General features: G+C 73.9%; 49 protein-coding genes and 1 pseudogene (1 of these 50 only partly in view). 26 read left to right on the forward strand and 24 right to left on the reverse strand.

Going from position 1 to position 51,260, the window contains the following annotated elements; all coding sequences use genetic code 11:
* Nucleotides 1-66 carry the end of an aminoglycoside 3-N-acetyltransferase gene (gene aac(3) / locus ABZ881_RS24250; protein ID WP_358487851.1) on the forward strand. Its footprint begins 852 nt before the window's first position, so only the last 66 of its 918 coding nucleotides appear in the window; the start codon falls outside the window, past its left edge; the stop codon is at nucleotides 64-66.
* On the opposite strand, the gene ABZ881_RS24255 is transcribed toward aac(3), so the two are convergent.
* Entirely contained in the window at nucleotides 39-563 is a 525-nt protein-coding gene (locus ABZ881_RS24255; RefSeq protein WP_358487852.1) for a DinB family protein, read from the reverse strand. The two genes, aac(3) and ABZ881_RS24255, sit on opposite strands and share 28 nt — an antisense overlap.
* A 62-nt stretch (nucleotides 564-625) precedes the next feature.
* On the opposite strand from ABZ881_RS24255, the gene ABZ881_RS24260 reads away from it, so the two are divergent.
* Nucleotides 626-2,920, forward strand: coding sequence for a molybdopterin-dependent oxidoreductase (locus ABZ881_RS24260; RefSeq protein WP_358487853.1), 2,295 nt, complete (start codon nucleotides 626-628; stop codon nucleotides 2,918-2,920).
* A 57-nt stretch (nucleotides 2,921-2,977) separates the two neighbouring features.
* On the opposite strand, the gene ABZ881_RS24265 is transcribed toward ABZ881_RS24260, so the two are convergent.
* The 5 genes from ABZ881_RS24265 to ABZ881_RS24285 form a co-directional block, all read right to left on the reverse strand.
* Entirely contained in the window at nucleotides 2,978-4,048 is a 1,071-nt protein-coding gene (locus tag ABZ881_RS24265) for a Glu/Leu/Phe/Val dehydrogenase dimerization domain-containing protein (RefSeq protein WP_358487854.1), read from the reverse strand.
* 35 nt (nucleotides 4,049-4,083) lie between these two features.
* Nucleotides 4,084-5,613, reverse strand: coding sequence for a 2-oxo acid dehydrogenase subunit E2 (locus ABZ881_RS24270; RefSeq protein ID WP_358487856.1), 1,530 nt, complete (start codon nucleotides 5,611-5,613; stop codon nucleotides 4,084-4,086).
* Complete coding sequence (locus ABZ881_RS24275; RefSeq protein WP_358487909.1) at nucleotides 5,610-6,581, reverse strand: alpha-ketoacid dehydrogenase subunit beta; 972 nt, start codon at nucleotides 6,579-6,581, stop codon at nucleotides 5,610-5,612. The genes ABZ881_RS24270 and ABZ881_RS24275 overlap by 4 nt, the downstream gene beginning before the upstream one ends.
* Before the next feature lie 67 nt (nucleotides 6,582-6,648).
* The gene (locus ABZ881_RS24280; protein WP_358487857.1) at nucleotides 6,649-7,710 is read right to left on the reverse strand and encodes a thiamine pyrophosphate-dependent enzyme; all 1,062 of its coding nucleotides are present in this window, start codon (nucleotides 7,708-7,710) and stop codon (nucleotides 6,649-6,651) included.
* Between the two features lie 274 nt (nucleotides 7,711-7,984).
* A complete protein-coding gene (locus tag ABZ881_RS24285) occupies nucleotides 7,985-8,524 on the reverse strand; it encodes a hypothetical protein (protein ID WP_358487910.1) in 540 nt (179 codons plus the stop codon).
* Between the two features lie 46 nt (nucleotides 8,525-8,570).
* Here ABZ881_RS24285 and ABZ881_RS24290 point away from each other — a divergent pair, with 46 nt between their 5' ends.
* The 17 genes from ABZ881_RS24290 to ABZ881_RS24370 all read left to right on the forward strand — a co-directional run bounded on the left by ABZ881_RS24290 (nucleotide 8,571) and on the right by ABZ881_RS24370 (nucleotide 27,299).
* Entirely contained in the window at nucleotides 8,571-9,485 is a 915-nt protein-coding gene (locus tag ABZ881_RS24290) for an SDR family NAD(P)-dependent oxidoreductase (protein ID WP_358487858.1), read from the forward strand.
* Nucleotides 9,486-9,666: 181 nt separating this feature from the next.
* The gene (locus ABZ881_RS24295) at nucleotides 9,667-10,509 is read left to right on the forward strand and encodes an FAD binding domain-containing protein (RefSeq protein ID WP_358487860.1); all 843 of its coding nucleotides are present in this window, start codon (nucleotides 9,667-9,669) and stop codon (nucleotides 10,507-10,509) included.
* Nucleotides 10,506-11,045 carry a (2Fe-2S)-binding protein gene (locus ABZ881_RS24300; protein WP_344017634.1) on the forward strand — a complete coding sequence of 180 codons (540 nt, stop codon included), beginning with the start codon at nucleotides 10,506-10,508 and terminating at the stop codon, nucleotides 11,043-11,045. The genes ABZ881_RS24295 and ABZ881_RS24300 overlap by 4 nt, the downstream gene beginning before the upstream one ends.
* A complete protein-coding gene (locus tag ABZ881_RS24305) occupies nucleotides 11,042-13,426 on the forward strand; it encodes a xanthine dehydrogenase family protein molybdopterin-binding subunit (protein ID WP_358487861.1) in 2,385 nt (794 codons plus the stop codon). The genes ABZ881_RS24300 and ABZ881_RS24305 overlap by 4 nt, the downstream gene beginning before the upstream one ends.
* A complete protein-coding gene (locus ABZ881_RS24310) occupies nucleotides 13,423-13,761 on the forward strand; it encodes a hypothetical protein (protein ID WP_358487863.1) in 339 nt (112 codons plus the stop codon). The genes ABZ881_RS24305 and ABZ881_RS24310 overlap by 4 nt, the downstream gene beginning before the upstream one ends.
* A complete protein-coding gene (gene fgd / locus ABZ881_RS24315) occupies nucleotides 13,758-14,771 on the forward strand; it encodes a glucose-6-phosphate dehydrogenase (coenzyme-F420) (protein WP_358487864.1) in 1,014 nt (337 codons plus the stop codon). Before ABZ881_RS24310 ends, fgd begins: the two co-directional genes overlap by 4 nt.
* A gap of 17 nt (nucleotides 14,772-14,788) precedes the next feature.
* Nucleotides 14,789-15,784 carry an LLM class flavin-dependent oxidoreductase gene (locus ABZ881_RS24320; protein ID WP_358487865.1) on the forward strand — a complete coding sequence of 332 codons (996 nt, stop codon included), beginning with the start codon at nucleotides 14,789-14,791 and terminating at the stop codon, nucleotides 15,782-15,784.
* Nucleotides 15,785-15,817: 33 nt separating this feature from the next.
* A complete protein-coding gene (locus tag ABZ881_RS24325) occupies nucleotides 15,818-16,279 on the forward strand; it encodes a nuclear transport factor 2 family protein (protein ID WP_344017629.1) in 462 nt (153 codons plus the stop codon).
* Entirely contained in the window at nucleotides 16,276-17,079 is an 804-nt protein-coding gene (locus ABZ881_RS24330) for an alpha/beta hydrolase (protein ID WP_358487866.1), read from the forward strand. The genes ABZ881_RS24325 and ABZ881_RS24330 overlap by 4 nt, the downstream gene beginning before the upstream one ends.
* Entirely contained in the window at nucleotides 17,076-18,008 is a 933-nt protein-coding gene (locus ABZ881_RS24335; protein WP_358487867.1) for a DUF1028 domain-containing protein, read from the forward strand. The genes ABZ881_RS24330 and ABZ881_RS24335 overlap by 4 nt, the downstream gene beginning before the upstream one ends.
* 5 nt (nucleotides 18,009-18,013) lie before the next feature.
* Entirely contained in the window at nucleotides 18,014-19,183 is a 1,170-nt protein-coding gene (locus tag ABZ881_RS24340) for a M20 family metallopeptidase (RefSeq protein ID WP_358487869.1), read from the forward strand.
* 18 nt (nucleotides 19,184-19,201) lie between these two features.
* Entirely contained in the window at nucleotides 19,202-20,323 is a 1,122-nt protein-coding gene (locus tag ABZ881_RS24345; protein ID WP_358487870.1) for a DUF917 domain-containing protein, read from the forward strand.
* Nucleotides 20,320-21,705 (forward strand): hydantoinase/oxoprolinase, encoded by a 1,386-nt coding sequence (locus ABZ881_RS24350; RefSeq protein WP_358487871.1) that lies wholly within the window; start codon nucleotides 20,320-20,322, stop codon nucleotides 21,703-21,705. Before ABZ881_RS24345 ends, ABZ881_RS24350 begins: the two co-directional genes overlap by 4 nt.
* The gene (locus tag ABZ881_RS24355; protein ID WP_358487873.1) at nucleotides 21,702-23,318 is read left to right on the forward strand and encodes a helix-turn-helix domain-containing protein; all 1,617 of its coding nucleotides are present in this window, start codon (nucleotides 21,702-21,704) and stop codon (nucleotides 23,316-23,318) included. Before ABZ881_RS24350 ends, ABZ881_RS24355 begins: the two co-directional genes overlap by 4 nt.
* 239 nt (nucleotides 23,319-23,557) lie before the next feature.
* Entirely contained in the window at nucleotides 23,558-25,207 is a 1,650-nt protein-coding gene (locus ABZ881_RS24360) for a helix-turn-helix domain-containing protein (RefSeq protein WP_358487874.1), read from the forward strand.
* Between the two features lie 264 nt (nucleotides 25,208-25,471).
* A complete protein-coding gene (locus ABZ881_RS24365; protein WP_358487875.1) occupies nucleotides 25,472-26,284 on the forward strand; it encodes a PIG-L deacetylase family protein in 813 nt (270 codons plus the stop codon).
* A gap of 217 nt (nucleotides 26,285-26,501) precedes the next feature.
* Nucleotides 26,502-27,299: a polyprenol monophosphomannose synthase gene (locus tag ABZ881_RS24370; RefSeq protein WP_358487877.1), complete on the forward strand. Its 798-nt coding sequence runs from the start codon at nucleotides 26,502-26,504 to the stop codon at nucleotides 27,297-27,299.
* A 308-nt stretch (nucleotides 27,300-27,607) separates the two neighbouring features.
* Here ABZ881_RS24370 and ABZ881_RS24375 read toward each other — a convergent pair whose 3' ends face one another.
* From ABZ881_RS24375 to ligD, 5 genes are all read right to left on the reverse strand, one after another.
* Nucleotides 27,608-29,380 carry a DUF885 domain-containing protein gene (locus tag ABZ881_RS24375; protein WP_358487878.1) on the reverse strand — a complete coding sequence of 591 codons (1,773 nt, stop codon included), beginning with the start codon at nucleotides 29,378-29,380 and terminating at the stop codon, nucleotides 27,608-27,610.
* 111 nt (nucleotides 29,381-29,491) lie between these two features.
* The gene (locus tag ABZ881_RS24380; RefSeq protein ID WP_085912326.1) at nucleotides 29,492-29,833 is read right to left on the reverse strand and encodes an RNA polymerase-binding protein RbpA; all 342 of its coding nucleotides are present in this window, start codon (nucleotides 29,831-29,833) and stop codon (nucleotides 29,492-29,494) included.
* A 244-nt stretch (nucleotides 29,834-30,077) separates the two neighbouring features.
* Nucleotides 30,078-31,394 (reverse strand): MFS transporter, encoded by a 1,317-nt coding sequence (locus ABZ881_RS24385; protein ID WP_358487879.1) that lies wholly within the window; start codon nucleotides 31,392-31,394, stop codon nucleotides 30,078-30,080.
* Nucleotides 31,395-31,451: 57 nt separating this feature from the next.
* Nucleotides 31,452-32,246 carry a glycerophosphodiester phosphodiesterase family protein gene (locus ABZ881_RS24390; protein ID WP_358487881.1) on the reverse strand — a complete coding sequence of 265 codons (795 nt, stop codon included), beginning with the start codon at nucleotides 32,244-32,246 and terminating at the stop codon, nucleotides 31,452-31,454.
* A 4-nt stretch (nucleotides 32,247-32,250) separates the two neighbouring features.
* Entirely contained in the window at nucleotides 32,251-34,200 is a 1,950-nt protein-coding gene (gene ligD, locus ABZ881_RS24395) for a non-homologous end-joining DNA ligase (RefSeq protein ID WP_358487882.1), read from the reverse strand.
* Nucleotides 34,201-34,295: 95 nt separating this feature from the next.
* Between ligD and ABZ881_RS24400 the strand changes: the two genes are divergently transcribed.
* The 3 genes from ABZ881_RS24400 (at nucleotide 34,296) to ABZ881_RS24410 (ending at nucleotide 35,404) form a co-directional block, all read left to right on the forward strand.
* Nucleotides 34,296-34,493 (forward strand): (2Fe-2S)-binding protein, encoded by a 198-nt coding sequence (locus ABZ881_RS24400; protein WP_344017609.1) that lies wholly within the window; start codon nucleotides 34,296-34,298, stop codon nucleotides 34,491-34,493.
* 120 nt (nucleotides 34,494-34,613) lie between these two features.
* Nucleotides 34,614-35,099: a bacterioferritin gene (bfr, locus tag ABZ881_RS24405; RefSeq protein WP_358487883.1), complete on the forward strand. Its 486-nt coding sequence runs from the start codon at nucleotides 34,614-34,616 to the stop codon at nucleotides 35,097-35,099.
* Between the two features lie 80 nt (nucleotides 35,100-35,179).
* Nucleotides 35,180-35,404 carry a DUF3072 domain-containing protein gene (locus tag ABZ881_RS24410; RefSeq protein ID WP_344017607.1) on the forward strand — a complete coding sequence of 75 codons (225 nt, stop codon included), beginning with the start codon at nucleotides 35,180-35,182 and terminating at the stop codon, nucleotides 35,402-35,404.
* 451 nt (nucleotides 35,405-35,855) lie between these two features.
* On the opposite strand, the gene ABZ881_RS24415 is transcribed toward ABZ881_RS24410, so the two are convergent.
* The 11 genes from ABZ881_RS24415 to ABZ881_RS24465 all read right to left on the reverse strand — a co-directional run bounded on the left by ABZ881_RS24415 (nucleotide 35,856) and on the right by ABZ881_RS24465 (nucleotide 45,208).
* Nucleotides 35,856-37,571: an FAD-dependent monooxygenase gene (locus ABZ881_RS24415; RefSeq protein WP_358487911.1), complete on the reverse strand. Its 1,716-nt coding sequence runs from the start codon at nucleotides 37,569-37,571 to the stop codon at nucleotides 35,856-35,858.
* Nucleotides 37,572-37,749: 178 nt separating this feature from the next.
* Nucleotides 37,750-38,742 (reverse strand): ABC transporter substrate-binding protein, encoded by a 993-nt coding sequence (locus ABZ881_RS24420; protein WP_358487885.1) that lies wholly within the window; start codon nucleotides 38,740-38,742, stop codon nucleotides 37,750-37,752.
* On the reverse strand, nucleotides 38,739-39,419 hold the full coding sequence (locus tag ABZ881_RS24425) for a class II aldolase/adducin family protein (RefSeq protein WP_358487886.1): 681 nt from the start codon (nucleotides 39,417-39,419) through the stop codon (nucleotides 38,739-38,741). Before ABZ881_RS24425 ends, ABZ881_RS24420 begins: the two co-directional genes overlap by 4 nt.
* A gap of 28 nt (nucleotides 39,420-39,447) precedes the next feature.
* The gene (locus tag ABZ881_RS24430; protein ID WP_358487887.1) at nucleotides 39,448-40,188 is read right to left on the reverse strand and encodes a class II aldolase/adducin family protein; all 741 of its coding nucleotides are present in this window, start codon (nucleotides 40,186-40,188) and stop codon (nucleotides 39,448-39,450) included.
* Nucleotides 40,185-41,381, reverse strand: a complete 1,197-nt coding sequence (locus ABZ881_RS24435; RefSeq protein WP_358487889.1) for an FAD-dependent oxidoreductase — start codon at nucleotides 41,379-41,381, stop codon at nucleotides 40,185-40,187. Before ABZ881_RS24435 ends, ABZ881_RS24430 begins: the two co-directional genes overlap by 4 nt.
* Entirely contained in the window at nucleotides 41,381-41,578 is a 198-nt protein-coding gene (locus ABZ881_RS24440) for a ferredoxin (protein WP_358487890.1), read from the reverse strand. The genes ABZ881_RS24435 and ABZ881_RS24440 overlap by 1 nt, the downstream gene beginning before the upstream one ends.
* Before the next feature lie 24 nt (nucleotides 41,579-41,602).
* On the reverse strand, nucleotides 41,603-42,388 hold the full coding sequence (gene hcaB, locus ABZ881_RS24445; protein ID WP_358487892.1) for a 3-(cis-5,6-dihydroxycyclohexa-1,3-dien-1-yl)propanoate dehydrogenase: 786 nt from the start codon (nucleotides 42,386-42,388) through the stop codon (nucleotides 41,603-41,605).
* On the reverse strand, nucleotides 42,385-42,705 hold the full coding sequence (locus ABZ881_RS24450) for a hypothetical protein (protein WP_358487893.1): 321 nt from the start codon (nucleotides 42,703-42,705) through the stop codon (nucleotides 42,385-42,387). The genes hcaB and ABZ881_RS24450 overlap by 4 nt, the downstream gene beginning before the upstream one ends.
* Nucleotides 42,702-43,346, reverse strand: coding sequence for a 3-phenylpropionate/cinnamic acid dioxygenase subunit beta (locus ABZ881_RS24455; protein ID WP_358487895.1), 645 nt, complete (start codon nucleotides 43,344-43,346; stop codon nucleotides 42,702-42,704). Before ABZ881_RS24455 ends, ABZ881_RS24450 begins: the two co-directional genes overlap by 4 nt.
* Nucleotides 43,343-44,722, reverse strand: coding sequence for a Rieske 2Fe-2S domain-containing protein (locus ABZ881_RS24460; RefSeq protein ID WP_358487896.1), 1,380 nt, complete (start codon nucleotides 44,720-44,722; stop codon nucleotides 43,343-43,345). Before ABZ881_RS24460 ends, ABZ881_RS24455 begins: the two co-directional genes overlap by 4 nt.
* A gap of 147 nt (nucleotides 44,723-44,869) precedes the next feature.
* Nucleotides 44,870-45,208: an IclR family transcriptional regulator C-terminal domain-containing protein gene (locus ABZ881_RS24465; protein WP_358487897.1), complete on the reverse strand. Its 339-nt coding sequence runs from the start codon at nucleotides 45,206-45,208 to the stop codon at nucleotides 44,870-44,872.
* A 14-nt stretch (nucleotides 45,209-45,222) separates the two neighbouring features.
* On the opposite strand from ABZ881_RS24465, the gene ABZ881_RS24470 reads away from it, so the two are divergent.
* Nucleotides 45,223-45,375, forward strand: coding sequence for a hypothetical protein (locus ABZ881_RS24470; protein WP_358487899.1), 153 nt, complete (start codon nucleotides 45,223-45,225; stop codon nucleotides 45,373-45,375).
* On the opposite strand, the gene ABZ881_RS24475 is transcribed toward ABZ881_RS24470, so the two are convergent.
* Nucleotides 45,353-46,726 (reverse strand): SLC13 family permease, encoded by a 1,374-nt coding sequence (locus ABZ881_RS24475; RefSeq protein WP_358487900.1) that lies wholly within the window; start codon nucleotides 46,724-46,726, stop codon nucleotides 45,353-45,355. The genes ABZ881_RS24470 and ABZ881_RS24475 overlap by 23 nt on opposite strands.
* 198 nt (nucleotides 46,727-46,924) lie before the next feature.
* Between ABZ881_RS24475 and ABZ881_RS24480 the strand changes: the two genes are divergently transcribed.
* Genes ABZ881_RS24480 through ABZ881_RS24490 form a run of 3 tightly spaced genes read left to right on the forward strand, consistent with a single transcriptional unit; the run spans nucleotide 46,925 to nucleotide 50,560 of the window.
* Nucleotides 46,925-48,394 (forward strand): aldehyde dehydrogenase family protein, encoded by a 1,470-nt coding sequence (locus tag ABZ881_RS24480; RefSeq protein WP_358487901.1) that lies wholly within the window; start codon nucleotides 46,925-46,927, stop codon nucleotides 48,392-48,394.
* On the forward strand, nucleotides 48,387-50,042 hold the full coding sequence (locus tag ABZ881_RS24485) for a thiamine pyrophosphate-binding protein (RefSeq protein ID WP_358487903.1): 1,656 nt from the start codon (nucleotides 48,387-48,389) through the stop codon (nucleotides 50,040-50,042). The genes ABZ881_RS24480 and ABZ881_RS24485 overlap by 8 nt, the downstream gene beginning before the upstream one ends.
* Nucleotides 50,039-50,560, forward strand: coding sequence for a hypothetical protein (locus ABZ881_RS24490; RefSeq protein WP_358487904.1), 522 nt, complete (start codon nucleotides 50,039-50,041; stop codon nucleotides 50,558-50,560). The genes ABZ881_RS24485 and ABZ881_RS24490 overlap by 4 nt, the downstream gene beginning before the upstream one ends.
* A 437-nt stretch (nucleotides 50,561-50,997) precedes the next feature.
* Here ABZ881_RS24490 and ABZ881_RS24495 read toward each other — a convergent pair.
* Nucleotides 50,998-51,260, reverse strand: a pseudogene (locus ABZ881_RS24495) (IS5/IS1182 family transposase); the annotation flags it as partial.

The raw sequence follows: 51,260 nt of genomic DNA on the forward strand, positions 1-51,260 counted from the left end.
GCGTTCGCGGTCGGCTGGCTGGAGGAGCGCGGCGGCGGTCAGCGGCCGAACAGCCCGCGCAGGTAGGCGGCCTGCCCGGCGTGCTGCAGGTCGTCGCCGAGCACGCTGACCAGCCGCGCGCCCAGCGTGACGCCCGCCCCGTAGGTGGGCGGCAGCACCCGGGCGAGCTCGGCGTCGGTGAGCGTCGCCAGGTGCGACACCGTCCTGGCGTGCACCGCCTCGCCGTACCCGGCGAGCAGCTCGGCGGTGGTCCGCACGGCGTCGACCTGCTCCCGGGTGTGCCCGTAGCCGGTGTCCTGAGGGTCGAGGGGGAGCCCGAACCGGTCCGCCCAGCCGTCCTCGATCCAGACCTGCCCGGTGCCGAACGCCTCAGCCACGTGGTCGTCCTGCACCCGCAGCAGGTGCCACACCAGCCAGCCGATCGGGTTCCCCGCCCCGTCGGGGCCGTCCGGGCGGCGGGCGAGATCGTCCTCGGTGAGCCCGTCGACGACGTCGTGCACCAGGCCGTCGACCCGGCCGAAGTGGTCGGTGAGCAGCTCGGCGGCGGTCAGCGTGTTCGTCATACCTACAGCTTCCCCCGCGATCCCTTCCGCATGCGGGCGCCCGCCGCATAGCGTGGAGCGTGGTGACCGAGATCGAGAAGACCCACAGTGCCCACTGGGGCGTGTTCCGTGCCCGCTACGACGGCGAGCGGTTGCGGGTGCGCCCGCACCCGGGCGACCCGGACCCGTCGCCGGTGCTGGACAACATCCCAGCCGCGGTCGCGCACCCGGCCCGGGTGACGGCCCCGGCGGTCCGGCGGGGCTGGTGGGAGCGCGGCCCGGGCCGGGATCCCGCGCGCGGCCGGGACGGCTACCTGACCGTCTCCTGGGACGCGGTGCTGGACCGGCTCGCCGAGGAGACCCACCGGGTCCGCTCGACCTACGGCGACGCCGCCGTCTACGGCGGGTCCTACGGCTGGGCGTCGGCCGGGCGGTTCCATCACGCGCAGGGCCAGCTGCACCGCTTCCTGGCGGCGACCGGCGGCTACACCCGCTCGGTCAACACCTACTCCGGCGGCGCGGCGGAGGTGATCCTGCCGCAGGTCCTCGGGGCGTTCGACTCGGTCAGCCGCAACGCCGTCACCTGGGACGCGGTGGCCGCGCACACCGACACCGTGCTGGCGTTCGGCGGGATGGCGCTGAAGAACTCGGCGATCGCCGCCGGCGGGGTGAGCCGGCACGTCGAGCGCGGCGCGATGCGCGCCGCCCGCGACCGCGGCGCGGTGTTCGTGCTGGTCAGCCCGCTGCGTCCGGACCTGCCGGAGGAGGTCGACGCGACCTGGCTGCCGATCCGCCCGGGCACCGACGTCGCGCTGATGCTGGCGCTGATGCACACCGTCGCCGCCGAGAACCGGCACGACGCGGACTTCCTCGACACCCACTGCGACGGCTGGGAGCAGCTGCGCGAGTACCTGTTCGCGGCACCGGTCAAGGACGCCGAGTGGGCCGCGGAGATCACCGGCATCGACGCGTCCGCGATCCGCGAGCTGGCCTGGCGGATCGCCTACGGGCGCACGCTGGTCACCGTCGCCCAGTCGCTGCAGCGCGCCGAGCACGGCGAGCAGCCGGTGTGGGGGGCGACCGCGCTGGCCGCGGTGCTCGGCCAGATCGGGCTGCCCGGCGGCGGATTCAACTACGGCCTCGGCTCGCTCGGGCACTACGGCAGGCTGCGCAACGCGGTGCCGGTGCCGGCCTTCTCCCGGATACCGAACCCGGTGTCGTCGTTCATCCCGGTGGCCCGGGTCGCCGACATGCTGCTGCACCCGGGGGAGACCTACGACTACAACGGCGCCGAGCACACCTACCCGCACGTGCGGCTGGCCTGGTGGGCCGGCGGCAACCCGTTCCACCACCACCAGGACCTGCGCCGGCTGCGCCGCGCGGTCGCCGAGCTGGACACCTTCGTGGTGCACGACCCGATGTGGACCGCCACCGCCCGGCACGCCGACGTCGTGCTGCCGTCCACGACCACCCTCGAACGCGACGACATGGGCGCGACCAGCGCCGATCCGCTGCTGGTCGCGATGAAGCAGCTCGTCCCGCCGCGCGGCGAGGCCCGCGACGACTACGACGTGTACGCCGCGCTCGCGCACCGGCTGGGCCACGGCGAGACGTTCACCGAGGGCCGCAGCGCGCACGACTGGCTGGTCCACATGTACGACCGGACCCGCAAGGCACTCGCCGATCGCGGGCTCGACGCCCCCGACTTCGACGAGTTCTGGGAGCGCGGCGAGCTGGAGCTGCCGCAGCGCCCGGACGACGGCGGCGTCCTCGGCCGGTTCCGGTCCGATCCGGTGGCGCACCCGCTGCCGACGCCGTCCGGCCGGATCCAGGTCGGGTCCGCGCCGATCGCCGGGTACGGCTACGCCGACCATCCCGGGCACCCGGCCTGGCTGGAGCCGACCGAGGCGCCCGACGAGCGGCACCCGTTCTGGCTGGTCTCCAACCAGCCCGCGACCCGGCTGCACTCGCAGCTGGACTTCGGCGCGCACTCGGCGGGCTCGAAGCGTTCCGGACGCGAGGTCGTCCGGATCCACCCGGACGACGCCGCCGGGCTCGGGATCGCCGACGGCGACGTCGTCCGGCTGTACAACGACCGCGGCGCCTGCCTGGCCTCGGCCCGGGTGACCGACGACATCCGGGCCGGCGTGCTGCAGCTGCCGACCGGCGCCTGGTGGGACCCGCGCCCGGACCCGGAGCGCCCGGACGCCGGCGACGACGCGCTCTGCGTGCACGGCAACCCGAACGCCCTGACCCGGGACCGCGGCTCGTCCCGGCTGGCCCAGGGCTGCACCGGTCAGCTGTGCGCGGTCGCGGTGGAACCCTTCCGCCACGAGCCGCCCGAGGTCACCGCGCACACTCCGCCCTGGATCGGGTGATCACGGATCGGGCACCGGAACGGTCGCCCGGCGAACGTCCCGGTGCCCGATCGGTGATCATGCGCCGGCGTTGCGGGCGCGGGCGGCGGCGATCCGGCGGTCGGCGAGCGCGGTGGCGGCGGTGAGCGCGTCGACGCCGTCGGCGTCCGCCGCGGCCAGGATCTCGGCGGTGGTGGCCCCGATCGCCTCCAGCCGGTCGGCGAACCCGGAGACGCCGCGGATCTCGGCCTCGCAGGAGATCAGCCCGCCGGCGTTGGCGACGAAGTCGGGCACGTAGTCGATGCCGCGTGCGCGCAGCCGCAGCGCCTGCTCGTCCCCGGCGAGCGCGTTGTTCGCGGCCGGCACGACCGCCCACGCGCGGAGCCGGTCAACCCGCTCGGCGTCGAGGACCAGGCCGGCCCCGGCCGGGCAGACCAGATCGACGTCGGCGAGCAGCACGTCGGCGCCGTCGGCCGGGACGGCACCGAAGCGGGTGACGGCGTCCCGGACCCGCTCCGGGTCCAGATCGTCGACGACGGTGCGGGCGCCCTCGGCGTGCACCAGCCCGACGATGTGCCCGCCGACGTTCCCGACGCCCTGCACGGCGACCGACAGCCCGGCCAGCGAGCTGTGCCCGCGCCGCAGCGCGACCGCGCGCATCGCGGCGACCACGCCGCGCGCGGTGGACGGCGACGGGTCCCGCTCGGCGCTCGCGACGACCGGGGTGTGCCCGGCGATCACCCGCAGGTCCTCCGGGCCGGTGCCCATGTCGGCGGCCGGGATGTAGCGGCCGCCGAGCAGCCCGATCGCCCGGCCGTGCGCGGCGAGCACCGCGGCGGTCTTCCCGGTGCGCGGATCGGCGTTGATCACCGACTTGCCGCCGCCGAGCGGCAGCCCGGCCAGCGCCGCCTTGTAGGTCATCGCCCTGGCCAGGCGCAGCGCGTCGGCGGCGGCGGTCTCGTCGTCGGGGTAGCGGCGGACCCGGACCCCGCCGAGTGCCGGCCCGAGCGAGGTGTCGTGCACGGCGATGAACCCGCGCGGGCCGCCGGCCGGGTCCCGGCTGACGAGCAGCTGCTCGAAGCCCTGCTCGGCGAACGTGGTGAGCGCGGTCGGCGCGCCCGGGGTCCTGCGGTCGATCAGTACGGTCATGGCTCCTTCTTCGTGCGGACGGGCGGGGGTCGGGATCAGGCCAGTGCCAGCTCCCAGGTGGGGTCGGTGAGCACGGCGCCGATCCGGGCGAGGACCCGGCTGCCGAGCTCGCCGTCGACGAGCCGGTGGTCGAACGACAGCGACAGCCGGGTCGTCCAGCGCGGGACGACGTCGTCGCCGACCACCCACGGCCGGCGGCGGAACGCGCCGAGGCAGAGGATCGCGGCCTCGCCGGGATTGAGGATCGGGGTCGCGGCGTCCACCCCGAACACCCCGATGTTGGTGATCGTGAGGGTGCCGCCGGTCAGGTCGGCGACCGGGGTGCGGCCGGACCGCGCGGTCTGCACCAGCGCGTCCAGCGCGCGGGCCAGGCCGGGCAGGTCGAGCCGGTCGGCGCCGGCGATGTTCGGCACGATCAGCCCGCGGTCGGTGGCGGCGGCGATCCCGAGGTTGACGGCGGCGTGCTGCACGATCTCGCCGGTCTCCGCCGACCAGCGGGCGTTGAACTCCGGATGGGCGCGCACGCCGGCGAGCACAGCGCGGGCGGCGACCAGCAGCGGGGTGACCCGGCTCCCGGCGAGCCGCGGGTCCTCGCGCAGCCGCGCCACCAGCTCGACCGTTCCGGTGACGTCGACGTCGAGGAACTCGGTGACGTGCGGTGCGGTGAAGGCGCTGCGGGTGACGGCGTCCGCGGTCGCCCGGCGGACCCCGCGGATCGGGGTCCGGATCTCGCCGTCCGGGGTGGCGGGGGAGAGCGCGGCGGTGAAGTGGCCCAGCACGTCCTCGCGCAGCACCCGCCCGCCCGGGCCGGTGGCGGTGACCGAGGTCAGTGGGATGCCGAGCTCGCGGGCCAGCCGGCGCACGGCGGGTGCGGCCGGTGGGGGCTCGCTGCCGCTCCCGGCCGGGCCGGTCCCGGGACCCGCCGGCGGGGTGGGTGACGGGGCTGCGACCCGGGCGGTCCCCGGCGCGTCCCCGGCCTGGCCGGGGGTGGGAGCCGGGCCGGCGCCGGTGGTCGTGCTGCCGACGCCGCTGATGCCGCCGCTGCCGTTGCCGGCGGTCCCGTTGCCGCTACACGCGTTGCTGCCGGCCTCGCTGCGGCCGGCCGCGCCGCCGCTGTTGCCGGTGTCCCCTGCGGCGGCGTCCCGGGCGCGTTTCCGCCTGCGGCTCGCCTCGGGCCGCGGACCGGGCCCGACCAGCACCGCGGGCTGTTCCCCGGGGGCGCCGGCCTCCACGGGCCCGGCAGCGGCAGAGCCGGGCCCGCCCGGCCCGGCGGCGGGGGACCCCGGTCCGTCCGGCCCGGCGAAGCGCAGCAGCACCGAACCGACCGGCACGGTGTCGCCCTCCGCGGCGCACAGCTCGGCGACCGTCCCGGCGTGCGGGCTGCTCAGCTCGACCAGCGACTTCGCGGTCTCGATGTCGGCCAGCGGATCGTTGATGCCGACGGTCTCGCCGGGGGAGACCCGCCAGGTGACGATCTCGGCCTCGGTCAGGCCCTCGCCGACGTCGGGCAGCCGGAACTCGGTGCCGGTCGGGACGGCGCCGGTGGGGACGGTGGAGCTGCTCATGCGGGGTCCAGGGTTCGGTCGACGGCGTCGAGCACGCGATCGAGATCGGGCAGGTACTCGTCCTCCAGCCGGGCCGGTGGGTAGGGCGCGTGGTAGGCGCCGACCCGCAGCACCGGGGCCTCGAGATCGAAGAAGCACTGTTCGGTCACCGCGGCGGCGACCTCGGCGCCGAGCCCCAGGAAGGTCGGGGCCTCGTGCGCGACGACGGCGCGCCGGGTCCGGCGCACCGACTCCAGGACGGTGTGCAGGTCGAGCGGGGACAGCGTCCGCAGGTCGACGACCTCCAGGTCGTGCCCGTCCGCCGCGGCGGCCTCGGCGGCGGCCAGGCAGACCGCGACCATCCCGCCGTAGGTGAGCAGCGTGAGGTCCCGCCCGGGCCGGACGATCCGGGCCCGGTCCAGCGGGAGCACCGCCGGATCGGCCGGATCGGTGGCGACCTCGCCGGTCGACCAGTAGCGCCGCTTCGGCTCGTAGAACAGCACCGGATCGTCACCGGTGACGGCCTGGCGCAGCATCCAGTGCGCGTCCTGCGGGGTGGAGCAGTAGACCACCCGCAGACCCGCGGTGTGCGCGAAGTACGCCTCGTTGGACTCGCTGTGGTGCTCGACGGCGCCGATGCCACCGCCGGCCGGGATCCGGATCACCACCGGCAGCCGGACCGCGCCGGCGGTGCGCGCATGCAGCTTGGCCAGCTGGGAGACGATCTGGTTGAACGCGGGATAGGCGAAGCCGTCGAACTGGATCTCGCAGACCGGCCGGTAGCCGTGCATCGCGAGCCCGATCGCGGTGCCCACGATGCCGGACTCGGCCAGCGGGGTGTCGAGCACCCGCGCCTCGCCGAAGTCCTTCTGCAGGCCGTCGGTGACCCGGAAGACGCCGCCGAGCCGGCCGACGTCCTCACCCATCACGAGTACCGCCGGGTCGTCCTCCAGGGTGCTGCGCAGCGCGTCGTTCAGCGCGCGGACCATTGTGGATTGCCTGGTCACAGGGTTGTCCTCGTCGTTGTCGGGCCGTGGCGGCCCGGAACAGGGGGAGTCAGTCCAGGAAGGACGCCGCGTAGGCGGCGTGCGCCGAGCGTTCGGCGTCGACGGTCGCCGAGCCACCGGCGAGCACGTGCGCGAACACCGAGCCGAACTCGGGTGCGGCCAGCGCGAGGCAGGCGGCGCGGACCTGCGCGGCGAGCTCGTCGGACTCGCGGCGCAGCTCGTCGCGGAACCGCGCGTCGGCCCAGCCGCGGCGGTCCAGCAGCCGCTCGACCCGGGTGATCGGGTCGCGGGGGGTCCAGCCGGCGAGCTCGGCGTCGTCCCGGTAGCGCGACGGGTCGTCGGACGAGCTGTGCCCGCCCATCCGGTAGGTGACGGCCTCGATCAGCACCGGCCCGGCGCCGGCCCGGACGGCCGCGGCGGCGGAGGCGGTGACGGCGTGCACGGCGATCACGTCGTTGCCGTCGACCAGGTGCGCGTCCAACCCGAAACCGCGGGCCCGCTGGTGCAGCGGGGCGCGCTGCTGCAGCCGGGTGGGGGTGGAGATCGCGAACTGGTTGTTCTGGCAGAGGAACAGCACCGGCGCGGACGTGGTGGCCGCCCAGTTCAGCGCCTCCGAGGCGTCGCCCTCGCTCGCGGCGCCGTCGCCGAGGCAGGCCAGCACGATCTCGTCGGCGCCGTCGCGCTGCACCCCCATCGCGTACCCGACGGCGTGCAGCAGCTGCGCGGCGAGCACCAGGGTGTACACCCCGAACCGGTGCTCCTCGGGATCCCAGCCGGCGGCCGAGCAGCCGCGCCACTGGGCGAGCAGACCGGCCGGCGGGACACCGCGGCACAGCGCGGCGGCGTGCTCGCGGTAGCTGGGGAAGATCCGGTCGCGGTCGTCGAGCGCGGTCACCGCACCGACCTGGGCGGCCTCCTGGCCGCGGCACTGCAGCCACAGGCCGAGCTCGCCCTGGCGTTGCAGGTGCAGCGCCTCCTCGTCGAGGCGGCGGGCGAGCACCATCCGGCGCAGCAGGTCGCGGGCCAGCGTGGGGTGGACGTCGAGCGGATGGTCGGGATGGTCGGTCAGCTCGCCGTCGGGGGAGAGCAGCTGGACAGGGGTGTCGGACACGGGCACCTCGTGGGTGATGACGGGGCGGTGTCCGGCGGGGTGGGCCGGACCTCGTCAGCGTGCGCATCCGGTACGGCGCGGGTCCAGACTGCGTGGGCGGGATCCGCGACCGTCGCGCGCCGCGCCGCGCCGGATGTGGCCACGGGTGCACATCCCGGACGGCGACGAGCTGGGCACGGTGGCCAGATCATCCCCCGAAGATCACCGTCGTGGTGCGTACGGCCACGCGGATCGCGGCCCGGTGCACCCGGACGGTGATCTCCGGCGGGGACGTTCAGGCGCGGCGGGGTGTGAAGATCATGACCCAGTGGTCGCTCTCGGGGTCGTGCAGCATCTCGCTGTCGAAGGCGAGCGGACCCCTGGTCGGATGGTGGAGGTTCTTCATCGCCGAGCTCCACGTTCCGATCTCCGCTCGTTCCCAGTGTTGCCCGAACCCGGGGCTGCGGGTCGACAGCTCGTGGAACAGGGAACGAAGGCGTGCGTCCTCCGGGTAGCGGCCGAGCGCCTTGCGCAGTTCGGCGGCCGCCACCCGGGCGAGTTGCTCCGCTCCGTCGTCCCCGAGCACCGTGCGCAGCCCGGTGGACGTGAACGCCTGGTGGACGATGTTCCGGCCGTAGGGTCCGTCGCCGAACACCGGCCCGAACAGGTCCGCCGCGGCGCGGTTGAGCGCCAGCACGTCGAGCCGGCCGTCGTGGACGGTGACCGGCAAGGTGTCGTCCAGGCCGGCGAGCATCTGCCGGAGCCCCGGCCGGACCTCTGCGGCGGGTGCCCGCCGCCGCGGAGGTCGCTCGTCGGCGAGCGGGCGCCCGGTCAGTGTCGACGGCGACCGGGAACCACGATCTCACCCAGGGAGCCCACCCATGACCGCAGCGACCCGAACCCTGATCATGACCGGGGCCACCCGCGGGATCGGTCTCGAAGCCGCGCGGGAGGTCCTGCGGCGCAGCCCCGGCACCCACCTCGTGGTGCTCGGGCGAGGCTCCTCCGCCGCCGAGGTGCTGCCGGGCCTGCGGGAGATCACCCCACACGTCTCGACCGTCGACGTCGATCTGTCGAGCAGGGCGAGCGTGGCCGCTGCCGGCGCGCAGCTGGAGGATCTCCTCGAGTCCGGTGGGTTGCCCCCGCTGCGGGGTCTCGTCTTCAACGCGGGGGTCCACCTCTCCGACGCGGTGCAGGCCACCGTCGACGGATACGAGCGAACCTTCGCGGTGAACGTCATGTCCACCCACCAGCTGCTCCGGCAGCTGCACCCGCACATCCAGGCCCCTGCGCGCATCGTCGTCACGGTCAGCGACGCCCACTTCGGGGATCTGCGGCACACCGGGGGGACCATGCCCGCACCCCGGTGGGCGATCCCGGAGATCTCCCGGCCGGGAGCCTTCGCCTCCGCCGGACGGGTCCGGGCCGGCCGTCGTGCCTACGTGACCAGCAAGCTCGGCGGCATCCACCTGGTCCACGAGTGGGCCCGCCGTCTACCCGGGGGCGTCGACATCGTCGCCTACAACCCCAGTCTCGTGGTCGGGACCGGGCTCGCGCGCGAGACCGGGGGCGCATTCCCCTTCCTGATGAGCAGGATCGTCCCGCTGCTCACGGTCACCGGCCTCGTCGACACCCCGGTCCCCGCGGGCCGGAAGCTCGCCGACACCGTCCTCGGCGTCACTCCCGCCGCGTCCGGCGCCTACATCCACCGGACGAAGGCCGCACCGTCGTCCACCGAGTCCTACGACCCCGATCGCGAACGCGCCCTCTGGAACTGGCTGGAACACCTCGGCTGACGGCGGAGGCCCCGACGGCCCGCACACCTGGCCGTTGAGCACCGTGCACACCGCGGTCCCCGCAGGTTTGTCCGCGGCGCCGAAGCGTCCCGGCCCCCGCCACTCCTAGGTTCGGATCTCGCCACCGGTCGGACATCGCGCCGCCCACCACCACGTGGCGTCCCCGTCCCTGGGAGGTTCCATGCGTCCTGCCCCGTTCCGGTATCGGGAACCCCGTTCCCTCGACGAGGCGTGTGCCGTGCTCGCCGCCGAGCCGGGTGAGGTCGCCGTGCTCGCCGGCGGCCAGAGCCTGGTACCCCAGCTCAACGCCCGCACCCGCACCCCGGAGCTGGTGCTCGCGATCGGCCGGGTCCCCGAGCTCGGCGGCATCACCGTCGACGGCGACCGGTTGCGGATCGGCGCCGCGGTCACCCAGCGGACGGTGCAGCGTGACCGGCTCGCCGCCCGGGTGCCGGTGCTGACCGAGGCCCTCGGCCACGTCGGGCACGTCCCGACCCGCAACCGCGGCACGGTCGGCGGGAGCATCGCGTTCGCCGATCCCACCGCCGAGCTGCCGCTGGTGCTGCTCGCGCTGGGCGGCGTCGCGGTGGCGCACTCGGCGTCCGGGGAGCGCCGCATCCCGGCGGCCGAGTTGTTCACCGGCCCGTTCCGGACGACGCTGCGCCCCGACGAGCTGCTCGCCGCCGTCGAGCTGCCGGTCCCGGACCGGCCGTGGGCGTTCGAGCAGCGGCACTTCCGGCGGCACGCGAAGGTCTCCGCGGTCGCCGGGCACGACGCGGGCGGCGCGCTCGTCATCGCCGTGACCGGTGTCGGCCCCACCCCGGTCGTCGTCCCCACCGGGCGGGCCGCCGCAGGCCCGGAGGACCCGGCCGGCGCGGCCGCCGATCTGGTCGTCCCGAACGGCGACCGCTACGGGTCGGTGCCCTACCGGCGCCGCCTGGTCACCGTCGCGGTCACCGGCGCGCTGTCCCGGATCGTCCCCGATCCCACCCGTCACACGCCCTCCCGGGAGGACGCCGCATGACCACCACCGATCTCCCCCCGACCGCACCCGCCCGGCCGACCGGTGAGCGCGTGCTGACCATGCAGGTGAACGGCGAGCCGGTCGCCGCGCTCGCCGAGCCGCGCACCAACCTCGCCGACTTCCTGCGCGAACGGGCCGGGCGCACCGGCACCCACACGTCCTGTCACCAGGGCTGGTGCGGCGCCTGCACGGTGCTCGTCGACGGCGAGTCGGCCCGGTCCTGCCTGACCTTGGCGGTCCAGGCCGACCGCGCCGAGATCACCACCGTGGAGGGCGTCGAGGACCCCGACGGCACCCTGTCCCGCTTCCAGCAGGCGCTGATCGAGCACACCGGGTTCCAGTGCGGGTTCTGCACGCCCGGTTTCGTGGTGCTCGGCACCGAGATCATCGCCGAGGCCCGGGCGGGCGCCCGGTTCGACCGCGCCGAGCTGCTGCGCAGGCTGTCGGCGAACATCTGCCGCTGCACCGGCTACGCCGGGATCGTGGACGCCCTCGGGTCCGCGCTCGACCACGTGACCGGGGAGGCGGGCGCGTGACCGTCACCGAGCAGCCGGCCGGCTACGTCGGCCGCAGCATCCCCAGCCGCACCGGCGACCGGTTCGTCCGCGGCGCCGGGCGCTACGTCGACGACGTGCACCACAACCGCGAGGCCACCCTGGTGGTGCTGCGCAGCCCGCACGCGCACGCCCGGATCGTCTCCATCGACACCACCGCCGCCCGGGCGATCGACGGCGTGTACGCGGTCGCGACCGGCGCCGAGCTGTTCGACGAGATCGGCCCCCAGCAGTACCTGTGGGACCTGCCCGGGCAGAAGACCGGGCACGGCAGGCCGCTGACCGTCGACAAGGTCCGGCACGTCGGCGAGCCGGTGGCCGTCGTCGTCGCCCGGGACCAGTACGTCGCCGAGGACGCCCGGGACGCGATCGAGGTCGTCTACCAGCCGCTGCCCGCGGTGACCACGGTGGACCAGGCGCTCGATCCCGGCGCGCCGCTGCTGCACGAGGAGTGGGGCGACAACGTGCAGGTCCGGGCGGCCTGGCCGGTCGCCGTCCCGGGCCTGCCGGAGCCGCCGGACGCGGGTGCCGCGCTGGCCGGCGCGCACACCGTCGTCCGGGAGACGTTCACGACCTCGCGGATCCTGGCCACCTCGATGGAGACCCGCGGCGTGGTCTGCGACTACGACCCGACCGGGCCGCGGCTGACCATCCACACCTCCACCCAGTCGCCGCACCAGATCCGGGAGGGCGTCGCGGCGATGCTCGGCGTGCCGGAGAACCGGATCCGGGTGATCGCACCGGACGTCGGCGGCGCCTTCGGGATGAAGGCGGTGCTGTACCCGGAGGAGGCGCTCGTCCCGTACTTCGCGCTGCGGCTGCGCCGCCCGGTGCGGTTCACCGAGCAGCGCGACGAGTCGTTCGTCGCGTCCACCCCGTCCCGGGACCAGCGGATGGAGCTGGAGATCGGGTTCGACGCCGACGCCCGGATCGTCGGGCTCCGCGCCCGCTACCTGATCGACCTCGGCAGCGCCCCGTCGACCTGCGGCGCCGGCACCGGCTGGGCCACCGGCGCGCTGCTGTGCGGGCCGTACACGGTGCCCGCGGTGGACATCTCGGCGACCGCCGTGGTCACCAACAAGACCCCGCTCGGCGCCTACCGCGGCTTCGGCCAGCCGGAGGCGAACTTCCCGCTGGAGCGGCTGCTCGACATCGCCGCATCGCAGCTCGGGCTGGACCCGGTCGAGCTGCGCCGGCGCAACCTGATCCCGCCCGAGGCGTTCCCGTTCACCACCGCCACCGGTCAGCTCCTCGACTCCGGCGACTACCCGCAGATGCTCGATCTCGCCCTGGACCGGCCCGCCTACGCAGACATGCTCCGGGAGCGCGACGAGATCCGCGCCGCGGGCCGCCCGGCCGGGATCGGGATCGCCTTCTTCAACGAGTGCACCAACTTCGGCCCGTCCGGGGTGTTCCCGCTGATCGGGATCACCACCGGCGGCTGGGACGCCACCTCGGCGACCGTCGAGCCGGACGGCCGGGTGCGCCTGGTGTCCAGCCAGACGCCGATGGGCCAGGACCTGGAGACCGCGTTCGCCCAGCTGGCCGCGGACCGGTTCGGGGTGCCGCTGGACCACGTGACCGTCCGGTTCGGCGACACCGACTCCAGCCACTACACCGCCTACGCCAGCGGGGCCAGCCGGGCCGCCGGGATCGCCGGCTCCTCGCTGATCCTGGCCGCCGACAAGGCCGTCGACAAGATGCGCCGGATCGCCGCGCACCTGCTGGAGGCCGATCCCGGCGACGTCGAGCACTCCGACGGCGAGTTCCGGGTGCGCGGCGCCGGCGCGGCCGGGCTGAGCTACGCGACCGTCGCCGCGGCCGCCTACCAGGGCGGGAACCTCCCGGCGGGGATGGAGCCCGGGCTGGAGACGCTCGGCGCGTTCGACCCGCAGGCGCTCGCCTTCTCCTACGGCGTCGTCGTCGCACTCGTCGACGTCGACCCGCACACCGGGCAGGTCCGCGTCCCGCGGATGATCTTCGGGCACGACTGCGGGAACCAGCTGAACCCGCGCATCGTGGACGCCCAGATCGTCGGCGGCGCGCTGCAGGGCCAGGGCGCCGCGCTCACCGAGGAGATCGTCTACGACGAGTCCGGGCAACCGGGTGCGACCGGGTTCGCCGACTACCTGGTGCCGATCGCCCCCGAGATCCCCGAGCTCGACGTCTTCCACACCGTCACGCCGACCCCGTTCGCACTCAACGGCGCCAAGGGCGTCGGGGAGAGCGGCGTCATCGCAGCGCCGTCGGCGATCGTGAACGCCCTGCAGGACGCGCTGCCCGCCGGTGCGGCGCCGCTCACCTCGATCCCGGTGCTGCCGGAGCGGGTGCTCGACGGGCTGGCGACGGAGCCGGCCCGATGAGCCGCACCGTCGTCGCGCTGACCACGCTCACCGACGAGGCCGTGCGCGCGGACTACGAACGCCGGCTGCGCGAGGTGGACGCCCCCACCGCGGCCGGGATGCCGGGGGTCCTCGGGTTCCGGGTGCTGCGCCTGGAGGGCCCGGTGCTCGACGGCGTCGGCGTACCGGCCCACCACTACCTGGAGCTGATCGAGGTCGCCGATCTCGACGGTTTCCGCACCGCGATGGCCGGGCTCCCGGAGAGCTTCCACGCGTCGTTCCGCAGCGTCATCGGCGGGATGGACGTGGCACACGCCGCGCCGGTCGTCGGCCCGACCACCGGAGGAGCCGCGTGACCGGATCGGACCTGGTGCTCGGCTACAAGGCCTCGGCCGAGCAGTTCGGCCCCCGCGAGCTCGTCGAGCTGTCCGTGCTCGCCGAGCAGCACGGCATACAGAGCGTGCTGGTCAGCGACCACTTCCAGCCCTGGCGGCATCGCGGCGGGCACGCGCCGTTCTCGATCGCCTGGATCGCCGCCGCCGGCGAGCGCACCTCCCGCGTCACCCTCGGCACCAGCGTGCTCACCGCCACGTTCCGGTACAACCCGGCGGTCGTCGCGCAGGCCTTCGGCACGCTCGGCGCGCTCTATCCGGGCCGGGTGCTGCTCGGCGTCGGCACCGGCGAGGCGCTCAACGAGGTCGCCGTGGCCCGGCTGGAATGGCCCGAGTTCCGCGAGCGGTTCGCCCGGATGCGCGAGGCGATCGACCTGATCCGGGCACTGTGGACCGGCGAGCGGGTGACCGTCGACGGCGAGTACTACCGCACCGTCGACGCCACCGTCTACGACCGCCCCGAGGTCCCGGTCCCGATCTACGTCGCGGCCGGCGGCCCGGTCGTCGCGAAGTACGTCGGGCGGGCCGCCGACGGGTTCATCTGCACCAGCGGCAAGGGGATGGACCTCTACACCGAGAAGCTGCAACCGGCCGTCGACGCGGGCGCGGAGGCGGCCGGCCGCCGCCGCTGCGACATCGACCGGATGATCGAGATCAAGGTGTCCTACGACCCGGACCCGGACGCCGCCGGGGAGAACACCCGGTTCTGGGCGCCGCTGTCGCTGCGCCCGGAGCAGAAGCACGGCATCTCCGATCCGCTGGAGATGGAGCGGATCGCCGACGAGCTTCCGATCGAGCAGGTCGCGTCCCGCTGGATCGTCGCGTCCGACCCGGACGAGATCGCCGAGCGGGTCCGCCCCTACGTCGACGCCGGCTTCCGGCACCTGGTGCTGCACGCGCCCGGACACGACCAGCAGCGGTTCCTGCAGCTGTTCGACAAGGACCTGGCACCGCGGCTGCGGGCGCTGGGCTGACCCAGGAGTTGATGATCATGACCAACAGGATCGGCCTGCTGCTCGGCAGCACCACACCGCCCGAGGACATCGCCCGGCTGGCCCACGAGGTCGAGCAGCGCGGCTTCGGGGAGCTCTGGATCCCGGAGGACTACTTCTTCCTCGGCGGCATCGCCGCCTCGGCGATCGCGCTCGGCGCCACCGAGCGGATCCCGGTCGGGATCGCCGTCGTCTCCTCGATGGTGCGCCATCCCGCACTGCTCGCCATGGAGACGGCGACCCTGGCCCGCGCCTATCCGGGCCGGTTCAAGCCCGGCGTCGGGCACGGCGTACCGGCCTGGACGGCACAGATGGGGCTGACCGTGAAGTCCCCGATGTCGGCGCTGCGCGAGACCCTCACCGGGGTGTCGGCGCTGCTGGCCGGGGAGAAGGTCGACGACACGGGCCGGGTGTTCACCTTCAACGAGGTCGCCCTCACGCACCCGCCGGCGCAGGTCCCGCCGCTCTACACCGGCGTGCTGGGGGACAAGGGCATCGCCCTGACCGGCGAGCTGGCCGACGGCATCGTCGTCAGCGTGCTCGCCACCCCGGAGTACGTCCGGGCCACCCGGGAGAAGCTGGATGCCGCCGCCGACGCGGCCGGCCGCAGCACCCGGCCCGAACAGGTCGTGCTGGTCGCGATGAACCTGACCGGCGATCCGGCCCGGGCCGCCGAGGTGCGCGACCAGATCCGCCCCGTGCTGGCCTTCTACATCGGCGCCACCGGCCCGTGCCCGCTGTTCGCCTCGATCGGCGCCAACGACGCGATCGCCGACATGATCGGCCGCGGCGGCGCCGCGACCGTGGCCGCCGAGATGCCCGAGGAGTGGATCGACGCGTTCAGCGTCACCGGTGGCCCGGACGAGGCCCGCGCCGGCATCCAGGCCCTGCTCGACGCCGGCGCCGACAAGGTCGTCGTCGTGCCGGTGGTGGCCGACAACGCCGACGAGACCCTCGCGACCGTCGCCGGTCTCGTCTCCGACTTCAGTTCCTGATCCCCGACACCCGACCCAGCAGGAGAGATCTCCATGAGCACCCATGACCAGGACGTCGCCGCCGTCCGCGCCGTGCACGACGGCTGGTTCGCCGCCAACGTCGGACTCGACGTCGAGAAGATGCTGCCGTACTTCCCGGTCGGCGACGGCTACCTGCAGTTCAACCTCAACGGCTTCGTCTACCGCGGCGCCGCCGACAAGGCGAAGCTGTGGCGCAACCTCACCTCGGTCGGCGTCACCATCACCCGGATCGCCGACGTCACCGAGCCGGAGATCCAGGTGTTCGGGGACGTCGCGCTGCTCACCTCCGAGGGCGAGGCCGAGCTGGTGCTGCCCACCCCGACCGGCAAGCTGGAGACGAGCGGCGCGACCCGGTTCCGCAACACCGAGTTCCTGCGCCGCGACGACGGCGCCGGAAACGCCGACTGGCGGATCTGGCACATGCACATCAGCGAGTTCGCCCCCGAGGGGCAGCTGAAGTACGGCACCGAATGAGCGGCGTCCCGACGTCGGTCCACACCGTGGACGGCCCCGCCGGGCCGCTCACGGTGCGGGTCACCGGTGAGCCCGCCGCCGACGGCACGCTCGTCCTGGTGCACCCGATCAACACCGCGGGCTCGGTGTGGGAGCACGTCACCGCCGCGCTCGACCGGCCCACGGTGGCGCTGGACCTGCGCGGGCACGGCACGTCCACCACCGCCGGGCCGTTCTCGATCGAGGACGGCTGGCTGCCCGACGTCGTCGCCGTGCTCGACGCGCTCGGCCTGCGGACGGTGCACCTGGCCGGCGGCTCGCTGGGCGGGTCGATCGCGCTGGCCGCCGCCGCGCTGCACCCGGAGCGGGTGTTCGGCGTCGCCACCTTCGGCTCCACCCTCGGGGTCGGCGCACCGGACGAGGCGATCGAGGCGATGGTGGCCGAGCTGACCGCGCAGGGCACCGCCGGCTACTTCGCCGGGCTGCTGCCCGGCATCGTCGGCGGCGCGTTCCGCACCGAGCCGCGGGTCGTCGACGGGCTGGCCGCGGCCGCGGGCACCCGCGACGAGGCCGTCGTCGCGGCGATCCTGCACGGCGCGTTCCGGGCCGACATCCGGCACCTGACCGGTCGGGTCGGCGTCCCGGTGCTGGCCGCCACCGGCACCGAGGACCCGACCTGCCCACCGGCGATGACCGCCGAGATCGCCGCCGCCACCGGCACCGAACCGGTGTTCCTCGACGGCGTCGGGCACCTGCCGATGCTGGAGGTGCCCGAGCGGGTCGCCGCCCTGATCACCGAGCACGTGGAGGCCACCCGGTGACGTACTCGATCGTGGCCCGCTGCCCGCACACCGGGGCGCTGGGCGTCGCCGCCCAGTCGCACTTCTTCGGTGTCGGGCGGCTCGTCGGCTGGACCGAACCCGGCGTCGGCGCGGCCGCCACCCAGGCGTTCGTCGAGGTCGCGCACGGCCCCGGCGCGCTGGACCTGATCCGGTCCGGCGCGCCGGCCGCCGACGCGGTCGCCGCGCTCGTCGCCGCCGACCCGGACGCCGGCTACCGCCAGCTCGGCGTGGTCGACGCCGCGGGCCGGGCGGTGTCGCACACCGGCGACCGGTGCGCCCCGGCGGCCGGCGGCGCGACCGGCGACGGGGTCGCCGTGCAGGGCAACATGCTCGGCTCGGCGCAGGTCTGGCCGGCCATGCTGGACGCCTACCGCGGCGCGTCCGGCGAGCTGGCCGACCGGCTGCTGGCCGCGCTGGTCGCGGCCGAGGCGGCCGGTGGCGACGTGCGCGGATCGCAGTCGGCGGTGCTGAAGGTCGTCACCGGCACCCGCACCGACCGGCCCTGGGAGCAGACCCTGGTCGATCTGCGGGTCGACGACCATCCCGACCCGGTCGGCGAGCTCGGCAGGCTGCTGCCCCGGCAGCGGGCGTTCGACCTGATCGGCGGCGTCATCTTCGAGCGCGGGCTGACCCTGGGCCCGTTCACCGGTGTCCCGGCCGGCGAGCTGGCCGACCGGCTGGACGGGCTGGCCCGGGCCGCCGAGCTGCTCGGCCCGGACAACCGGGAGGCCGACTTCTGGCGGGCGCTGCTGATGGCGCGCAGCGGCGACACCGACGGCGCCCGCGCGCTGTTCACCGACCTGTTCCGGGCCCGCCCGCAGCTGCGCGGGTTCCTCGAGGGGATCGCCCCGCTCGGCTTCCTGGACGGGACCGCCTTCCTGGACGAGATCCCCGGCGGGCACCGGTGACGGCGGTGCCCGCCACCGCGGACCGGGCCCGGGCCGCGGTCGACACCGCCCGCTGCACCGACCTGACGGTGGCGATGGTGCAGTGCGACACCCGGAACCCGCCGGGCGACGAGTCCGCGATCGCCGGGCTGCTGCGCGACGTGCTGCACGGCCTCGGCGCCCGCACCGAGGTGTTCGAGCCCGCCCCCGGGCGGATCTCGGTGCTGGGCACGCTCGGCGCCGGGGACGGCAGCCGGCCGACGCTGCTGGTGAACGGGCACGTCGACGTCGTCGCGCTGCGTGCCGAGGACTGGTCGGTCCCGCCGTTCGGCGGGGTGGTCCGCGACGGCCGGGTCTACGGCCGCGGCGCCTGCGACATGAAGGGCGGCATCGCCACCGCGATCGAGGGCGTCCGTGCCTGCCAGGACGCCGGCGTCGAACTGCCCTGCGACCTGCAGTTCCACCTGGTCGCCGACGAGGAGACCGGCGGCCGGTGGGGGACCGCGGCGCTGCTGGCGGCCGGCCGGATCGCGGCCGACGCGGCGATCGTGCCGGAGCCGAGCGAGCTGGGTGTCGGCGTCGCCGAACGCGGCGCGCTGCTCGCCGAGATCCGGGTCCGCGGCCGGGCCGCGCACGGCGGCGACCCGGCCGCCGGGCACTCTGCGATCGCCGACGCGGCCCGGCTGGTGCAGGCGCTGCACCTGGCCGACTTCGGCACCGACCCGCATCCGCTGCTGGGCGACCCGACCTGCAACGTCGGCACCATCTCGGGCGGCTCGATGCCCAACATCGTCGCCGACACCGCGACCCTGCGGCTGGACCGGCGGGTGCTGCCCGGCTGGACCGAGCAGCAGGTGCTCGCCGGGCTCGCCGCGGTGCTGGAGCGGGCCGGCCCCGGGATCGACCACACCGTCGAGACGCTGGCGTTCGTCGAGGGCTCCGAGCTCGACCCGGACCATCCGTTCGTGCACCGGGTGCGGGCCGCCGCCGGGGGCGCACCGGTGCGCGGGCTGAACCTGGGCACCGACGCCCGGTTCCTGCGCAACGACCTCGGCATCCCCGCGGTGGTCTACGGTCCTGGTTCGATGACCGTGGCGCACACCGCCGACGAGTACGTGCCGGTCGACGAGCTGTCGGCGGCCGCAGGCACGTTCGCCGCGGTGTACGCGGGGTTCGGGGCGCCCGGCCCGGGGTGAGGAGGGTGGAGCGCGGCGATGCGGCGGACCACCGGCAACACCAGCACCGGGCACTGGCGCACCGAGGGCTGGATCACCGAGGAGGACGTCGACGACGTCGTCGGCGGCGCGGTCGTGCTGGGCAGCGGCGGCGGGGGAGACCCCTACCTGCCCCGGCAGATGCTGCGCGCCGCGCTGCGCCGGCACGGCCCGGTCCGGCTGGTCGACGCCGCCGACCTGCCCCCCGACTCGCTGGTGCTGCCGGTGCTGTCCGCAGGCACCCCCTCGGTGCTGGTCGAGATGTTCCACGGCGAGCAGGAGAGCGCCCGGTTGCGGACGCTGTTCGAGACGGTCGCCGAGGGCAGCTGCTCGGCCGTGCTGCCGGTGCAGCTCGGCGCGGTCAACGCGATCGCACCGGTGGTCACCGCCGCCCAGCTCGGCCTGCCCTGCGTCGACGCCGACGTGATGCGCCGCTGCCTGCCGATGATCGAGGCGACCCTGCTCACCCTGGCCGGGCTGAGCGCGTCGCCGGTGGTGGTGGTCGACTCGCGCGGCACCTCCGCGGTGCTCTCCGCCGACGACGCGGGCACCGTCTCCCGGCTGCTGCGCAGCGCCATGCCGCACATGGGGCTGGTCGCCCTGATCAGCGCCTACCGGCTGACCGCCGCCGAGTGCGCCCGGCTCGCACCGCGCGGCGGGCTCACCGAGTGCGTCCGGATCGGCCGCGCGCTGCGCTCCGCGCCGGTCGTCGGCGACCCGGCGGCGCTGCTGGCCGAGACCGGCGGGCGGCTGCTGTTCTCCGGCGTCGTCCGGGAGCTGGTACACCGCACCACCGACGGCTTCCCGCGCGGCGTGGTGAGCATCGAGTCGGACCCGCCCGCCGACCGGCGCGGCGCGCGGATGATGCGGGTCGACTTCCAGAACGAGAACCTGGTCGCCTCCGCCGACGGCGTCGTCGCGGTGACCGTGCCGGACGTGATCGACCTGATCGACCGGGACACCGGCGCGGTGCTGCAGACCGTCGACGTCGTCGTCGGGCAGCAGGTGCACGTGGTCGCACTGCCGGTCGACGAGCGCTGGCACCGGCCCGGCGGCTACGCACTGGCCGGGCCGCGCGCGTTCGGCCTCGACGTCGATCCGGTGCGGGTCGGACCGTCGTGAGCGCCGGCCGGCTGCCGCGGATCGGGATCGACCTGGGCCCGGGCCCGGCCACCGCGGTCCTGGTCGGCGCGGACGGCCGGATCGTCGCCCGGTGCGCCCGGCCGGGCGACCCGGACGACCCGGCCGGCACCGTCCGCGAGCTGCTGGCCGGGCTGCGCCCGCCCGGCGGCGGGCCGCTGCGGGTGGTCGTGAGCTGCCCCGGCCCGGCCGACCTGCTCGGCGATCCCGGCGTGCTGGACCGGGTCGGGGTGCTGCGGATCGGCGCCCCGGCGACGACCGGTGTGCCGCCGCTGACCGGCTGGCCGACCGACCTCGCCGGCGCGGTGTGCGGGCCGGTCGCCGTGGTCGGCGGCGGATACCTGCACGACGGGTCGGAGATCGCGCCGCTGGACATCGGCGCGATCGGCGCGTTCGCCCGCCGCTGCGCCGGCCCGGTCGCCGCAGGCCCGGTCGCCGCCGTCGCGGTCGCCGCCGTTTCAGGGCACCTCGATCCCGGGCACGAGCAGCGGGCGGCGGCAGTGCTCGGTGCGGTGCTCGGCCCGGACGTCCCGGTGGTCACCGCGCACGGCTACGGCGGTGTCGGCCTGCTGGAACGGGAGAACACCGCGGTACTCGACGCGGCGCTGGCCCGCCGGGCGGGTGCGCTGACCGGCGCGCTGGCGGCCGCCGCCGGACCGGACGCCGAGCTGTTCCTGATGGACGGCGGCGGGCACGTCCTGGGCCCGGACGTGGCCGCCGCGCATCCGGTGCTGATGGTCGGCGCACGGCACGCCACCGCCCGCGCCGGGACGGCCCGGCTGACCGGGTCGCCGACCCTGGTCGTGCTGGACTCCCGCCCCGACGGCCTGCGGATCGGTGGCCTGGACGACGGCCTGGTGCCCGACACCGGCACGTTCCGCGAGGTCCGCGGCATCCGGCTGGCGGTGCGCACCGACCGGGTCGTGCACCTGCGGCCGGACGGCGACGCCGGCCCGGCGGTGCTGCTGGAGCGGGTCCGGGCCGGGATCGTCCGGGTCGGCGCCGCGCTCGGCGACGCACCGGTCGCGGTGGCCGGCACCCCCGGGCCGGTCCCGCTCCCGTCGGAGGCCCGGCGTCCGGCCGACGCGGAATGGGCCGCCGCGTACGGGGCCGCCACCGCGGAGGCGTCGGCCACCGTGGACCGGCTGTTCCGGTTCGCCGACGGCTCGCTGGCCGAGGGGGTGCGGCTGGCCCGGCGCGCCGCCCGGGACGGCGCGGTCCGGGCGGGTGCCGATCCGCGCCGGGTCCGGATCGGCGCCGTGCGCGAGATGGCGATGACCTACGTGCCGATGCCGTGCGTGCGGCTGCGGGTGACGGCGACCGGTCCGCTGGTGGACCCGGCCGGGACGGGGGAGACCTGGTGAGCGGATCGACGGTGACCCTCGGCAGGCTGCTCGCGACCGGCCTGCTGCGCGGGCACGAGGTGCTCGGCGGCGCGGCCGGGCTGGACCGCGCGGTGCGGATGGTCGTGCCCGGCGGCTCGGTGCACGCCGTGGAGGACCTCGCCCCCGGCAGCGTGGTGGTGTTCGGGCCGGAGCAGCTGACGCTCGACCTGCCCGGCGCGGACCTGGCCCTGCGGCTCGCGCACGGCGCCGGGCTGGCCGGGATCATCGCGCAGCGCCCCGGCGCCGCCGTCCCGCTCGCCACCCGCAGGCTGGCCGATCGGCTCGCCGTCCCGCTCGTCGTGCTGGACGAGATCGCGCCGGCCGCGGTCGCCGCCGCCTTCGATCCCTATGTGCGCGCCCCGGAGATCGCCGGCCTGCGGATCCTCGGGACCACCGCGCAGCGCTTCCAGGTGCCCTCGTCCGACGCCGGCCGGCTCACCCGGACCCTCGCCCAGACCCTCGGCGGGCCGGTCGCGCTGGTCGACGCCGAGTCCCGCTTCGTCGCGGGCGACCCCGCGGTGCGGGACCTGATGGACCGGCCCGAGGTCCGGTCGCACCTGACCGCGGCCCGCCCGGCGGCCGGCACCTTCGAGGTCGGCGACGGCGACGCGGTGCTCGTGCAGCCCGTCCAGCTCGACCCGGACGCCCCGGCGAACTTCTGGCTGGCGGCCCGGCTGCAGACGGTCACCGGCGCCCTGCTGGAACCGATCCGGCAGTCGATGGCGATCGCGGCGCTGTCCTACACCGCCTACGTCGCGCGCACCACCGCGTCGCTGGAGCGGGCCGGGCGGCGCCGCTCGCTGCTGCTGGGGGAGCTGCTCGACCCGGGCGACGCCCCGTCGTCGCGGGCGGTCGAGCGGGCGACCGCGCTCGGCTGGCGGCTGGCCGGCCGGCACACCGCCGTCCAGGTCGCGGTGCGGCCCGGCAGCGCCGTGCTGCGGCCCGGCGAGCCGGTGGCGGACCTGGACGAGCGGCTCGCCGCGCACGGCATGCCGATGGGGCTCGTCGAGCGTCCGGACGGGTGGGTGCTGTGGGTGACCACCGACTCGTCGGGCACCGCGGCGGACGGTCCCGGCCCGGCCGCGGCCGCGGTCCGCGACGCCGTGCGGGAGGCGCTGCTGTCGGTCGAGGCCGACCGGCCGGGGCTGCGGCTGTGCGCCGGGATCGGCGGCACCCGCGACGGTCTCGCCGGCCTGCGTGCCTCGCTGGAGGAGGCCCGCCGGGGCTGCCTGCTGGCCGGCACCGAGGACGGGCCGGCGACCGTCGAGCACGTCGACGGGGTCAGCATGAAACGGATGCTGGTCGGCTGGTACAGCTCCCCGGCGCTGCGCTCGGTGGCGGCCGAGGTGCTGACCCCGCTGATCGAGGCGGACCCGCACGGCGAGCTCGTCCGGACCCTGCGCGGCTACCTGGACCGGGAGTCGTCGGCGACCGACACCGCGGCCGCGCTCGGGGTGCACCGCAACACCGTGATGCAGCGGCTGGAGCGGATCCGTGATCTGCTCCCGGTCGATCTCGACGACCCGGACGACCGGATCATGGTGCACCTGGCGACCCGGGCACTGGGCGTCGCCTGGGACGAGGCCGACTGACCACGCCGGTGTGGTGCAGGACGCACGCCCGGTCGTGTCGGCCGGGCTACACTCCTGTCACGCCCGTGTGTCGCGGCAGCACGTGTTCCCGCCCACGGCCCCGGTGCCCGGTCCGCGGTGCAGTCTGCACACCCCACCGGGCAGACCGTGCAGTTCGCCCACAGACGGCGGGCCGCACCGTTCCTAACCTCACTCCCGGATCGCACGACGACGACGTGCCCGGAGAGGTGGTGACGCAGGTGAACCTGACGGACCGGCGACCGGTGGAGGCGGCACCCGCACGGAAGGACCGCCGTCCGGTCGTGCGCCTGGTGCCCGCGGTGGACGACGGCCCCGCACCCCCGCGGCTCGCCGACCTGCTGCTCGGGCCCGGCCGCGGCGTGCTCGACGTGCTCGCCGCACCGCACGGCATCGACGGCCCGCTCGGCGGGGTCACCCTGTGGGACCCGCTGGCCGGGCGGCCGTGCGGCCGGGACGACCTGCTGCTGGTCGCGGCGCCGTCGGCGGGCACCGCGCTCGCCGGGCAGGCCGTCGCCGAGGCCGCGCGCGGCGGGGCCTGCGCGGTGGTCCTCAAGGGCGTCGAGGACGTCGCCGCGGTCCGCGACCGGGCCCGCCGGGCCGGGGTGACCGTGCTGGTCGCCGCGGACCGGGTCTGCTGGGACGACCTGTGCGTGCTCGCCCGCTCCCTGGTCCCGGCGGCCCGGCTCGGGCAGCGGCCCGCGGCCCCCGCCCCCGACCTGTCCCCGCTGGCCGAGGCCACGGCGGCCGCCGTGGGCGGCCCGGTCGAGATCGTCGACGCCGAGCTGCGGACCCTCGCCCACGCCGGGCTCGGGCATCCGGTGGACCCGCTGCGCGAACGGTCGGTGCTGGACCGCCGGGCGCCGGCGGCGGCCCGCGAGTGGTTCACCGGATCCGGTGCGGCGCAGCTGCTGCTGCGCACCCGCGCGGCGCAGCAGGTGCTGTTCCCCGGCGCGGTGCCGCGGACGATGGCACCGATCGTCGTCCGGGACGCGGTCGCCGGCTACGTGATCGCCGCCGAGGGCGGCGGGCCGCTGTGCGACACCGCGCCGGACGTGCTGACCGAGGCCGCGTCCGTGGTCGCCGCCCGGATGGCCGGCGCACCGGTCCCCGCGACGCCCGGCCCCGGCGACCTCGCCGACGAGCTGCTGCGCGGCGCGCTCACCGGCACCGGATCGGTGGACGCGCTCGGCGGGCCCGGCGGCTGGACCCTGGTCGCGTTGCGCCCGGCGGGCGACGGCCCGGACCCCGGACCGGCGCCGTCGGCCGGGGCGTGCGTGCGGATGGTGTTCCCCGGCGCGGCACTCACCCGGACCGACGGCGCGACCGTCGTGCTGCTCCCCGGCCGGCGCGGCCGCGACGCCGCCCAGCGCGACGCCGAGACCGTGCGGAACCGGCTCTCGGCCCTGCACGGCGTCCGGTTCGTCGCCTGCGTCAGCGACCGGATCGATCCCGGCCACGACGGCGACGACGACATCGCCGGGCTGGCCGGGCCGCTCTGCCGGGCCGCGTCGGTGCTCGCCGGCCGCGGACGGCCGTCGATCGCGAGCCTGAGCGACCTGCGCCCGTGGGCGGTGCTCGCCGAGCTGGGGGAGATCGCCCGCGACCGCCCCGGGCTGTTCGACGGCGCGCTCGACGCCTCCCTCGAGCACGACCCGGACCGCAGGGCCGAGGTGCTGGCCTCGCTGCTGGCCTGGTTCGACGCCGGCCGCGACGTCTCCGAGGCCGCCCGCAGGCTGCGGGTGCACCGCAACACGCTGCGCTACCGGCTGCAGCGGATCGAGGCGCGCAGCGGGATCAGCCTGGACGATCCCGTGCAACGCTTCACCGTGGAGCTACAGGTGCGGCTGCTGGCGCTGGGTGCGGGCTGAGACAGACACCGCTGCACCGTGACGGCCGTCCCGCGGGGCCGGTGTGGCCCCGGGCCGGCGGTGCTGCCATGATGTCCCGCGTGATCGACCCGACGACCGCCGCCGCGCACCGCGCCGCGTGTTGCTGTCGTCCGGGTCCGTGCCCCCTCGGCTGACGGCGCTGCGTCCGTCGATCCGATCCCCGCTCCGGCGGGCCGGGCACCGACCCGTTCCGGTCCCGTTCCCGACGGCCCGTCCGGGCCCCGCACGCGAAGCGATCACACGGTGCACAACCCCGATCTGTCCGGCGAGACCGTTCTCGCCCTGCACGCCCACCCCGACGACGAGTCGATCTTCACCGGGCTGACCCTGCGCCGGCTCGCCGACGCCGGCGCGCGCGTCGTGCTGGTGATGGCCACCGGCGGCGATCTCGGCGGCTCCCGGCTGCCGCTCGGTCCCGGCGAGGCGGTCACCGACCGGCGCCGCCGCGAGCTGGAGGACGCGGCCGCGCTGCTCGGTGTGTCCCGCCTGGTGCTGCTCGGGCACCGCGACTCCGGGCTCCCCGGCGGCCCCGGCACCGGGCACCCGCGGGCGCTCGCCGGCGCCGATCCGGTCGTCCTCGGCCGCACCGTCGCCGAGCTGGTGGACGCCGAGGGCGCCGGGACCGTCGTGCACGACGACGACTCCGGCATCTACGGCCACCCGGACCACCGCGCGGCGCACGCCGCCGGGGCGATCGCCTGCTCGCTGACCGGCGCCACCGGCTACCGGATGACGGTCGACCGGGAGCACCTCGCCCTCTCGGCCCACGACCGGCACCTGATCCACGGCGCGGCCCGCGCCGCAGGCGTCGGCTTCGGCCGGGTCACCGCGGAGATCGCGGTCGCGGTCACCGGGAGCGCCGCCGATCTCGCCGTCAAGCGGGACGCGATGCTCGCGCACGCCAGCCAGATCGACCCGGCCGCCGTCCCGGACGCGACGTTCGCCGCCGCGTACGGCTACGAGTGGTTCCTGCGCGGCGAGCGGGACGGCGTCGCACCCGGGCCGGGTGTCCTGGACGCGCTGGGCAACGCGCACCTGCTCACCGGCACCCGCTGAGGATCCGCGCCCTCCACCGTGCCGGTCGATCGCACCCGTTCCGGGGTGAGGACTACGCTGTCCGCACAACTGCACTCCGGCGCCCGGCGGGTGCGCACCGTCACCGGCACGTCCACCGCGGGCCGTGCACCCGGTGTGTCACGGCCCGGGTCGGCACGCAGTGAGGCAGTAGGGTCGTCCGGTGCGGCGGGCACGGGCAGGGAAGGACAGGGCGAGAATGGCTGAACCACCGGGCCCGGTCCTGGTCGTGGTGCCGACCTACGACGAGCGGGAGAACCTGGGTCCGGCGGTCGCCCGGTTGCACGCCTGCCTGCCGGACGTGGACGTGCTGGTGGTCGACGACGCCAGCCCGGACGGCACCGGTGAGCTCGCCGACGAGCTGGCCGCCGCCGACGACCGGATCACGGTGCTGCACCGGGCCGGCAAGGACGGCCTCGGCGCCGCCTACCTGGACGGCTTCCGGCACGCGCTGACCGGGGAGCACCAGGTCGTCGTCGAGATGGACGCCGACGGCTCGCACGCCCCCGAGGACCTCCCGGCGCTGCTCGCCGCGCTGGAGGACGCCGACGTCGTGCTCGGCTCCCGCTACGTCCCCGGCGGCCGGGTGGTGAACTGGCCGTGGCACCGCGAGGCGCTCTCGCGCGGCGGCAACCTGTACTCCCGGCTCGCGCTGGGCGTCCCGATCCGCGACATCACCGGCGGCTACCGGGTGTTCCGGCGCTCGGTGCTCGAACAGCTGCACCTGGAGTCGGTCGCCTCGCAGGGCTACTGCTTCCAGGTCGACATGGCCTGGCGCGCGGTGCGGGCCGGGTTCCGGGTCCGCGAGGTGCCGATCACCTTCGCCGAGCGGGAGCGCGGATCGTCGAAGATGAGCGGCGCGATCGTCGCCGAGGCGCTGTGGCGGGTCACCTGCTGGGGCCTGTCCTACCGGCTCGGTCTGGACGTCCCGCAGCGGCCGGCGCGAACAGGCCCGCGAGGTGCCGCGCGTAGTCGTCGGGGAGGCCTGCCCGGGTGAGCAGCCCGACGAACTCGTCGGGTGTCACCGGCCGGTACCGGACCGGCCGCCCGACGGCGGTGGGCAGGATCAGCCGGACCGCGACCCGGCCAGCACGGCGTCGCCGCGGGCGGTGAGGACACCGACGAGATGGGTGCCGGTGTTGCCGGTCGCGCCGGTGACGAGCACTCGGTCGGACATGTCGGTCTCCGCTGCGGTCGGTCGTCGCGGCGGGGGAGACCGACCGGACCGTGACTTCCACACGTCGTGACGCCGCTGGCGCGCCGTCACGGGCCGAGTGTCCGCCGGTCCGGCGCGCCGTTCAAGCGTCAGGGCGCGGTGCCGTCCGCCACACCGGACCGCGCTGCGGGGAGCACCGCCAGCTCCGGCACCAGATCGTCGAGGCCCAGCGTTCCCTGGGCCAGCGCGGCGGCGTGCCAGGCGGCCAGGTCGAACCGCTCGCCGCGGGCCAGGTGCGCGGTGCGAGCCTGCTCCCGGCCGGTCAGCCAGGCGCGCTCGCCGAGCTTGTACCCGATGGCCTGCCCCGGCCCGCCCAGGTAGCGCAGCAGCTCGGAGTCGGCGAGCGCGTCCCCGCCGCCGACGTGCCTGCCGAAGAACTCGCGGCCCAGCTCCGGGGTCCAGCGCAGCCCGGCGCCGACCGGGGAGTCGGCGGGGATCGGCAGCGACAGGTGCATCCCCAGGTCGATGACCACCCGCACCGCCCGCATCATCTGTGCGTTCAGGTAGCCCAGCCGCGACCCGGGATCGGTGTGGTGACCGAGCTCGTCCATCAGCCGCTCGGCGTACAGCGCCCAGCCCTCGACGTCCGCGCTGACCGCCCCGACCAGCGAGGTCTGGAACGTCGACAGCTCCGAGGAGCGCAGCGCCCACGACGCCAGCTGCAGGTGGTGACCGGGGACGCCCTCGTGGTACCAGGTGCTGATCAGGTCCCACAGCGGGTAGCGGTCGTCCGGCGAGGCGGGCAGCCAGGTGCGGCCCGGCCGGGAGAAGTCCAGCGACGGCGGCGTGTAGTACGGGGCGGCGGCGCTGCCGGTGGGCGCGAGCCGGGACTCGACGTCGCGGAGCCTGCCGGACAGGTCGAAGTGCCTGCCGTCGAGCTCGGCGATGGTGTCGTCCATGATCTGCTGCAGGTACCGGCGGGCGTTCTCCCCGCCCTCGACGACGCCGGTCGAGCCGCCGTCGTCGTCCAGGAACGCCATCGCCTCCCGGATCCCGGCGCCGGGCAGCACCCGTCGGGCCTCGACCGCCATCTCGGCGTGCAGCCTGCGGAACTCCGACCAGCCCCAGTCGTAGACCTCGGCCGGGTCGATGTCGGCGCCGTTCCAGAAACGCGACGCGATCCGGTAGCGGTCGGCGCCGACGCCGTCCGGGGTGCCGTCGGCGGCGGGCAGGTACTCGGCGCGCAGCCAGTCGCGCAGCCCGTGCAGCGCGGCGGCCGCGGCGGCGGCGTTCCGGTCCAGATCGGCCCGGACGCCCGCACCGACCTCGGCCTGCCCGGCGAAGCCGGCGAACCAGCCGCGGCCGCCGGCGTCGGCGATCCAGGCGTCGAGCTGTTCGGTGACCCGGACGACCTGGCGGGATGCGGCGAACAGGCCGCGACGCGATCCCTCGGCGAGGCTCGCGCGGTACCCGTCGAGCGCCTCGGGGACCCGGCCCATCCGGGCGGCGACGGTCGCCCAGCAGGACTCGTCGGACACCGGCATCAGGGTGAACGCGGTGCGGATCGTGGCGAGCGGCCCGAACAGCTCCTGCACGTCGCGCAGCGGCTCACCGGACTCGGCGTGCGCGATCCGGGCGCCCAGTCGCTCGGTCAGGAGCCGGGCGCACCGCCGCTCGTCGGGGTCGTCGGGCGCGGGGAGCGCGGCGAGCCAGTCCAGGGTCGCCCGGCAGACGGCGACGACGGCGGCGGTCCCGTCGGGGGAGAGATCGGGCAGCCGCTCCTGTCCCTGCGGCCAGCCGAGGTCGCCGGCGAGGATCGGGTCGAGCTCGGCGAGCCTGCGGACGTGGTCGTCGGCCAGATCGGTGACGGGGCGTGCGGTCCCGGGCGGGGCGGGGCGGTCGATCGAGGTGATGTCGTTCATCGATCACCATCATGCCCGCCGCCGTTTCCGGCCCCCGCACGCGACGGAGCCCGGACCCCTGTGTGGATCCGGGCTCCGTGCAGCGCGTGTGTCCGTGCGCGTGTGTCCGAGTCAGGCGATCTCGGCGCGCCGCTCACGCAGCACCTCGAGGCGCTCGTTGAGCAGCTCCTCGAGCTCTGCGATGGACCGGCGCTCGAGCAGCATGTCCCAGTGGGTACGCGGGGGCTTCTGCTTCTTCTGATCCGGCTGGGTCCCGTCGACCCGGCGACCGACGCCGCCCTGAGGCGACTCCCAGGTAGCCGGAGCCTCGGCGTCGTTCGCGAACGGCACCTCGAACTCGTAGCCGGACTCGGACACATAACGGACCATCTGCCGCGGCGCCAGGTCGTGATTGCGGTCGGTCTCGTAGCTGACAGCCCCGAGCCGGCTGCCACGCAGAACGCGGTCGGCCATGCGTCGTCACCCTCCTTGCGTCTGTCGAGGCGGCGGCACCTCGACGGTTACGTCGCCGCCACCGGGTGTAACGTTCGTGGGGCTACGCTATTCCGGCGGCGGGGCAGCGATCACCACCCGGTTCTTACCCGGGGGTAACCATTCCTGCGCCCGATTGGCCAGTGTTCCCTATCAGGGCCCGTTACACACGCTGATGTGACGTGTCAGCCATGTGTGACGCTACTCACTGGCGTTCGGCGAGAGTTCATGCACCGGATGCGACAGGTGCACGCTCCGGGGCGCGCACCGGGAGCAGCGCGAGCAGTCCCAGCGCCAGGACCAGCACGATCCCGATCGTTCCCGCCCGGTCCGAGCCGAACAGGTAGGTGAACAGACCGATCAGCGCGGGCGCCAGGAACGACACCGCGCGGCCGGTCGTGGCGTAGAGCCCGAACAGCTGGCCCTCCCGGCCCGCCGGGCAGACCCGCAGCAGGTACGAGCGCGACGAGGCCTGCGCCGGGCCGACGAACACCCCCAGCACCAGACCGAAGATCCAGAACATGGTCGGGCCGGACACCAGCAGCAGCACGATCCCGACCGCGACCAGGCCGGCCAGCGACCCGGCCACCACCGCCTTCGGGCCGTACCGGTCGTCGAGACGGCCGCCGACGAGCGCCCCGGTCGCGGCCACGATGTTGATCGCCACCCCGAACAGCAGCACCTGGCCGGGGTCCAGGCCGTACACGGTCACCGCGAGCACCCCGCCGAAGGCGAAGATGGCGTTCAGGCCGTCCCGGTAGAGCGCGCTGGCCCCGAGGAAGTACACCGTGTGCGGGCTGGCCCGGTACAGGTCCCGCAGGTCGGCGAGCAGCCGCCGGTAGGAGCCCGCGACGCCGAGCTTCGGCGCACCGGGTGCGGCCGGTGCCGTCTCCGGGAGCAGGAAGAACATCGGCGCGGCGAACACGGCGAACCAGATCGCGGCGACCAGCACCGAGATCCGGACGTCGAACCCGTCCGCCGTGGACACCCCGAACAACCCGCCGTCGCCGGACAGGAAGCCGACGTAGACGCCGAGCAGCAGGACGATGCCGCCGAGGTAGCCCAGCGCCCAGCCGAAGCCGGACACCCGGCCGACCGTCGCCGGCGTCGACACCTGCGCCATCAGCGCGTAGTACGACACCGCCGCCAGCTCGACGAAGATCGAGGCCAGGCCGAGCAGCACCAGCCCCAGCCACAGGTAGGTCCAGTCGTCGCGGACCCAGAACATCCCGATCATGCTGAGCACGACGAGTGCGGTCCACACCCCGGTCGCCCGCAGCCTGCGGCCCTTGCGGTCCGCGCTCTGGCCGATCACCGGCGCCATCAGCGCGATCAGCACTCCGGCGGCCGCGGTGGACCAGGCCAGCCAGCTGTTCGCGCTGATCCTGCCCGGCAGGTCGGCTCCGACCGCGTCGGTCAGGTACACGGAGAACACGAAGGTCAGGGCGATGTGCTGGAAGCCCGACGAGCCCCAGTCCCAGAAGCCCCACGCCCACACCCGGGATCGACGGGGCTGCGCTCCGGACAGTGTTGCTGCGGTCACCGGGGGAGACTATCCGCGCGGCCGGGCACCGGCCCCTGTACGACCACCGAGATCCGCTCACCGCGGGGCCCGCCTGCCCAGCACCTCCAGCAGCCGGTCCGGCCGGTCGGACAGCAGCCCGTCCACACCCAGGTCCAGCAGCCGCTCCATCTCGGCCTGCTCGTCCACCGTCCACACGTGCACCTCCCGGCCGGACGCGTGGGCGGCCGCGACGAACCGCCGGTCGGCCGCCACCGGGATCGGCCCGAACCACGGCGGGACCTGGGCGAGCGTCCCGGTCAGCGGCGGCAGCGCCCGCGCGGGCACCCGGTAGGCGCGCGCCCGTAGCCCGGTCACCGCGGCCTGCCCCATCGAGGTGCACAGCCGCGGCCCGGCCGCGGTCCGGGCGGCGGCCAGCCGCCGGTCGGAGAACGAGCCCAGGCACACTCGGTCCCAGGCGCCGGCCGCGTCCAGCGCGGCGAGGGTCGGGCCGACCACGGCGTCGGACTTCAGCTCGATCGTGATCCGGGTGCCGGGCAGCGCGGCGAGCACGGCGGCCAGCCGGGGCAGCGGCTCGGTGCGGCTCGCGCCACGGACGAGGACGCTGTCGAGCTCGGCGGCCGGCCGGGCGTCGATCCGGCCGGCCGCGTCGGTGGTGCGGTCCAGCGTCGGGTCGTGGTGCACGAACGGGACGCCGTCGGCGCTGGCGTGCACGTCCAGCTCGACGTAGCCCACGCCGTGGTCGGCGGCGGCGACGAACGCCGCGAGGGTGTTCTCGCAGCCGGCCAGCTCACCGAGGTGCCAGCCGCGGTGCGCATAGCCGCGCGGGTACGGGCCCGCGAGGTAGGGGTGTCGGTCGTCCGGGCCGGTCACGGGATCAGCCTGGCAGCTCGGCGACGGCGCCACCACGGGGGAGCCGGAAACCGTCGGTGTCGATCAGGGGACGCATCAGGTCCCCGTGCGTGTCCAGCCGGCCGGGCAGGTCGTCGAGGGTGAACACCAGTTCGCCGGGGTCGCGGCAGGCCTCCACCTCGTCCCAGGTGAGCGGGGTGGCGACGGTGGGCAGCTCGCGGCCGCGCAAGGAGTAGGAGGCGATCGTCGTTTTCGCGGTGTTGTTCTGGCTCCAGTCGACGAACACCTTCCCCCGGCGCCGGGCGCGGGCCATCACCGCGACCGTGTCCCGCGGATGCTCGGCCGCGAGCCGTTCGGCGACCTCCCTGGCGAACTCCGAGGTGCGCTCCGGCCGGGTGACCCGGACCGGCAGGTAGAGCTGCATCCCCTTGCCGCCGGACGTCGACGGGTGCACCGGCAGGCCGTGCTCGGCGAGCAGCGCGCGCAGCCGCAGCGCGACCCGGCAGCAGTCGACCACCGTCGTCCCCTCGCCCGGGTCGAGATCGAACACCACCCGGTCCGGCGGGTGCCGGGCGTCGCGGGGGCCGAGCCGCCACTGCGGCACGTGCAGCTCCAGCGCCGCCAGGTTCGCCGCCCAGGCCAGCCCCTCGGCGTCGGCGATCACCGCGAAGTCGGCCGACTCCGATCGGCCGCCGGGCGTCCCGACCCGCGCGGTGCGCAGCCAGGACGGCGCGTGCCGGGACACGTTCTTCTCGAAGAACGACGACGCCCCGACCCCGTCCGGCCAGCGCTTGAGGGTCGCCGGGCGGCCGTCGAGGTGCGGCAGCATCGCCTCCGCGACGGCCAGGTAGTGGCCGAGCACGTCGGCCTTCGTGGTGCCGGTGGCCGGGTAGAGCACCTTGTCCGGGTTGGACAGGGCGGCGCGGCCGTACCCGTCCGCGTGCCGCGCGCCGCGGGTCCGCGATCCGCCCACCGGAACCTCCCGCCAGTCGTCCGACGGCGCGCCGGCCGCCGGGTAGGCCGAACCCGCCCGGACGGCGATCACCCCGGGCAGTCCCTGCGCCCGCACCGCGTCGAGCAGCTGCGCACCCGCGTTCGGGTACAGCGGAGCCGGGCGCCGGTGCGGCCCCTCCAGCGGCAGCGCGTCCAGCAGCGCGCGACGGTCGCCGAGGGGCAGCGCACGGACGTCGCGGCCGCCGGTGTGCAGCACGTCGGCCACCCACAGCTCACCGCGCCCGGTCAGCTCGGCGTCGAGCAGGTGCCCACCGGCGCCGAGCGCCGGGCCGAGCTCGCGCAGCCGTCCCGGCGGGTCGATCGGGTCGCCGGGGACGCCGTCGTCGCCGACCGGGTGCAGCGTCAGCCGTCCGCCGTCGCTGCGCACCAGCACGCGCCGGCCGCCGAACACCGGCCGCACCCACCAGTCGTCACCGGACGGCAGCCGCGCCGCCCGGCTCGGCACGGCGAGCGCCGGATCGCGGGGGAGCGGTGCACCGGACGTGCGGGCGCCGGGTGGCTGCTCGCGGGTGCGGCGCAGCAGCCAGCGATCCTGCCGCTCGTCCGGCCGGTGCAGCAGCACGAACCGGCCGGTGGCACGCTCGCCGTGCAGGACGACGGCGACCTCGCGGTCGGTCCACTTCTCGGTCTCGTAGCTCCCGGAGTCCCACACCGACATCCGGCCGCCGCCGTACTCGCCACGCGGGATCTCGCCCTGGAAGTCCAGGTACTCCAGCGGGTGGTCCTCGGTGCGGACGGCCATCCGCACGGTCCCGGCGTCCTCCGGCAGTCCCTTGGGCACCGCCCAGGAGACGAGCACGCCGCCGCGTTCCAGCCGCAGGTCCCAGTGCAGCGCGGTGGCGTGGTGCTCCTGGACGACGAACCGCCCGCCGTCCGGGGTGGCCGGGTCCGGGTCGGTCTCCGGGACCGGCTCCGGGGTGCGCCGCGGATCGCGCCTGCGGCGGTACTCCTCCAGCGGCACCCGGGCAGCGTAGCGATGCGGCGCCGCGCGGGCCTTGTGGGCGAGGATGATCGAATGTCAGCATAGGGTTGCCTATCCACAAGGAAGGGGTTGCTGTGTTCGCGTGCATCTGCGCTGCCGTCACCGAGGCGGAGGTGCGTGGCTGCGTCCGGGAGGGCGCCCGCTGCGTGGACACGATCGGCGACGCCTGCGGTGCGGGCACCGGCTGCGGGAGCTGTCACGACCGGCTCCGCACCCTGCTGATCTCGACGTCCGCGGGCGACGACATCGACCGGCTGCCCGCCTCTGCGTGATCCGGGCCTCACCACAGCACAGGTGAGCCTGCACGACGATGAGCCGGTCCTGATCGACAGGGCCCACTGTGCGCTGCCCTACATTCGCCGTCCGACCAGCACTGGACGAGGGGATGGGACATGCGCGGCGACGACGAGATCATCGGCCTGCTCAACGAGCAGCTGACCAGCGAGCTCACGGCGATCAACCAGTACTTCCTGCACGCCAAGATGCAGCAGAACTGGGGCCTGACCAAGATGGCGGCCTACACACGCGCCGAGTCGATCGACGAGATGCGGCACGCGGAGGAGATCACCGACCGGATCCTGTTCCTGGAGGGCCTCCCGAACTACCAGCGGCTCGGCACCCTGACCATCGGGCAGAGCGTGCGCGAGCAGCTGCAGGCGGACCTGGCGATCGAGCTGGCCGTCGTGGAGCGGCTGCGCCCGGGCATCGCGCTGTGCCGCAGCAAGGGCGACATGACGACGGCGAACCTGTTCGAGAAGATCCTCGCCGACGAGGAGCACCACATCGACTACATCGAGACCAACCTGGAGCTGATGGACCGGCTCGGCGAGCAGCTCTACCTCGCGCAGCTGGTCGACCAGCCGCCGACCGCGGGCTGAGGCGCTCGGCGCAGGATTATGACAGTTCCCGCGTGCGGGCCCGGCGTGCGGGGACCGGCGATCGAAGATACGTTCGATGCATGACGAACGAGCATGCACACGACGCCGTCGATCCCGGCACGCCGGAGAAGGACCCGGCGGACTGGACCACGGGTGACGAGCCGATGACCGGGCCTCAGCGGTCGTACCTGGAGACGCTGCTGCAGCAGGCCGGGCGGGATGCGCCGGACGACCTGGACCGGCTCAGCAAGGCCGAGGCGTCCCGCCGGATCGACGAGCTGCAGGACGCCGCGGGCCGGGGCTGATCCGGCCGCCGGTCGGGCGCCGGCGGGACGGCCGGTGCGTGGCCGGACCGCCGGCCGCCGCATCCGGCCCTCTCCCCGTCGCAGCACCCGTTGAGCCGATAATGCACATTATGACAGTTTGTACGCTAGGACCATCGCCCAACGGAGGTGGCCTAAACCCCAGCCTCTCGCGACCCCGGGACGGTTCAACCTGCCCGCGCACCAGTGCTGCACCTACCCCGCCGATGGCCCAGGGCACCGGCATGGCAACGACTCTGGGACCACACCATCGGCCACCTGAACCCGGGCAGCCCGCCAGCCACAGCTTGACCCGACCCCGCCGATACCCGGCCCGAGAGCACACAACGTGGAAGAGCTGGACAAGACTAGCGACTCCCGCACGCCTCCTCGCCACAGCCATGATCATCGACCGACCAAGATCACCAACCCAAGCAGGTCTGCGGATCGAGGCTTAAGTATGCGGGCGCGCACGGGTGATGATCTCGCTGCCACCGAGTGGCTCCTCCCGCACCACAAGCGCTCCGTCGAGGAACCCACGGAGCGACTCGTGGGCGTCGAGCGGCAACACTGCGGCGACATACTGGTCCGGCCGAACGACGACCACGCAGCCGTCCCGATCGATTACCCGCGTGTCGAAGACGTCGTCCAGAGGATCCGCGCAGAACACCTTCTCGTGGTCCACGAGGAGGAAGGGCCCCTTGCGAGGCCGCAGCACCGGGGGGAGTTCCGGCGGTGAGACCTCTCTGCAAGACTGTTGCAGAACCGCCCGAACGTCCAGCACCGAGTCTGGCTCGGCGCCCGGCGGTGTGTATCGCGCGACGAGCAGCTCGATCCGCTCAGAGACCACCGCCAACGATCCGTGCGGCTCGGCTGGGTGCGTACGATCCGCGAAGACGTACAGCCGCCAAGCTCCATCGGCCTGGGCGGCATGGCCGAGCTGCATGGGCTTGGCGTCGGCGAGCCTCACGACGGGAGCCGAATGGAAGCGCCTACCTTGGGGAAAGCCCTCGGCCAGGTGCTGGTGTCCCGCACCGGCTGTCAGTGCCGACGGCGGGTACCGCACAGCGACCCCGGCGGTGAACCGCCCCTGCTCGCGGAAGTAGCGCTGGAAGGTCTCCGGCTCGGCGTCGCGGGAGGCGAACAGCGCGGCGAACTCGCGGTCGAACTCGATCAGCTGCCGCGCGACCTCCTGGCGCTCGCTCGAATAGGTACGCAGGATCGCGGAGGGTGCAGAGCCGCGCAGCACGGTGCCCAGCTTCCAGCCGAGGTTGAACGCATCCGCCATCGAGACGTTCATGCCTTGTCCCGCCTTCGCCGAGTGGGTGTGGCAGGCGTCCCCCGCTATGAACACCCGCGGCTCGTCGGTGGAGTCTGCGAAGCGATCGCACAGCCGCTGTGCCACTTGGTAGACCGACCACCACCCGACGTGCCGAACCTCCAGCGTGTAGGGATGCAGGATGTCGTTCACCGCCGCTTCGAGTCTGTCCGGCGTGACGTCGGCGGAGTCCGACTCCAACTCGACGTAGAGCCGCACGAGGTGGCCGCCCTCGCGCGGGATCACCAACAGACTTCCGTGGGACGACGTGATCGCGGACTTGAGTCGGATGTCGGGGAAGGTGGTGTCCACCAGGACGTCCATCACACCCCAACGCTGGTGGGCGAGATCGCCGTGGAGGCGTAGTCCGAGGGCGCGGCGTACTGCGCTTCGTGCGCCGTCGCACCCGACTGCGTATCGCGCGCGGATCGCGGAGGTCTCGCCCGTCGGCTCACCCTCCACCACGTGTTGCAGGGTGACCGTCACGGGGTGCTCCCTCCCGCCGTCGACACGCACGTCGACGGCGGACAGGCCGTGGAACGGCTCGGCCCTGCTCGGAGAGCGACGCACGTGCTCACGCAGGTAGTCCATCATCCGGGCCTGGTTGACGATCATGTGAGGCATCTCGGAGATGCCCTCCTCGACGTCCTCCACCCGTCCGGTCCGGACGATCGCGCTGGGATCGGCCTGATCCGGCCGCCAAAATGTCACCTCGTTGACCTGGTATCCCTCGGCGATGAGCGGGTCGGCCAGGCCGAACGCCTGGAACATCTCGACTGTCCGGCACGCCACTCCGTCGGCCTGACCGACCTCCAGGGGCCGGTCCCGCCGATCGACGACGACGACGTGGATCTCCGGAAAGGCGCGAGCTGTGCGGCGAGCACCAGGCCGGCCGGCCCTGCCCCGACGATCACGACATCCGCCGTCTCGGGGAGCCCGGGCGGGCGGGCGGCGGCGACGGGATCGGCGGGATGCAGCGCCGGGTCGCCGGGTCGGTAGCCCTCGAGGTGGAACTGCATCGTCGGCCGTCCTAGATCACGTAGGTCTCGAGCGTCTCCGGGGCGAAGAGCTCCTCCGGCGCAAGGCGCCGTGCAGTCAGTCCCTGCTCGTGCGCGTAGCGCAGGAACACCTCCAGCACGGCGCGGTTGGCGTCCACCCCGTAGGGCCAGAAGTCGCGGCCGAGCAGAGCTCGCGTGCGGTCCAGCTCGTCTGCCGCCCAGGGGAGCAGGTACGGGTTCGCCGCGACCTCCGCCACTCGCGCCTCGGCCCGCTCCTTCGCCTCCGCGAAGGCGTCGAACAGCGACCGCGCGGCCCACCGGTGGGCGGCGTAGACATCTCGCCGCAGCACCACGGTGTGCATGATCGGGAAGATCCCGGTCTCGGCGGCGAAGCGTTCCTCCTCGGCACGGGGATCGGTGAACAGCCGCCGCAGGGTGTCGCCCCCCGCAAGCATCGGGGCCGGGGTCCGCGGTGCGTACAAGGCGTCGAGGTCACCGCGGACAAGCATGCCGACGAGCGTCTTGCCGGCCGGGATCGGCGCCACGTCGATTCCCGCAGGAAGGTCGAGCGCCTGCTTCTCGATGCGACCCGGGGTGTGCATCCCGCCGGTGCGGTAGCGCACGGCGTCGACCGGCAGGCCGTGCCGGTCGGCGAGAATCCCACGGATCCAGACGTTGGCGGTGAGCTGGTACTCGGGTACGCCGACCACGCCGCCTGCCAGCTCGGCAGGCTCGTGGACGGAGCTGTCGGTCCGCACGTAGATTCCGTGGTGGCGGAACGCACGGGAGGGGAAGACCGGGATCGCGACGAGGTCCGGTTCCCGGGCGCTACTGAGGTGCGTCGCGTAGGACGACAGCGACATCTCCGCAGCGTCGAACTCGCGGTGCCGCAGCATCCGGAAGAAGGTCTCCTCGATCGGAAGCTCGAGGTAGGTCAGCGACAAACCCTCCGGCCGCACCCGCCCATCGGCGAGCGCGCGCGTGCGGTCGTAGTCCCAGCAGGCCAGAGTGATCGGAAGGTTCACCGCAGCTGCCGCACGAGGTAGTCCCAGGCTGCGCCCATGGCCCGCTCGGAGTAGATGTGCTCGCGTTTGGCGGCCGACTCCACCGGGTCCGACCAGGTCGGCCACCCTCCGAAACCCCGGGTGAACAGCTGCTGGCGGCAGGCCTGTTCCAGCACCACCGCTCGCACCGTGGCCGTCTGCAGGTCCGGGCCCACCACGACGATGCCATGGTTGACGAGGAACAGCGCGTCGGCGTTCCCGAGGGTCTCGGCGACCTCGCGGCCCAGATCGCGGGTGAGGATCAGGTCCGCGGTCCTGGTGAAGCGAGGCACGGCCGGCGGCACGAAGAGGTTCGCGGCGTGGCTGACCGGCAGCAGCTCCTGGGCGGTCGCGGCGAGCGCGACGGCGTGCAGCGGGTGCGTGTGTACCACGGCGCCCACGTCCGGGCGGGCTGCGAGGACCTCGGTGTGGATGGAGTACTCGCTGTGCCGAGCGCCTTCTCCGGAGAGCACGGCCCCGTCGGGGTCGACGAGCTGGACACGGTCCTGCGTGACCTCCCCTAGGCCCCATTCAGCTGCCTTGATCCAGCATCCCGCCTCGTCCCGAACCGAGGCGTGGCCCCAGATCAGGTCGTCGTGCCCTTGGGCGGCAAGTACGCGTGATGCCGTGGCCACCAGGTCTCGTGGATCATTCGCCATCAAAGAGCACTCCTCGTCGAGCTGTGAGTCAACACGGTCCTGAATCGACGACCCCGCCCAGCCGCGCCAGCTCGTGTCGCCATGCCGTGCCGGTGTTGAACCCGGAACCGAGGTCCGGCAGCTCGGCCATGTCCGCCTCCGGCAGGTCGACGAGCGTTCCGCCCGCGGCCTTGACCTGCAGCGACAGCCGGGCCAGCCCGTCCACCGAGACGGCCTGCAGGACCGCCTGCTCGACCGTGACGGCCGCGCTGGTCAGCCCGTGCCCGCGCAGCACGACGACGGGGCGGTCCCCCATCGACTCGACCATCTCCTCGGCCTGGGCCAGGGTCCGAATCAGCACGCCGCGCGGGTGCACCGGCACTCCCCCGGCGGCGAGCCGGGTGCCGGGGATGTCGAACGCGCCGACGATCGGCCGGATCTCGATCCCGGCCAGATCCGCCGCGACGACCTCCGGCGGATGGGCGTGCAGCACCGCCTCCACGTCCGGACGACGGCGCAGGACCTCGGTGTGCAGGGGCAGCTCGTTCGGCGGGGCCCAGCCCGCCAGCTCGCCCGGGGCGCCCTCGTTCCCATCCAGGTCCACCAGCCGGATGTCCTCCGGCACGGTGTAGCCGAGCCCGCGCTCCCGCGGCCCGCGACAGCGCACGAGCAGCAGGTTCTCGTCGATCCGCAGCGAGATGTGCCCGAGGATGCCGTCCGCCAGGCCGCGGCCCGCGATGACCCGACAGGCCTCGGCGATCAGCTCGCGCTGCTCCTTGAGGTCGGTCATCGCGCGGCCACCGGCCGGGCGGCCTCGACCTTGGCCTGGACCTCGGCGAAGTCCGTGGCCCCCGTCGTGAGAGCGCGCCTGCAGGTGATCAGGGCCTTGGCCCAGTTGACCGTGAGGGCACCGACGAACACCCCGTCCTCGGCGTAGAGCACCGCGAACTTCTCCGGGTCCGCGCCCTCGAGCCGGACGTGGGTGTCCCCGCCGGTCCGCCCGACGAGCCGGATCTTCCAATCGTACTGGTCGCTCCAGACGTACTCGACGGGCAGGTGGGGGCGCAGCTCCTCGGGGTGGGTGATGTTGTGCGCCACCACGACCGCTTGCTCGACGGCGTTGGTCCAATGCTCAAGTCGGACGGTGCGCTCGTAGCCGGGATGCCACCAGCGCGCGACGTCCCCGACCGCCCAGACGTGCGGGTCCTCGACCGAACGGCAGTGCTCGTCGCACAGCACCCCGTCGTCGACGGGGACGCTGCCTGCGAGCCACTCGTCGTTGGGCATCGCGCCGATGCCGACGACGGTCACCGCTGAGGGCAGCACGGTTCCGTCCGCGAGCTCGACCTCGCCCTCGCGGATGTCTGCGAGGCCGACCCCGAAGCGGGTCTTCACGCCGTGCCCGGTGTGCAGGTCCCCGAACAGCGCGGCGACCTCCTGGCTGAGCACCCGGGACAGCGGCACCGGGACGGGATCGACGACGGTGATGTCGGTGAGCCCCATGCCGACCGCAGTCGCGGCCACCTCGACGCCGACGAACCCGGCACCGACCACGACGATCGGGCCGCCCACGCGTAACGCCTCGGCCAGGGCCGTGGCGTCCGCGAGGGTCCGGACGACGTGCACCCCGGGCGGGGTGCCCCACGGCGAGGGCCGGGCCCGGGCGCCGGTGGCGACGACCAGGTCGTCGTACGGCAGCTCGGTCCCGTCCGCGAGCCTGACGGCCCCCTCGGCGACCCCGACGGCCGGGCTGCCGAGCACGAGCTCGATCTTCGCCTCGTCCGCGGCCTCCCGGGTGAGCAGGCAGACGCTCTCGGCGCTGGTCTTGCCGGACAGCAGGCCCTTGGAGAGCGGCGGCTTGTCGTACGGCAGCTCGGCCTCGTCTCCTACCAGGACGATCTCGCCGCCGTAGCCCGCCGCCCGCAGCGCCTGCGCCGTCCGCACCCCACCGACGGACGCGCCCACGATGACGGTGCGGGCCATCAGTCGTCCTCGATGGCCAGCGCGGACACCGGGCAGCTGCGGGCCGCCTCCTCCACCCGGGTCCGGTCGCCGTCCGCGATCGTGGTCTTGAGCAGCACCACGATCCCGTCGTCGTCGATGTCGAAGACGTCCTCGGCCCCGACCACGCAGTTCGCGTAGCCCTGGCAGGCCTCCAGATGGGCCTTCACGACAGCCATGTCGTCACTCCTTCTCGAAAGGTCTCAGGCCTTGGCGCCGATGCCGCCGTCGGGGTGCACGACGCCGCCGGTGATGCCGCGGGCGCGGTCCGACGCGAGGAAGACGTAGCTCCACGCGTGGTCCTCGCCGGACAGCGCCACCTGCAGCGGCACCCGCGCCGCCAGCTCCTCGGCCCGGCCGGGGGTGTCGTTGAGCCTGCGCTCGTCCAGCCCCAGGCTGCCGATCCCCCGCAGGTCGGTGCTCAGCGTCCCACCCGGCGCGACGCCGTTGACTCGGATCTCCGGGGCCAGCTCGTGCGCCATCGCGGTGACCAGCCCGCGGACCGCGAACTTGGTCGACACGTACAGCACGCCGCCGCGGCCGGGGTAGTACGCGGAGGTGGATTCGGTGAGCAGGATCGTGCCCCGGCTCTCCTTGAGCGAGGGCAGGGCCGCCTTGACCGAGTGCAGGTGGGTCTTGACGTTGACCCGGAAGATCTCGTCGAACGCCGCGTCGATCCGGTCCGCGTCCAGCTCGCCGATGCCACGGTAGAAGTCGAACACGCCGACGCAGTTGACCAGGACGTCCAGCCCGCCGAAGGTGTCGACGGCCAGGGCCACGGCCTCCTCGTTCGCCTCGCGGGTGGTCGCGTCCCCGACCACGATCGGCAGGCCCGGGATCTCCGCGGCCAGCTTCCCGCACTTGGCCTCGTCCCGCTCCAGGACGGCGACCTGGGCACCCTCCGCGCGGAAGGCGTCCACCACCGCCCGGCCGATCCCCGACCCGGCTCCCACGACGAGGACGCGCTTGCCCTCGAGCCAGTCACTCACGAGCTCTCCTCCTCGAACGACTCGAACACGGGGCCGAAGGGATGACCGATCATCGCCGAGAAGGTGTCGGCATTCTGCCAGGTCAGCGACTCGACCTCGAGCGGGCACAGGGCCACCCACTGCCCGGACTTGGGCGCCTCGATCAGCAGCCGGGCGCCGTTGCGGGTCTCCACGCGGGACACCCGGATCTCGGCGAACTCGTTCCCGACGCTGATCGACTCGCCCGTCTGGTGCGCCTTCAGGGCGGCGAGGTCCTCGGCCGCGCGGCGGGCCGCGGCGGCGTCGGTGTCCTCGCCCTCCCACTGGAGGCGACTCACAGGAAGACCGCCAGGTTCTGCGTCCGCAGCACCGAGTCGTCCACCAGGATCGTGCGGCGGGCGAGCTGCCAGCCGTCCCCGACCTTGCGCAGCAGGTCCTCGCGACCCGCGGAGATCACCGACGCCTCGCGGACGTCACCCCGGCTGCGGTAAAGCAGGATCGCGGTGTCCACGATCAGCTCGTCCGGGTTCGCGGTGGCGAAGGTCCGCACGTTGGTCACGTGGTGGCGCAGTCGCGAGGGCGGGTCCTCGGTCCAGGCGTGCTCGGTGAGGAACCGGGCGACGCGCCGGGACAGCGAGTACTTGTTCTCGTCGAAGTGCGCCATGTGCGGGGCGGAGTCGAAGCCCGCGGTCAGGGCCGTGGTGACCCGCACCGGCATGATGTAGTGGATGTCCTCGGTGAGGATGTCCAGCCAGTCCTCGTAGTTCTGCGCGTCGAGGATGTAGGCCTCCTCTACCATCCAGTGGTGGGCGGCGAGGTGGCGCGGATCGTCGAAGGGCAGGGACGAGCCGGTGCGCTGGGTGCGCGGGGCGTGCCCGCCGAGCCGGGACTGCTCGGAGTACGGGCCGCCGTTGCCGGTCGGCTTGGAGCCGACCCGCTCCTCGTCGGACTTGGGGGCGGTGGCCGCATCGAGGCTCACTGGGCACCCCCGGGGATGCCCGAGACCTCGACCTGCGAGACCTTCTCGACCGGCTTCTCCAGCAGGTCGGCCCAGCGGTCGAGCAGGTGGCGCTGGTTGTACTCGCCGTACCCGACGTGCGCCTCGCCCGGGCCCGCGTACTGATCGCGGCTCAGCGGCGCGACGACCTCGGTGCCGTCCTCCAGCAGCCCCATCCGGCTGTTGAGGAGCAACCGCCGGGCCATCGTCCCGGCGGCGGTGTTGGTCAGCGAGACCCAGTTCTCGACGTCGTCCTGCTCGAACATGCCGGTCGAGCCGAAGCACATCAGGTAGGCCTTGTAGGACAGCGCCTTGAACTCCTCGGGCGCCTCGGCGTCGACCGCGAACCAGGACAGGACCTCGGTCTCGTCCGGCCCCACCGGCTGCCAGGTGCGGATGGAGATGAAGGGCAGCACGTCCTCGGAGTCCTCGACCCGGGGCCAGTTGTGCACGAAGCTCATGTTCGGGAAGATCGACGCCGCCGAGATCATGAACCCGTCCCGGCCGATGACGTCGAGCTGGTCCTCCGACCACTGCTGCTTCATCTTCTCGATCATGACGTCCGGGTAGCCGACGTAGCGCAGCTTCTCCTCCAGCGTGCCTGGGGGCAGCTTGTAGGTGGTGCCGCCGCCGTTGCCCGCCCAATAGGTGTTGCCGTCCTTGCGCTTCTCCGCCTTGGGCTCGCGGAACAGCCCGATCTCGACGACCGAGGTGTGGGTCTGCGGGGTGTGGTACATGTCCCCGGCGAAGTTCTCGGCGCCGATCTTCCAGTTCGCCTTGACCCGCCAGCGCTGCGGCCCACGCAGCTCGATGCCGCTGCCGGACTGGCGCGTGTAGTAGTCCAGGAAGAACGTGAAGTCCCCGAGGTACTCCCGCAGCGGGATCGCGTCCGGGTCCATCGAGATGAAGATCAGGCCGTTGTAGGTGTCCAGCGAGGGCGCGGGCAGCAGGGTCTGGTCCTTGCGCTTGAAGCCCGCCTCGCCCCCGTAGGCGTCCTTGTGGAAGGGCAGCCCGACGATCCGGCCGTCGTTGCGGTAGGACCAGCCGTGGTACGGGCAACGGAAGTGGCTCGCGTTGCCCATCTCCGCGCGGCAGACCTGCATGCCGCGGTGCAGGCACATGTTGAACAGGGCGCGGATCTCGCCGTCCTCGCCGCGGGACAGGATGAAGGAGTCCTCGAGCACCCGGCGGACCACGTAGTCGCCCGTCTGCGGGATCTCCGACTCGTGCCCCACGAAGAGCCATGCCCGGCTGAACAGCCGCTCCTTCTCCAGGCGGAAGATCTCCTCGTCGTTGTAGATGTGCGCGGGGATCATCCCTCGGCGCACCTCTCCCAGCACGAGATCGAGGTCGGTCATCGGCGACTCCTTCTTCGTTCTCTGACCAACAGAGCAGTTATCCTAAAAACAGAATCGATGACCGCGCACTGTCTGTCAAGACGGCGCCGCACAGCACGACGCCCCCGCCCGGGACGATCCGGACGGGGGCGTCGTGGCCGGGCTCCGTCAGCTGTGCAGCACGGCTCCCGCCTCGCGAACGGTCTCGACCAGGGCGGTGCCGATCCGGGCCTGGTCCGTCTTGGTCAGCCGGGAGGTCGGCAGCGAGACGTTGAAGGCCAGCCGGGCGGGCGCGCGGGTCGGCGCGAAGGCCACGGCGACCGACGACACCCCCTCCTCGCTCTCCTCCGAGCTGACCGCATAGTCGCGCCTGCGCACCTGGTCCAGCTGCCGATCCAGGTCCGCCCGGTGATGGGAGTCCCGCAGGGGCTCAACTCGGTGGCCAACCAGCTCGCGGTGTACCGGCAGTCCCCGCCCGCGCTGCCACGGGACTCTCCCGTACGGCACAGTACGTCGGCGCGATGCTCGCCACCGCGATCCTCGCTCTCGCCTACACCGACGGGGCGAGCGATGCGGGCCTCACCGTCCTCGGGGCGGTGAGTGCCGGCGTCGCTGCACTCCTGATGGTGGTGACCGCCGCCGACCGGTCGCTCAGAGCGCGCTCGGCAGAATGAAGATCACCCAGGTGATGATTGGAGCCGTCGCGGCCATCCCGATCCCCCAGGCCAGCATCGTGCGGAACAGCCTGCGCCGCTCCTCCTCCGGGGCGTTCGCCAGGGTCAGCGCGCCGACCGAGGAGAAGGGCGTGGAGTCGACGACCGTAGCCGAGATGCACAGCGCAATGATCATCGCCGCGGCCCCGATCTGGCCCTGCACGACGAACGGCACGGCCAGCGGGATCAGCACCCCGAGCAGGCCCGCGCTGGAGGCGAAGGCCGAGGTGAACGCGGCCACCAGGCACAGCAGGAACGCGGTGAGCAGCGGCGCGCCGAGCCCGGCGATCCCGACCCCGACGATGTCCACGGTACCGTAGCGCTGCATCGCCCCGACGAACGTCACCACACCACAGATCAGGAGCACGACGCTCCACACGATCTTCTTGTCCGCCTCGGCGAACCGGGCCGGGAACACCGCGTGCAGCAGCGCCGCCGCGGCCAGCGCCAGGAAGCCGATCTCCAGATTGAACACCAGGGCGCCGACGGCCACCGCGACGATCACCAAGAGCGTGATGACCTGGTCGAACCGCAGCGGGACGCGCGGGGGCGCCTCGACCGCGACCCGACTGCGGACCATGGTGGTGCCGCCCTCGGCACCCGCCGCGACCGAACCACCCGAACCACCCGAGCCGCCAGTGGGGGCGTCGGTGACGGCACCGGCCGCGCCACCGGTGACGGCACCGCCGTCGGCGTCCCGCTCACCGCGGATCAGCTTGATCCCGCCGAACATCAGGTAGATGGCGACCGCGAGGCCCAGGTTGTAGGCGAAGCTGCCAAAGAACAGCACCGAGGCGGAGACCTCGAGCCCGTTCGCGCTCAGGGCCTGCCGGACGATCACGGCGAGGCCGTTGAGCGGCGAGAAGTTGCCCGCACAGGAGCCGTGCATGACCATCAGTGCGGTCATCCGGCGGTCGATGTTGTAGCGCGCGCCGAGCCGCAGGCAGAGCGGGGCGAGCATGGCGACACCGGCCGGGCCAAGCGCGCCTGCCGTGGTCGGGACGGCGGAGAACACGAAGATCATCCAGGGCACGACCGCCGGCCGGTCGCCCAGCAGGCCGGTGGCCCGGTCGATGAGCCACTCGATGGTCCCGTTCGTGGCGGCGAGCCCGAACAGGTACGTGACCCCTACGAGCAGCACGAACAGCTCGGGTGGGAACCCGTCGAGCAGCTCCCCGACCGACTCCCCCGCGACGAGGGTGCCGATCAGGAACGTGGCTATCAGCGCGAGCGCGCCGAGGTTGATCGGGCGCGACGTGCCGACCACGAAGATCAGGACGAGCGCCACGATGGCGATGACATGGATGGACACCGGTCTCCCTCGACTCGGTCCGCGAGCTCACCGGCGTCGGTGTCGCGGCGTGGTGGTGGTGCTGGCCAGTTTCTGTCTGACGGAAAAACCCTCTGCCATACACGTCGATTGTGTCAAGGTTCGGACACATTGACCTGCGCCCTGTGCCGGTCTAGTTTCTGTATGACAGAGTAGTATTCCTTTAAGTGGAGACTGTGGATGTCGACGACGATTGGCGCGGCGACCGTCGCCGAGCGCGAGTGGGCCCTACCGATCGGCGGCGCGATCCGCCCCGCCGAGCAGGGCCGCACCTACGAGGTCGAGGACCCCGCCACCGAGCTGACCCTGACCCGCGCGCCGGATGCCTCCCCCTCGGACGTCGACGAGGCGGTGCGCACCGCCTCGGACGCCGCCGCGCAGTGGCGCCAGGTGGACGTGCGGGAGCGCGGCAGGCGGCTGCGCTCCCTGGCCGAGGTGCTGCTCGCACACACCGACGAGCTCGCGATGCTGGACGCGCTGGACTCCGGCAACCCCGTCACCGCGATGCACAATGACGTGGCGTGGGGTGCCGAGGTCCTCGGCCTGTTCGCGGACTTCGCCTCCCACCTCGGCGGCTCGACCATCCCCGCCAGCCAGGAGAACCTGCACTACACGCGGCGCTCCCCCTTCGGCGTGGTCGCCCGGATCGTGCCGTTCAACCACCCGATCTTCTTCGCCACCTCCAAGGTCGCGGCGCCGCTGATGGCCGGGAACGCCGTCGTCCTCAAGCCCTCGGACATCACCCCGCTCTCCGCGCTGCGGCTCGGTGAGCTGGCCGAGGGGATCCTGCCGCCCGGCCTGTTCCAGGTCGTCACCGGCAGCGGGCCCGCGGCCTCCAGCGCGCTGGTCAAGCACCCGCTGGTGCGCCGGATCGGCTTCATCGGTTCGGACCGGGTGGGCCGGATCATCCAGCGGGACGCCGCGGAGGTGGGCGTCAAGGAGATCAGCCTGGAGCTCGGCGGCAAGAACGCGCTGATCGTCTGCCCGGACGCGGACCTCGACGCCGCCGCCATCGGGATCGTCAACGGGATGAACTTCGCCTGGTCGCAGGGCCAGTCCTGCGGCTCCACCTCCCGGGTGCTGCTGCACTCGTCGGTCGCCGACGAGGTGCTCGCCAAGGTGCTCGCGCAGGTCTCGGCCATCCCGATCGGGCTGCCTTCGAACCCGGCGACCCGAATGGGCCCGCTCGCCTCCCGCGCCCAGTACGACAAGGCGCGCTCCTACGTGGGCATCGCGACGGACGAGGGCGCCACCGTCGCCTACGGCGGGAACCGCCCGGAGGGCCTGGACAAAGGATACTTCCTGGAGCCCACCATCCTCACGGACGTGCGCGCCGGCATGCGGATCGAGCAGGAGGAGGTGTTCGGCCCGGTGATGTCGGTGCTGACCTTCGACGAGATCGACGAGGCCGTGCGGGTCGCGAACGGAGTCGAGTTCGGGCTGACCGGCAGCATATGGACCCGGGACGTCTCGACCGCGGTCACCCTCGCAGACCGGCTGGACGCGGGCTACGTCTGGATCAACGGCTCCTCCCGGCACTTCTGGGGGATGCCCTTCGGCGGCACCAAGTCCTCCGGGATCGGGCGCGAGGAGAGCATCGAGGAGCTGCTGTCCTACACCGAGCTCAAGGCGGTGAACATCCTTGTCTGAGACCCGCACCGGCTCGGACCTCGTCGCGGACTGCCTGGTCGCCGAGGGCGTCACGCACGTCTTCGGACTCCCCGGTACCACCGTGATGGACCTGATCGACGCTCTCGCCGAGCACCCGGACCTGCGCTACCTGTCCACCCGGCACGAGCAGGTCGCCGGCTTCATGGCGGACGGCTTCTCCCGCGCGGGCGGCGCCCCCGGAGTCTGCCTGGCCTCCCGCGGGCCTGGCGCGGCGAACCTCTCCATCGCCGTGCAGAACGCCCACGACGAGTCCGTCCCGATGGTGGCCCTGATCGGGCAGGTCCCCGGCTCGATCACCGAGCGGCGCTCGTTCGAGGAGATGGACGTCGTTGCGGCGTTCAAGCCCTTCTGCAAGTGGGTCGTGGAGATCCACGACGTGGAGCGAATCTCGGAGCTGCTACAGCGCGCGGTCCGTACCGCGGTGACCGGCAGGCCCGGCCCCGTCGTCGTGTCCCTGCCGCTGGACGTCCTCCAGGCGGGGACGGCGGCGGTCCCCGGCCCCCGCACCCGGGTGCACGCCCCGGCCCCCGCACCCGCGGGGATCGCGGAGGCCGCCGCGCTGCTCGCCGCGGCCGAGCGGCCCGCGATCATCGCGGGCGGCGGCGCGGGCGATCCGGCGGTCCTGCTGCGGCTCGCCGAGGCGGCGGGCGCCCCGCTCGTCACCACCTGGCTGCGCAAGGGCACCCTGCCAAACCCCGATCCGGCCTTCCTCGGCACCCTCGGCTACGGCGCGCATGAGGTGTCGGACCGGCTCGTCCGGGAGGCGGACGTCATCCTGGCGCTCGGCTGCCGGTTCTCCGAGTTCACTACCAAGCGCTGGACGCTGGTCCCGGACGCCGCCGCCCTGGTGCACGTCGACATCGACGCCGAGGAGCTCGGCCGGGTGTACCCGCCGCGTGTCGGGATCGTGTCGGACGCCGGTGCAGCGGCCGCCGCCCTAGCCGCAAGCCTGGCGGAGGTGGACCCGGAGGTGGACGGCCGCCGTCGGGCCCGGCGCACCGCGCTGCGCAAGGAGTACGACGAGGCCTGCGCCGTGCCCGCGGGCATCCCCACCGGGGCGGTCACCTCGGTGGCGCTGACCACCGCCATCCAGCGGCTCGTCGAGCGCGAGGGCGTGGTCGTGGTGCAGGACGTGCACACCTTCGGGCCGTGGATGGCCCGGCACGTCGCCGTCGACCGGCCGCGCAGCTACTACGGCTCCGCGGGCGGCGCGATGGCCTGGGGCTTCCCGGCCGCGATGGGCATGGCGATCGCCCGGCCCGAGGAGCGGATCGTCGCCCTGACTGGGGACGGCAGCTTCTGGATGGTCGGCCAGGACCTCGAGACGTGCGTGCGCGAGGCGATCCCGGTGGTCAACGTGATCGTCAACAACTACGCCTACGGCAACACCCGAGACCGGCAGCGTACCGCGCACGGCGGCCGCTACCACGGCGTCTTCCTGGAGAACCCGGACTTCGCCGAGTACGCCCGGATCACCGGGGCGCTCGGTATTCGGGTCACTCGGGACGAGGACCTCGCGGCGGCCTTCGAGGAGGCCCTGGCGTACCCGGGGCCGTCCATCGTGGACGTCGTGCAGGACAAGATGGAGGGGTTGCCGCCCGGTCTGGCGCCCCCGGTGGCCAAGTGAGTACAGCGCCGCTCCCCGCGAGCGTGCTGGTCGCCCGGACCGTGCTGGGCCCGGGCGACCGGCTCGCGGACTGGGCGGACCGGCTCGGGAGCGCGGCCGCCGCGGTGCCGGGGCACCTCGCGACCTACGTCGAGCGGGAGCAGTCCGGCGGCCGGGTCACGGTGCGGGTCGGGGTCACGTTCGCCTGCGCCGAGGACCTGCTGGCCTGGGAGCGCAGCCCGGTGCGGCACGCCCTGCTCGCCGAGGTCGCGGACCTGACGGACGAGCCGCCGCGCACGTTCGCCGTGGACGAACTCGCCCAGTGGACCCCGCGGCCGCCATCGAAGCTGCGCACGACGGTGCTGATCTGGGTCGCACTGTTCCCGATCGCGCTGCTGATGAATCATCTGGTCATGCCGGCTGTAGGGAGTTGGCCGGTGGTCGTGCGCACACTCCTCCTGACCGGGATCCTCGTTCCTGGCGTGGTGTTCGGCACCCTCCCCCTGCTCACTGGGGCCCTCGTCCGCCTACGGCGCTGAACAATACCGCTGAACAGAGGATTCCTCCGTAGAGCAGTAGTCAGACCGTTGCGCAGTGACTACTATCTGGTTGGTTCGGACGACATGAATCTTCCGGCGGGCCCTTCGGCGTCCGTCCCACGCTTCGTCGCTCGTCAACCGGCAACATGGAGGTTCCGGTGCTCCTTCCCGTCCGCGACGGATCATCCACTCTTCCCCGCACGATCGCCGACGGTGTGGACTGGCTCGGCGGCTGCCTGGAGCAGCGGCGGATTCTAGCCCCGGTCATTCATGGCGGTCGGTAGTTGATCTCTCGTTCATGATCGTCTCGGGTTCTCCGGATCGGGCGTGCGGGATCGTCCGGCCTGCGGCTGTGCCGGGTGCTCCGCTCCGTTCGTGTCGACTGGGGTGAGGGTTCAGCCCGCGGGGACGGGCAGTGAACTCTTTCCAACTTGATCTCAGTCGGTCTGGATCAGCACCGTCACCGCCTGGACCAGGGCGGTTGCGTGACCGGGGCAACTGCGGATCTTGCGGAGCACCTGCCACGACTTGAGCTGGGCATTCGCGCGTTCTCCCGGGCCGCGTTGACGGGCGTGCGCGACGTTGACCTGTTTCTGCGCCTGCGCCTGCGCCACCGACAGCCGCCGGTAGCGGCCGGTGTCCGGGTCGAGGCGACGACAGCGCTGCGGGACCCGGACCGCCGGACCGCCACCCTGATAGG

Origin of the sequence: Pseudonocardia sp. NPDC046786, from assembly GCF_040645415.1 — a bacterium.
GTDB classification, from domain to species: Bacteria; Actinomycetota; Actinomycetes; order Mycobacteriales; family Pseudonocardiaceae; genus Pseudonocardia; species Pseudonocardia kongjuensis.

What these genes read in the sequence shown, in the direction of transcription:
- ABZ881_RS24255 (WP_358487852.1), bottom strand. Translation starts at nt 563, where the DNA reads ATGACGAACACGCTGACCGCCGCCGAGCTGCTCACCGACCACTTCGGC.
- ABZ881_RS24265 (WP_358487854.1), bottom strand. Translation starts at nt 4,048, where the DNA reads ATGACCGTACTGATCGACCGCAGGACCCCGGGCGCGCCGACCGCGCTC.
- ABZ881_RS24270 (WP_358487856.1), bottom strand. Translation starts at nt 5,613, where the DNA reads ATGAGCAGCTCCACCGTCCCCACCGGCGCCGTCCCGACCGGCACCGAG.
- ABZ881_RS24275 (WP_358487909.1), bottom strand. Translation starts at nt 6,581, where the DNA reads ATGGTCCGCGCGCTGAACGACGCGCTGCGCAGCACCCTGGAGGACGAC.
- ABZ881_RS24290 (WP_358487858.1), top strand. Translation starts at nt 8,571, where the DNA reads ATGACCGCAGCGACCCGAACCCTGATCATGACCGGGGCCACCCGCGGG.
- ABZ881_RS24295 (WP_358487860.1), top strand. Translation starts at nt 9,667, where the DNA reads ATGCGTCCTGCCCCGTTCCGGTATCGGGAACCCCGTTCCCTCGACGAG.
- ABZ881_RS24300 (WP_344017634.1), top strand. Translation starts at nt 10,506, where the DNA reads ATGACCACCACCGATCTCCCCCCGACCGCACCCGCCCGGCCGACCGGT.
- ABZ881_RS24310 (WP_358487863.1), top strand. Translation starts at nt 13,423, where the DNA reads ATGAGCCGCACCGTCGTCGCGCTGACCACGCTCACCGACGAGGCCGTG.
- ABZ881_RS24320 (WP_358487865.1), top strand. Translation starts at nt 14,789, where the DNA reads ATGACCAACAGGATCGGCCTGCTGCTCGGCAGCACCACACCGCCCGAG.
- ABZ881_RS24325 (WP_344017629.1), top strand. Translation starts at nt 15,818, where the DNA reads ATGAGCACCCATGACCAGGACGTCGCCGCCGTCCGCGCCGTGCACGAC.
- ABZ881_RS24330 (WP_358487866.1), top strand. Translation starts at nt 16,276, where the DNA reads ATGAGCGGCGTCCCGACGTCGGTCCACACCGTGGACGGCCCCGCCGGG.
- ABZ881_RS24345 (WP_358487870.1), top strand. Translation starts at nt 19,202, where the DNA reads ATGCGGCGGACCACCGGCAACACCAGCACCGGGCACTGGCGCACCGAG.
- ABZ881_RS24370 (WP_358487877.1), top strand. Translation starts at nt 26,502, where the DNA reads ATGGCTGAACCACCGGGCCCGGTCCTGGTCGTGGTGCCGACCTACGAC.
- ABZ881_RS24375 (WP_358487878.1), bottom strand. Translation starts at nt 29,380, where the DNA reads ATGAACGACATCACCTCGATCGACCGCCCCGCCCCGCCCGGGACCGCA.
- ABZ881_RS24380 (WP_085912326.1), bottom strand. Translation starts at nt 29,833, where the DNA reads ATGGCCGACCGCGTTCTGCGTGGCAGCCGGCTCGGGGCTGTCAGCTAC.
- bfr (WP_358487883.1), top strand. Translation starts at nt 34,614, where the DNA reads ATGCGCGGCGACGACGAGATCATCGGCCTGCTCAACGAGCAGCTGACC.
- ABZ881_RS24410 (WP_344017607.1), top strand. Translation starts at nt 35,180, where the DNA reads ATGACGAACGAGCATGCACACGACGCCGTCGATCCCGGCACGCCGGAG.
- ABZ881_RS24425 (WP_358487886.1), bottom strand. Translation starts at nt 39,419, where the DNA reads ATGGCGAATGATCCACGAGACCTGGTGGCCACGGCATCACGCGTACTT.
- ABZ881_RS24430 (WP_358487887.1), bottom strand. Translation starts at nt 40,188, where the DNA reads ATGACCGACCTCAAGGAGCAGCGCGAGCTGATCGCCGAGGCCTGTCGG.
- ABZ881_RS24435 (WP_358487889.1), bottom strand. Translation starts at nt 41,381, where the DNA reads ATGGCCCGCACCGTCATCGTGGGCGCGTCCGTCGGTGGGGTGCGGACG.
- ABZ881_RS24440 (WP_358487890.1), bottom strand. Translation starts at nt 41,578, where the DNA reads ATGGCTGTCGTGAAGGCCCATCTGGAGGCCTGCCAGGGCTACGCGAAC.
- ABZ881_RS24460 (WP_358487896.1), bottom strand. Translation starts at nt 44,722, where the DNA reads ATGACCGACCTCGATCTCGTGCTGGGAGAGGTGCGCCGAGGGATGATC.
- ABZ881_RS24470 (WP_358487899.1), top strand. Translation starts at nt 45,223, where the DNA reads ATGCTCGCCACCGCGATCCTCGCTCTCGCCTACACCGACGGGGCGAGC.
- ABZ881_RS24480 (WP_358487901.1), top strand. Translation starts at nt 46,925, where the DNA reads ATGTCGACGACGATTGGCGCGGCGACCGTCGCCGAGCGCGAGTGGGCC.